General features: G+C 46.8%; 53 protein-coding genes, 1 other RNA gene and 1 pseudogene (1 of these 55 running past the window's edge). 15 read left to right on the forward strand and 40 right to left on the reverse strand.

The window, feature by feature from the left end:
* Positions 1–113 precede the first annotated feature (113 nt).
* The 17 genes from thyA to GXP22_09335 all read right to left on the reverse strand — a co-directional run bounded on the left by thyA (position 114) and on the right by GXP22_09335 (position 17,651).
* Positions 114–1,013: a thymidylate synthase gene (gene thyA / locus GXP22_09255; protein ID NOX09653.1), complete on the reverse strand. Its 900-nt coding sequence runs from the start codon at positions 1,011–1,013 to the stop codon at positions 114–116.
* Positions 1,010–1,804, reverse strand: coding sequence for a prolipoprotein diacylglyceryl transferase (locus GXP22_09260; protein NOX09654.1), 795 nt, complete (start codon positions 1,802–1,804; stop codon positions 1,010–1,012). Before GXP22_09260 ends, thyA begins: the two co-directional genes overlap by 4 nt.
* A 129-nt stretch (positions 1,805–1,933) precedes the next feature.
* On the reverse strand, positions 1,934–3,001 hold the full coding sequence (locus GXP22_09265; protein NOX09655.1) for a chemotaxis response regulator protein-glutamate methylesterase: 1,068 nt from the start codon (positions 2,999–3,001) through the stop codon (positions 1,934–1,936).
* 56 nt (positions 3,002–3,057) lie between these two features.
* The gene (locus GXP22_09270; GenBank protein ID NOX09656.1) at positions 3,058–3,606 is read right to left on the reverse strand and encodes a chemotaxis protein CheD; all 549 of its coding nucleotides are present in this window, start codon (positions 3,604–3,606) and stop codon (positions 3,058–3,060) included.
* A gap of 5 nt (positions 3,607–3,611) precedes the next feature.
* On the reverse strand, positions 3,612–4,427 hold the full coding sequence (locus tag GXP22_09275) for a protein-glutamate O-methyltransferase CheR (protein ID NOX09657.1): 816 nt from the start codon (positions 4,425–4,427) through the stop codon (positions 3,612–3,614).
* Positions 4,427–4,942 (reverse strand): MBL fold metallo-hydrolase, encoded by a 516-nt coding sequence (locus GXP22_09280; protein NOX09658.1) that lies wholly within the window; start codon positions 4,940–4,942, stop codon positions 4,427–4,429. The genes GXP22_09275 and GXP22_09280 overlap by 1 nt, the downstream gene beginning before the upstream one ends.
* 23 nt (positions 4,943–4,965) lie before the next feature.
* Positions 4,966–5,532 carry a hypothetical protein gene (locus GXP22_09285; protein NOX09659.1) on the reverse strand — a complete coding sequence of 189 codons (567 nt, stop codon included), beginning with the start codon at positions 5,530–5,532 and terminating at the stop codon, positions 4,966–4,968.
* A 45-nt stretch (positions 5,533–5,577) separates the two neighbouring features.
* Positions 5,578–6,762: a hypothetical protein gene (locus tag GXP22_09290; GenBank protein NOX09660.1), complete on the reverse strand. Its 1,185-nt coding sequence runs from the start codon at positions 6,760–6,762 to the stop codon at positions 5,578–5,580.
* A 524-nt stretch (positions 6,763–7,286) separates the two neighbouring features.
* Positions 7,287–8,699 (reverse strand): methyl-accepting chemotaxis protein, encoded by a 1,413-nt coding sequence (locus GXP22_09295; protein ID NOX09661.1) that lies wholly within the window; start codon positions 8,697–8,699, stop codon positions 7,287–7,289.
* 571 nt (positions 8,700–9,270) lie between these two features.
* Positions 9,271–9,777 carry a purine-binding chemotaxis protein CheW gene (locus tag GXP22_09300; protein NOX09662.1) on the reverse strand — a complete coding sequence of 169 codons (507 nt, stop codon included), beginning with the start codon at positions 9,775–9,777 and terminating at the stop codon, positions 9,271–9,273.
* A gap of 9 nt (positions 9,778–9,786) precedes the next feature.
* Entirely contained in the window at positions 9,787–11,379 is a 1,593-nt protein-coding gene (locus GXP22_09305) for a methyl-accepting chemotaxis protein (GenBank protein NOX09663.1), read from the reverse strand.
* 484 nt (positions 11,380–11,863) lie between these two features.
* Positions 11,864–12,385, reverse strand: coding sequence for a chemotaxis protein CheW (locus GXP22_09310; protein NOX09664.1), 522 nt, complete (start codon positions 12,383–12,385; stop codon positions 11,864–11,866).
* 114 nt (positions 12,386–12,499) lie between these two features.
* A complete protein-coding gene (locus GXP22_09315) occupies positions 12,500–14,695 on the reverse strand; it encodes a chemotaxis protein CheA (GenBank protein NOX09665.1) in 2,196 nt (731 codons plus the stop codon).
* Positions 14,692–15,012: an STAS domain-containing protein gene (locus GXP22_09320; GenBank protein ID NOX09666.1), complete on the reverse strand. Its 321-nt coding sequence runs from the start codon at positions 15,010–15,012 to the stop codon at positions 14,692–14,694. Before GXP22_09320 ends, GXP22_09315 begins: the two co-directional genes overlap by 4 nt.
* Before the next feature lie 40 nt (positions 15,013–15,052).
* Positions 15,053–15,421: a response regulator gene (locus GXP22_09325; GenBank protein NOX09667.1), complete on the reverse strand. Its 369-nt coding sequence runs from the start codon at positions 15,419–15,421 to the stop codon at positions 15,053–15,055.
* A 14-nt stretch (positions 15,422–15,435) separates the two neighbouring features.
* The gene (locus GXP22_09330; GenBank protein ID NOX09668.1) at positions 15,436–16,500 is read right to left on the reverse strand and encodes a hypothetical protein; all 1,065 of its coding nucleotides are present in this window, start codon (positions 16,498–16,500) and stop codon (positions 15,436–15,438) included.
* A gap of 350 nt (positions 16,501–16,850) precedes the next feature.
* Positions 16,851–17,651 carry a hypothetical protein gene (locus tag GXP22_09335; protein ID NOX09669.1) on the reverse strand — a complete coding sequence of 267 codons (801 nt, stop codon included), beginning with the start codon at positions 17,649–17,651 and terminating at the stop codon, positions 16,851–16,853.
* 391 nt (positions 17,652–18,042) lie between these two features.
* On the opposite strand from GXP22_09335, the gene GXP22_09340 reads away from it, so the two are divergent.
* Genes GXP22_09340 through GXP22_09355 form a run of 4 tightly spaced genes read left to right on the forward strand, consistent with a single transcriptional unit; the run spans position 18,043 to position 21,985 of the window.
* Entirely contained in the window at positions 18,043–20,256 is a 2,214-nt protein-coding gene (locus GXP22_09340) for a TonB-dependent receptor (GenBank protein ID NOX09670.1), read from the forward strand.
* A 2-nt stretch (positions 20,257–20,258) separates the two neighbouring features.
* Positions 20,259–20,927, forward strand: coding sequence for a MotA/TolQ/ExbB proton channel family protein (locus GXP22_09345; GenBank protein ID NOX09671.1), 669 nt, complete (start codon positions 20,259–20,261; stop codon positions 20,925–20,927).
* Positions 20,917–21,324 (forward strand): biopolymer transporter ExbD, encoded by a 408-nt coding sequence (locus tag GXP22_09350; GenBank protein ID NOX09672.1) that lies wholly within the window; start codon positions 20,917–20,919, stop codon positions 21,322–21,324. The genes GXP22_09345 and GXP22_09350 overlap by 11 nt, the downstream gene beginning before the upstream one ends.
* Positions 21,260–21,985, forward strand: coding sequence for a TonB family protein (locus GXP22_09355; protein ID NOX09673.1), 726 nt, complete (start codon positions 21,260–21,262; stop codon positions 21,983–21,985). The genes GXP22_09350 and GXP22_09355 overlap by 65 nt, the downstream gene beginning before the upstream one ends.
* Here GXP22_09355 and GXP22_09360 read toward each other — a convergent pair.
* On the reverse strand, positions 21,982–22,710 hold the full coding sequence (locus GXP22_09360) for a glutathione peroxidase (GenBank protein ID NOX09674.1): 729 nt from the start codon (positions 22,708–22,710) through the stop codon (positions 21,982–21,984). The genes GXP22_09355 and GXP22_09360 overlap by 4 nt on opposite strands.
* 331 nt (positions 22,711–23,041) lie before the next feature.
* Here GXP22_09360 and oxyR point away from each other — a divergent pair, with 331 nt between their 5' ends.
* Positions 23,042–23,971, forward strand: a complete 930-nt coding sequence (oxyR, locus tag GXP22_09365; protein ID NOX09675.1) for a DNA-binding transcriptional regulator OxyR — start codon at positions 23,042–23,044, stop codon at positions 23,969–23,971.
* 83 nt (positions 23,972–24,054) lie between these two features.
* On the opposite strand, the gene GXP22_09370 is transcribed toward oxyR, so the two are convergent.
* From GXP22_09370 to GXP22_09455, 18 genes are all read right to left on the reverse strand, one after another.
* Positions 24,055–26,274, reverse strand: a complete 2,220-nt coding sequence (locus tag GXP22_09370; GenBank protein ID NOX09676.1) for a response regulator — start codon at positions 26,272–26,274, stop codon at positions 24,055–24,057.
* Positions 26,275–26,276: 2 nt separating this feature from the next.
* Complete coding sequence (locus tag GXP22_09375; GenBank protein NOX09677.1) at positions 26,277–27,038, reverse strand: transporter substrate-binding domain-containing protein; 762 nt, start codon at positions 27,036–27,038, stop codon at positions 26,277–26,279.
* 24 nt (positions 27,039–27,062) lie between these two features.
* Positions 27,063–28,352, reverse strand: coding sequence for a class I SAM-dependent methyltransferase (locus GXP22_09380; GenBank protein NOX09678.1), 1,290 nt, complete (start codon positions 28,350–28,352; stop codon positions 27,063–27,065).
* 82 nt (positions 28,353–28,434) lie between these two features.
* Positions 28,435–29,637: a class I SAM-dependent rRNA methyltransferase gene (locus GXP22_09385; protein NOX09679.1), complete on the reverse strand. Its 1,203-nt coding sequence runs from the start codon at positions 29,635–29,637 to the stop codon at positions 28,435–28,437.
* Positions 29,638–29,713: 76 nt separating this feature from the next.
* Entirely contained in the window at positions 29,714–31,318 is a 1,605-nt protein-coding gene (locus GXP22_09390) for a glycosyltransferase family 39 protein (protein NOX09680.1), read from the reverse strand.
* Complete coding sequence (locus GXP22_09395) at positions 31,318–32,028, reverse strand: TVP38/TMEM64 family protein (protein NOX09681.1); 711 nt, start codon at positions 32,026–32,028, stop codon at positions 31,318–31,320. The genes GXP22_09390 and GXP22_09395 overlap by 1 nt, the downstream gene beginning before the upstream one ends.
* The gene (locus tag GXP22_09400; protein NOX09682.1) at positions 32,028–32,759 is read right to left on the reverse strand and encodes a glycosyltransferase family 2 protein; all 732 of its coding nucleotides are present in this window, start codon (positions 32,757–32,759) and stop codon (positions 32,028–32,030) included. The genes GXP22_09395 and GXP22_09400 overlap by 1 nt, the downstream gene beginning before the upstream one ends.
* A 54-nt stretch (positions 32,760–32,813) precedes the next feature.
* Positions 32,814–34,580: a potassium channel protein gene (locus GXP22_09405; protein NOX09683.1), complete on the reverse strand. Its 1,767-nt coding sequence runs from the start codon at positions 34,578–34,580 to the stop codon at positions 32,814–32,816.
* 12 nt (positions 34,581–34,592) lie between these two features.
* Positions 34,593–34,976: a hypothetical protein gene (locus GXP22_09410; GenBank protein NOX09684.1), complete on the reverse strand. Its 384-nt coding sequence runs from the start codon at positions 34,974–34,976 to the stop codon at positions 34,593–34,595.
* A gap of 105 nt (positions 34,977–35,081) precedes the next feature.
* Positions 35,082–36,014, reverse strand: coding sequence for a carbohydrate kinase family protein (locus tag GXP22_09415; GenBank protein NOX09685.1), 933 nt, complete (start codon positions 36,012–36,014; stop codon positions 35,082–35,084).
* A gap of 89 nt (positions 36,015–36,103) precedes the next feature.
* Positions 36,104–37,567: a glycine dehydrogenase subunit 2 gene (locus GXP22_09420; GenBank protein NOX09686.1), complete on the reverse strand. Its 1,464-nt coding sequence runs from the start codon at positions 37,565–37,567 to the stop codon at positions 36,104–36,106.
* A gap of 5 nt (positions 37,568–37,572) precedes the next feature.
* Positions 37,573–38,976: an aminomethyl-transferring glycine dehydrogenase subunit GcvPA gene (locus tag GXP22_09425; protein ID NOX09687.1), complete on the reverse strand. Its 1,404-nt coding sequence runs from the start codon at positions 38,974–38,976 to the stop codon at positions 37,573–37,575.
* Positions 38,976–39,368 carry a glycine cleavage system protein GcvH gene (gcvH, locus tag GXP22_09430; GenBank protein NOX09688.1) on the reverse strand — a complete coding sequence of 131 codons (393 nt, stop codon included), beginning with the start codon at positions 39,366–39,368 and terminating at the stop codon, positions 38,976–38,978. The genes GXP22_09425 and gcvH overlap by 1 nt, the downstream gene beginning before the upstream one ends.
* Before the next feature lie 51 nt (positions 39,369–39,419).
* Positions 39,420–40,505 (reverse strand): glycine cleavage system aminomethyltransferase GcvT, encoded by a 1,086-nt coding sequence (gcvT, locus tag GXP22_09435; GenBank protein NOX09689.1) that lies wholly within the window; start codon positions 40,503–40,505, stop codon positions 39,420–39,422.
* Positions 40,506–40,540: 35 nt separating this feature from the next.
* Complete coding sequence (locus tag GXP22_09440) at positions 40,541–41,776, reverse strand: UbiH/UbiF/VisC/COQ6 family ubiquinone biosynthesis hydroxylase (GenBank protein NOX09690.1); 1,236 nt, start codon at positions 41,774–41,776, stop codon at positions 40,541–40,543.
* Complete coding sequence (gene ubiH / locus GXP22_09445) at positions 41,773–43,005, reverse strand: 2-octaprenyl-6-methoxyphenyl hydroxylase (GenBank protein ID NOX09691.1); 1,233 nt, start codon at positions 43,003–43,005, stop codon at positions 41,773–41,775. Before ubiH ends, GXP22_09440 begins: the two co-directional genes overlap by 4 nt.
* 167 nt (positions 43,006–43,172) lie before the next feature.
* A complete protein-coding gene (pepP, locus tag GXP22_09450; GenBank protein NOX09692.1) occupies positions 43,173–44,486 on the reverse strand; it encodes a Xaa-Pro aminopeptidase in 1,314 nt (437 codons plus the stop codon).
* A 9-nt stretch (positions 44,487–44,495) separates the two neighbouring features.
* Positions 44,496–45,068 carry a UPF0149 family protein gene (locus GXP22_09455; protein NOX09693.1) on the reverse strand — a complete coding sequence of 191 codons (573 nt, stop codon included), beginning with the start codon at positions 45,066–45,068 and terminating at the stop codon, positions 44,496–44,498.
* 110 nt (positions 45,069–45,178) lie between these two features.
* Between GXP22_09455 and GXP22_09460 the strand changes: the two genes are divergently transcribed.
* The 5 genes and pseudogenes from GXP22_09460 (at position 45,179) to GXP22_09480 (ending at position 47,298) form a co-directional block, all read left to right on the forward strand.
* On the forward strand, positions 45,179–45,412 hold the full coding sequence (locus GXP22_09460; GenBank protein NOX09694.1) for a TIGR02449 family protein: 234 nt from the start codon (positions 45,179–45,181) through the stop codon (positions 45,410–45,412).
* The gene (locus tag GXP22_09465) at positions 45,409–45,726 is read left to right on the forward strand and encodes a cell division protein ZapA (protein ID NOX09695.1); all 318 of its coding nucleotides are present in this window, start codon (positions 45,409–45,411) and stop codon (positions 45,724–45,726) included. Before GXP22_09460 ends, GXP22_09465 begins: the two co-directional genes overlap by 4 nt.
* Before the next feature lie 69 nt (positions 45,727–45,795).
* Positions 45,796–46,105: pseudogene (locus tag GXP22_09470) on the forward strand (DUF4160 domain-containing protein).
* A gap of 113 nt (positions 46,106–46,218) precedes the next feature.
* Positions 46,219–46,464 carry a DUF2132 domain-containing protein gene (locus tag GXP22_09475; GenBank protein ID NOX09696.1) on the forward strand — a complete coding sequence of 82 codons (246 nt, stop codon included), beginning with the start codon at positions 46,219–46,221 and terminating at the stop codon, positions 46,462–46,464.
* Positions 46,465–46,782: 318 nt separating this feature from the next.
* Positions 46,783–47,298, forward strand: coding sequence for a hypothetical protein (locus GXP22_09480; GenBank protein NOX09697.1), 516 nt, complete (start codon positions 46,783–46,785; stop codon positions 47,296–47,298).
* A gap of 42 nt (positions 47,299–47,340) precedes the next feature.
* Here the strand turns inward: GXP22_09480 and GXP22_09485 are convergent, their stop codons facing one another.
* Positions 47,341–47,955, reverse strand: coding sequence for a VPLPA-CTERM sorting domain-containing protein (locus GXP22_09485; protein ID NOX09698.1), 615 nt, complete (start codon positions 47,953–47,955; stop codon positions 47,341–47,343).
* 389 nt (positions 47,956–48,344) lie between these two features.
* On the opposite strand from GXP22_09485, the gene GXP22_09490 reads away from it, so the two are divergent.
* The 4 genes from GXP22_09490 to GXP22_09505 all read left to right on the forward strand — a co-directional run bounded on the left by GXP22_09490 (position 48,345) and on the right by GXP22_09505 (position 51,392).
* Positions 48,345–49,886 (forward strand): glutamate synthase, encoded by a 1,542-nt coding sequence (locus GXP22_09490; protein ID NOX09699.1) that lies wholly within the window; start codon positions 48,345–48,347, stop codon positions 49,884–49,886.
* A gap of 76 nt (positions 49,887–49,962) precedes the next feature.
* Entirely contained in the window at positions 49,963–50,550 is a 588-nt protein-coding gene (can, locus tag GXP22_09495) for a carbonate dehydratase (protein ID NOX09700.1), read from the forward strand.
* A 58-nt stretch (positions 50,551–50,608) separates the two neighbouring features.
* Positions 50,609–50,792: non-coding RNA, 6S RNA (ssrS, locus tag GXP22_09500), on the forward strand.
* Between the two features lie 9 nt (positions 50,793–50,801).
* A complete protein-coding gene (locus GXP22_09505) occupies positions 50,802–51,392 on the forward strand; it encodes a 5-formyltetrahydrofolate cyclo-ligase (GenBank protein NOX09701.1) in 591 nt (196 codons plus the stop codon).
* A 28-nt stretch (positions 51,393–51,420) separates the two neighbouring features.
* Here the strand turns inward: GXP22_09505 and ilvA are convergent, their stop codons facing one another.
* Entirely contained in the window at positions 51,421–52,938 is a 1,518-nt protein-coding gene (ilvA, locus tag GXP22_09510; GenBank protein NOX09702.1) for a threonine ammonia-lyase, biosynthetic, read from the reverse strand.
* 117 nt (positions 52,939–53,055) lie between these two features.
* On the opposite strand from ilvA, the gene rpiA reads away from it, so the two are divergent.
* On the forward strand, positions 53,056–53,712 hold the full coding sequence (gene rpiA, locus GXP22_09515; protein ID NOX09703.1) for a ribose-5-phosphate isomerase RpiA: 657 nt from the start codon (positions 53,056–53,058) through the stop codon (positions 53,710–53,712).
* A 115-nt stretch (positions 53,713–53,827) separates the two neighbouring features.
* On the opposite strand, the gene GXP22_09520 is transcribed toward rpiA, so the two are convergent.
* Both GXP22_09520 and GXP22_09525 read right to left on the reverse strand, forming a co-directional pair.
* Complete coding sequence (locus tag GXP22_09520; GenBank protein ID NOX09704.1) at positions 53,828–56,923, reverse strand: efflux RND transporter permease subunit; 3,096 nt, start codon at positions 56,921–56,923, stop codon at positions 53,828–53,830.
* Positions 56,923–57,671: the final stretch of a TolC family protein gene (locus GXP22_09525; protein ID NOX09705.1), read on the reverse strand. It continues 772 nt past the right edge of the window; the window shows 749 of its 1,521 coding nt (coding positions 773–1,521); its start codon lies beyond the right edge, outside the window — the gene reads right to left on this strand; it ends in the stop codon at positions 56,923–56,925. The genes GXP22_09520 and GXP22_09525 overlap by 1 nt, the downstream gene beginning before the upstream one ends.

The following is a 57,671-nucleotide window of genomic DNA, read 5'->3' on the forward strand; positions in this document are numbered from 1 at the left end:
TTTATTGGTGCGTGGTACGCACCCTACCCTGATAAATACCCACTGGTAGGGTGTGCATTGCGCACCAGCGTTTATTCCAACATTTATTGGTCCGTGGTACGCACCCTACCTTTTTATACTGCCACTGGAGCCGAGATCGCAGGATGAGGATCATAACCTTCAAGATCCAGGTCATCAATATTGTAATCAAACAGAGAGTCCGGCTTACGTTTAATAATCAAGCGCGGAAACGCCTTAGGTTCACGCAATAACTGTTCTTTAGCCTGTTCCATATGATTCAGATAAAGATGAACATCGAAACCAAACCACACAATCTCACCGACATCATAACCGGTCTGTTCTGCCAATAAAGAGGTCACCAGTGCCAGGTTGGCAATATTAAATGCTAACCCCAGAAAGCTATCCACACTACGTTGAATCATGCCACCACTAAGACGATGGGTATTGGGATCAACAAAGAATTGATAATGTTTGTGACAAGGCGGCAGCGCCATCTCATCCAACTCACCCACGTTCCAACCCTCAAAGATAATCCGCCGTGAACCGGGGTTATTACGCAAGGCATCTATGACCTGCTCGATCTGATCAATCTCACGCCCATCCGAGGTCTTCCAGCGTCGCCATTGCTTGCCATAGACCGGGCCTAACTCACCCCAGCGCGCAGCAAAGGCATCATCCTCCAGGATACGTTGCTCAAATACTTTTAACTCAATCGCCTCTCCGGTCTCATCACAATAGGCCTTATGTGGCCATTCGCTCCAGATATGAACATTCTGTTCCAGCAGCTGCCGGATATTAGTCCCACCCGAGAGCATCCACAACATTTCCTTAAAGGCTGTTTTCCAATACACCCGCTTAGTGGTGAAGGCCGGAAAACCCTGCGCCAGATCAAAACGCATCTGTTGACCAAATAGGGCACGCGTACCTACACCGGTACGGTCAACCCGTTCACTCCCTTCATCCAGCAATCGTTGTAACAGATCCAGGTATTGTTGTTCCGGGTGCTGATTCATACTGAGGCACGACCTCTTTTTGAATAGGCGAGAGCCAATAAAAAGAGACCAAACAAAATCATTGGTGCCGACAGGATATGCCCCATGGTTACCCAGTCAAACCAGATAAAGCCCATGTGTGCATCCGGCTCACGCACCAGCTCGACCATAAAACGGAACAAGCCATAAAACAACATAAACATCCCGGACACCGCCATCCTCGGACGTGGCTTCATTGAGAATATCCACAGGATCAAGAACAACACAAACCCCTCCAGCAACATCTCATACAACATGGAAGGATGTCGTGGCTGCGCATCCACATAGGGGAAGACCATACCCCAGGGCAAATCGGTAGGGCGACCCCAAAGCTCACCATTAATAAAATTGCCCATACGACCAGCACCCAGACCAATCGGCACCCAGGGCGCAATCACATCGGTCACGGTATAAAAACTGCGTCCGGTATGACGACCATACAACCACATGGCAATAAATACCCCCAACATACCACCATGAAAAGACATACCACCTTGCCATATCTTCAGTAATATCAGTGGATTATCAAGGAAACTATCAAAGCCATAGAACAAGACATAACCAATACGGCCACCGAGAATCACACCCAACGCACCATAAAACAGCACATCACCGATCTCCTCTGCCTTCCATCCAGAACCCGGTTTTGCTGCACGCAACCGACCCAGCCACCATGCGCCCAAAAAACCGGTCAGGTACATCAAGCCATACCAATGGATCTTCAGGGGACCTAGGCTCAGTGCCACTGGATCAATATCAGGATACGTCAACATCGTTTTTACAGCCTATATTAAGGAATATATGGTTTATTATACTATTATCATCACCACAGATGTCATTCCCGCGCAGGCGGGAATCCAGGGGTACGCAAAGTCCTGAATGGTGCGCAGTGCGCACCCTACCTATTTATGGGCGACAATCATTTCCGGGATTTTATTTAACGCCAGCTCATAATCAACAGCACCCCGCTTGACAGCCTCCTGCGGCATACCATAGACCACACAGGTCGCTTCATTCTGCGCAATGGTTTTAGCACCGACATCATGCATTTCCTTAAGTCCTCTTGCCCCATCATCGCCCATACCTGTCATGATAATACCCAGGGCATTAGCTCCTGCATACTTCGAGACCGAACGAAACAGAACATCAACGGAAGGCTTATGACGACTGACCAAAGGCCCATCCTTGACCTGTACCGTGGCACCAAACTGGGTGGCTTGTAACATCATATGTTTACCCCCGGGAGCAATCAGTACCCTACCGGGAAGCAAGGGGTCGTTATCCTCTGCCTCCTTAACCTCAACCTTGCATAATTCATTCAAGCGATTGGCAAAGGTATTGGTGAATTTTTCCGGCATATGTTGCACAACAAGAATGGGCAAGGTGTTAGCGGGTAGTGCCGTTAATACCAGTTCAAGCGCCTGGGTTCCACCTGTAGAGGCACCGATAGCAATCATGGGCCCTGTTTTTTGAGCATTACGGCTAGCTGATTTACTCAGCATGACATCGGCAGTCAATTTTGTAGACACCTTGAGAACCGGTGCAATCTTCTTTGCCTTGATACCCGACATATTGGCCTTTGCTGCAACACGAATAGCAGAGACCAATTCCTGTGATGCCTCAGGGAGTTTTGTTTTCAGGTTTGCTTTGGGCTTTGCCACAACATCAATAGCCCCGATACTCAATGCCTGCAAAGAGGTCTTCGATCCTTCTTCAGTCAGTGTTGAACACATAACAACCGGCGTAGGTCGTTCTGCCATAATCTTCTTGAGGAAGGTAATGCCATCCATGCGCGGCATCTCTACATCAAGAATAATGACATCAGGCCAGTTCTTTTCCATCTTTGGCTGGGCAAAGATGGGGTCCTGAGCAGATCCTATGACCTCAATGCCCGCAACATTTTCGAGTAACTCCGTAAGCACCTTTCTTACTACCGCAGAGTCATCAACAATAAATACTTGTATACCCATTCATTACCTCTTATCAGTGATAGTGCGTAACACGCACCCTACCCGCTGATTTAAACTTACTTATTCGTTTCAATAAATTTCTGCAATGGCTCATGTTTAACCCAGACATCGCCAGTTCCCACATCAAAGGCAATGCGCCTATGCCCCGTCTCTCCAACATGAGCAACGAGCAAGGATATGCTTCTTTCAGACAGGTGATTCATAGCTGCCTCGGCATTTCTTGTACCAATCAATTCATCATCTTTCAACCTTGAATTCGTCAACATATTGCTACCGCCAAAGATCTTGGCCTGATAGTCGGTCAGATGGGTGCCACGTCGAATGGCCTCTCGCTCAAACAGTGCCATTGCCGCATCGGAATAACGCCCATTAAGTTTGGAGTCTTCCCTGCTTACCCCGACAAGATTTCTTCTTCCCGGCAAAACAAAGTGGCACATCCCACCAATCTGAAGCACGGGATGCCAGAGTGTAATAGCAATACACGAACCGAGTATTGTATGTATCTGGCAATCACCATCTCCGAAAAAAAAACCACCGGGATTAATAAATCGGCTAACACCCTCTTTGCTAATTTCTTTTTCCTTGATTGGAGTGATAAATCTCACTACAATCAAGCACTTCGAATTTTTCGATAGACGGTTGGAATAACAGTCTCCAGACCATCATGAATACCCTTGAGTGATTCTGAATGCCCAATAAATAAATAACCATCCGGATGCATTTTTTCTACCAGTTGTTTAATAATCAATCGTTTGGTGTCCATATCAAAATAAATCAGGACATTACGCAGAAAGATAATATCAAAGATACCGACATCCCCCAATGGTCTTTTCAAGTTAACTGCGGAAAAGCTAACCCTTTGCCTTAATTTTTTATCAATAAGTAAGGTACCTTCCTGTTCACCCATACCTTTAAGACAGTAAGTGCGTAAATATTCCTTAGGAATCCCATCAATACGATTTTGCAGATAGTGCCCTTGCTGTGCCTTTTCCAGCACCCTACTGCTAATATCCGAGCCAAATATCTCCCATGGACGCCTCCCCAGACGGTCATCCAACAACATCGCGATACTATAAGCCTCTTCCCCTGTCGATGAGGCCGCACTCCATACCCTGAAGGTCTTCCTCCCCTGCCAGTTAGCCAGCACCTCTTTTTCCAGAAACTCAAAGTGCTTCGGTTCCCTGAAAAAATAGGTCTCATTGGTGGTCAGAAGATCTATCGCAGTCTGTCTCTCTCCACCTTCTGGAGAGGCTATGACCAGATCAAAATATTCCTGAAAGGTAGTCAGAGAATGGTGACGCAACCTTTTACTTAAACGAGAAGTAACCAGTGTTTTTTTCTCATCACTCAGATTAATCCCGGCATGATCATAGATAAACGTCCTGAATGAATTAAACTCACTATCTGTAATTTTAAATTGAAGCATTAGTTCCCCAGAACACCCACTTTTAACTCGGCAAACCAGTTAATAAAACGTTCCACATTGGCGCCACGATAAATAGCCCCATGCTGTGGACATAACATATCGATGCGCTTATCCGAAACTCTCTGACACCAGTCATTCTTCGCCTTATTTGAACCCATCCAGCGTTTATGGAATAACTCCGCATGTTTTATATGTTCATCAAAATCGACCACATATAGATCATCCATGGTGGGCGGCAACAAGGCGGCACCTATATCACCCGAAAACAACATCTTTGCTCCAGGATCATACAGATGAAAATTACCGGATGAATGAAGATAATGCGCGGGTACAAATTCCAGATGTCCCTTACCAAACGAGATATCCTTACCACCAGGGTCGGTCAAGAGCATTTCATCGCCATTCATTACCAGGTATTCATTGGTATCAATAAGATAATTTTGACGTTCCGGATCCCTGGCAATCACAGCCCAGCGATGATCACCTTCTTCAAAGATATAATGTAATTTTTTCATTATATGACTCCTTTATCCCGGTATTACGCAACTATTTTTTGAACATTAGATATGCGTTGTTCGACAATAACCATCGCCTGTTCCATCTCACCAATAATAGAATCAAGGGTACCTTTCGCATCACCTCCCACCCGGGACTCAACGCGCGCCAACACCACCAGATTCATCCCCAGTCTTGTCATTAAACGCAACTGTCGAGCCGCTGATGCCAGACGTGTACGAGAACGTTCAATGATATCTCGATGCTGCATAAAGCGATCAACACCTGAAAATGAATAATCAATACGAGAGAGCCGGCAGGTCTGTTCAATCAATCTGAGGTTGCGTTGCAATTTCAAGTTAAGCGCGACTTCAGAGACCGTCGTTGACATCATCCCTTTCATGGACTCCATCATACTGGTGAGTCGTTTACTGAAATCGCGTAACTGTGAACTAACCATCAGGAAACCGGCATCCATACCAGCAACATTTCTGGAGAATAACATCGCATTCATTGATACAACGTAGACCCTGCGAGAATTATCAACAATACCCTTAATCAGTATGTAGATCTCCGTTACATCCTGTATGCTCAAATCAGATTTAGACATAAACGGCCCTCATTTTCTACCTCACTTTAACACATAAGCAAGCAATCAAAAACGCTCAAACTTCGACTCATCGACCTCAGCCCCGTCAACAGCCGGTTGGGATGATCCTGATGAAGCAACAGGGCCAGGTGCTCGTCTTGCCTCGTCATCCATTAGCAGATGAAAGAATCCCACTACCCTCTGTAGATTGGCGGACTGTGCCTGCATTTCCTCAGCAGTCGCAGCAAGTTCTTCAGAACTGGCAGCATTTTGCTGAGTGACCTTATCCAGTTGTTGCATGGCGCTAGTGATTTGACCCACACCACAGGACTGCTCTTCAGAGGCCGCCGCTATCTCCTGCACCAATTCCGCAGTGCGGGTAATATCGGGAACCATCTTCTCGAGTAAGCCACCGGCTTTTTCAGCAATCTTGGTACTGTTATCGGTCAGCGAACTGATTTCAGCGGCGGCAACCTGACTACGTTCAGCCAGCTTTCTAACCTCAGCAGCAACCACGGCAAAACCCTTGCCCTGTTCACCCGCTCGTGCTGCCTCAATAGCTGCATTAAGGGCTAACATATTGGTCTGATAGGCGATATCTTCAATAACACCAATTCTATCCGCAATCAAAGCCATTACGGTAACGGTTTCTTCAACCGCTTCACCACCCTCAACAGCCGCTTTTGCCGACTCACTGGCGATCTTGTCCGTAATTTGAGCGTTCTCACTATTCTGGCTAACCGATGCGCCCATTTGTTCTATTGATGCACTGGTCTGTTCAACACTGGCCGCTTGCTCACTAGCGGCACCACTCAATGAACCCGCGGTATCACTGACCTGGGATGCAGCAGAGGATATTTGACTCGAGTTATCCTGAATCTGCCGGACCACTTCAATCAGTTTTTGCTGCATATTCAGCATTGCCCTATCCAGCTTACCAAATTCATCATTAGAACCAACAGTAATCGGAGTTTGTAAATCCCCATTAGCAATATTAGCTAGCGTCACCTGGGCAGCATCAAGCCGGACATTTACATTTTTACGGAAACTAAAGAATATGGTAATACAAATTAATGACAGCGAGGCAACAAAGATAGCAACAATGGTCCAGCTTATATTAGCGCTTTGTGCCACTGCGTCATCAATATCGACCACAATCTCCAACACCCCTCGCACATCGCCCAGTTTCCAGTCATTCTTTGGCGTATCGGCTCTTGAGTTATGACAATTCACACAACCTTGTGCAACCATGATGTCAGGAATAGCAACACGAACCACCTGTTTGCCATTAATCACACCTTCTTCAACAAACTGCTCTTCGGGATTTTTTGTCAAATAATCCCATGCCTTCTTACCAAAGGCATCCAGTTGTCTTTCTTTTCGATTAGGAAAAGGATAGCCACTATAAAGACGTAGATCGGTGCCATCCTTCTTTAACAAAGTGCTCAGATCGTGAATAAAGGTAGCCGGCAGGGGGATGGTGTTTTTTTCAGTGGCATGATTAAACGATGGCTTTATGGATGAACCTGCCAATACCTTTTTAACCACATTGCGGGTGTAATACCCCCTGATGACCTTGAACTGTTTAACCGTTTGTACAGCAGAGGCAATGGCATTTCCCTGTGCATTATCGGTACCCAGTTTAGGCACCAGAATTGCCAGCAAGACCGATACTACAATCATAAGAACAACAACCGGCATGAGCAATCTAAATCGCACACTTCTATTCTTTAAAAAAACCATTAAATTGACTCTCCAGAACAAATTACAAAATATTAAAAACGTCCAAACTTCGATTCATCAAGCTCGTCCTCATCAGCCGCAACGACTGCCACCATAGAACGGGAAGACTGAGAGGAAGACACCGGTACATGAGCACGTTTTATATCACTCTTCGTAGCCAGGCGAAAGAACCCCACCACCTGCTGTAAATTTGCCGACTGCGTCTGCATCTCCTCAGCGGTTGCTGCAAGTTCTTCAGAGCCCGCTGCATTTTGTTGCGTCACCTTGTCGAGTTGTTGCATGGCACTATTAATCTGCCCGACACCACTGGACTGCTCCTCCGATGCCGCCGTTATCTCCTGTACTAACTCGGCTGTACGGGTAATATCAGGCACCATCTTCTCCAGCAACCCACCCGCCTTTTCTGCCACCTTCACGCTATCACTGGTCAGCGCACCAATTTCTGAAGCGGCGACCTGACTACGTTCTGCCAGTTTCCTCACCTCAGCGGCAACCACAGCAAAGCCCTTGCCATGCTCACCGGCTCGTGCCGCCTCAATGGCTGCATTAAGCGCCAGCATATTGGTCTGGTAGGCAATATCCTCAATAATAGATATCTTCTCCGCAATCTGCGTCATTGCCTGAACAGTTCCTGCAACCGCATCACCTCCTTCGCTTGCTGCCGTTGCCGAGTCACTAGCAATTTTGTCTGTAGCCTGAGCATTTTCACTATTCTGGCTGATGGATGCCCCCATCTGCTCAACCGAAGCACTGGTCTGCTCAACACTAGCAGCCTGTTCACTAGCAGCCTCACTTAATGAACTGGCGGTATCACTAACCTGTGCCGCAGCAGAGGAGATTTGATTCGAGTTACTCTGAATTTGCTCAACGACCCCAATCAATTTCTGCTGCATATCAATCATTGCGGCATAGACACCCACCCGTTTTCCCTCATCAACAGCACTCAAATCTGTAGAGAGATCACCCGCCGCAATAGTCTCAGCAAGCACTTTCACTTCCAGTGGATCCGCACCAAGCTGACGTAACACACTGCGCACAACAATAAACATCAGCAAGCCAACCACTAATAAAATAACTACCAGCGTAATCGTAAACTGCTGGTGTAATTCAATAGACTTTTTGTTGAACAGGGCATTATTAGTCGCCAGGACAGCCTTGATCCTGGACTTTAAATCTACCAGTGTATCTTCCATAGAATGCACCGCTACAGTGAAGCTTTTCTGGATAGCTTTGGCAGCGTTCATATTTTTTGCCAGTTTGTTAAAATCAGAATGATACTTATTCATTAACTCCGTTATGTTATTAGCATCCGCCGATTTCAAGGCATAATTATTTAACATCGTATTAAATTCCGCTTGACGTGTTGCCATTCTTTTCACGTATTTATCAGAACCACGCATTAGATAATCCTTTTCATGGCGACGCATCATCAACATCGACACCATTAAATCATCTTTCTTCAACTTCTTAACCAGGTCTTCAACATCGTGTACTGCCTTCCGCAGTGAACCCCGCAAACCGGACTTGGGATTGAGACCGCTCTCTTTTTTATTATTGACCAGATCAATAAAACCTCTTTGATAGGCCTCTACTTGCTGATACAACTTTTCAATCTCTTCACGCTGTCCATTATCACGAACCAAATCTTCAAGCTCTTTTAATGATTTTTTAATTCCAGCAATTTCTTTTCTATGTTTAGCGACATATTTTTCATCACTGCGCAATATAAAGTCTTTTTCTCTACGCCGCGCCTGTAACATCAAGATAGAAATGCGATCCACTATTTCACCATAATGTACGACACGTTCATAATCCGCTTTCGCCTTATTGGATACCTGCGTTGACTGCCAATAAGTTAAACCGAGAATAATAAAACCAAGAATGACAAACCCTGTTAAACCAGACAGCTTTTGCTTAAGTGTTAAATGATTGAACCAGCCGTTCATGCTATACCCCTTCCTATGTCCATAAAGTTTTAAATAACTCTCCTCTGATTAATCAAAGGTTCCCTAAATACTATATTTTTGAGATTTCATCAATCGACAAAATATTCGCGACATCCAGTAGCACCAGCAATTGATCATTGACTTTACCCATGCCACTAATAAAATCCGTGCGAATTTTGGTACCAAAAGAGGGTGCGGGTTCTATCTCACTTAACAGGATATCGAGCACCTCGTTGACCACATCAACGGTAATACCGACCTCCAGTTTTTGTTCTTCATAGCGAACTTCCAGAATGACAATACTGCTACGCTTGGTTCTCTCTGACGGCTGTTCTGCAAAACGTAAGGCAAGATCAATCACTGGCACAACGCTGCCGCGCAGGTTGATTACACCGGCAATAAAACCCGGCATCATCGGAACCCGAGTAATTTTCCCATAATCAATAATCTCTTTGATATGAAGTATGTTGATACCATAGACATCTGTATTCAATACAAAGGTCAGAAACTGAGTAACACTATCACCCGCAATATCATGCCCTACAGAGTGTAGGGCTGTCTGTGTTTGCATTATCATACCCTGCGCCTAAAAACGTTCAAATTTCGACTCATCAATAGAACTCCCGTCAGCCATGGCGACTGCCGTCACTGAAGCAGAAGATTCAGATACCTCGGAGGAAGAGACTGCGGCACGAACACCCTTTGACACGCCATCCATTGCCAGACGGAAAAAGCCAACCACCTGCTGTAGATTCGCTGATTGTGCCTGCATCTCCTCAGCCGTGGCGGCCAGTTGCTCGGAACCCGCTGCATTCTGCTGGGTAACTTTGTCAAGCTGTTGCATGGCACTATTAATCTGCCCGACACCACTGGACTGCTCCTCCGATGCCGCCGTTATCTCCTGCACTAACTCGGCTGTGCGAGTAATATCAGGCACCATCTTGTCCAGCAAGGTACCCGCCTTTTCTGCCACCTTCACGCTATCACCGGTCAGTGTACTGATCTCTGAAGCGGCAACCTGACTACGTTCCGCCAGTTTCCTCACCTCAGCGGCAACCACGGCAAAGCCCTTGCCATGTTCACCGGCTCGTGCCGCCTCAATCGCTGCATTAAGCGCCAGCATATTGGTCTGGTAGGCAATATCCTCGATAATAGATATCTTCTCAGCGATCTGTGTCATTGCCCGAACAGTCCCGGCAACCGCCTCACCTCCTTCAGTTGCTGCCGTTGCCGAGTCACTGGCAATCTTGTCTGTGGTCTGAGCATTTTCACTATTTTGACTAATGGATGCCCCCATCTGCTCAACCGAGGCACTGGTCTGTTCAACACTGGCGGCTTGCTCACTGGCGGCCTCACTCAATGAACTAGCGGTATCACTGACCTGTGCCGCAGCAGAGGAGATCTGATTCGAGTTACCCTGAATCTGCTCAACCACCTCGATCAATTTCTGCTGCATATTAATCATCGATGCATAGACACCCACCCGTTTTTTATCCTCGACATTACTCAAATCTGTAGAGAGATCACCCGCCGCAATAGCCTCGGCAAGCTCCCGAACCTCTACCGGATCTGCGCCCAACTGCTTCATTAAATTACGCACCAGATAAATTGAAATACCCACACTCAACAAGGCCGCAATAAGAGTAAATAAAACCTGCGAAAACTTAACGGAGTCACTGGTTTCAAGCAATTGATCACTATCACCCTGCATCAGTGCTTCCTGCGATGTCTTCATTGTCTTTAAATACGACAGAATGTTACTGGCCCTGGGAGCCGCCTTGGTACCCAGCCAGTAATTTGCCTTATTCCAATCTTTGCCCTCTCTTAAGCGAAACATATCCGCTGGCAGACTAGAAAAAGCCTCTCTTGATACCAGTAGTGTCTGCCATTGCTTAAGCTGACTAGCAGTTAACAGATTCTGTTCCTTACTAATCTTGGCAACACTGTTGGTATTCACTTCCCATTTAGCTAAAAATTTATCACGAAACCCACTATCCCCGGAGAGCAGAAAGGCTCGGATATTGGCCAGACCCAAGGCAAATGAACCGCGTGTATCCGCCAGATCCTTGAGCAGTTTTTTACGCGCCGGGGTCGCTGCAAGCGTTGCCTCCTCATTAATAATGGCAGTAATACTCTTCAATATTTTCCCAGCCACTGGTGCTGCCTGGGTAAGCAACATGTGAATGGAGGGGATATTCTCAGAGCGCTGAGCAATACCTTCTATCTCTGACTGCGCCTTACGGAATGCCGATAACTCCTGCTTTATTCCCTGCAACGCCTCAACATTCGATGGATCTGTCCAGTTTTTTGAATAGGTGGTGAAGGTGGCAAGTGATGTATCTATCTCCTGCCATGCCTGTTTTCTTTTTGAGGCAAATAAATCAGCCTTTTTGGGATCACTGCCTAATATCATATAGCCACGCAATGCCGCTAAAGAGGAATTAATACCATTAAGCATATCCCGTCCTGCCAGCAGGGTAGGATAGCGTATATCGGTCAGTCGACTTTGAACGTCACCCAACTCATTAATTTTTAAACGCCCGGCAAAGGTATTAATAACCATCAAAACAATAATGATTGCGAAACCCGAACCTATTTTCATGCCTACCGTTAATTTCATGCCCATCCCTCACTATAACAACTTAAATTGACGTTAATATCGATCACCCTTCTTCTCTTTGCATACTGCCCACCATTGAAAGCTCATCAATCGATAGAATATTTTCAATATCCAGTAAGATAAGAAAATGCCCATCGACCTTTGCCATACCACTAATAAAATTTGTTTGAATCTGGTTCCCGAGTGCTGGTGGTGGCTCAATCTCACTAGGATGAATATCCAGCACCTCATTAACCATATCAACGGTGACACCAATCTCAATCATCAGGTCATCATTCTTCACCTCAAGTATGATGATACTGGTACGCTTGGTATGTTCTGTCACCGCACCTGAAAAACGCTGACTCAGGTCAATAACCGGCACCACACTACCCCGCAGATTAATAACCCCAGAGATAAAATCAGGGGTCATTGGCACCTCGGTGAGATCACCGTACTCGATAATCTCCTTGATATTGAGTATATCCAGACCATAGGCCTTACTACTGAGCATAAAGGTAAGATATTGCTCAGCCTCATCCGATTGCGTATCAACACTATTGACGCTATTGACTGCCTGTTGCATCGTACTCTCCCTCTGTTACCTGCACAGCCAGCAAAAAAACCGACTGACCTTATAAAAAACATTCATCATTGCTTCATCATTCCCGCGCAAGCGGGAATGATGAATATTTTTGGCTCAATGTATCGCCTTGGCAACACCTGATTGCTTCTGCCCAGAGCTAACAACTCGATTGACCATCTCCGGGATATCAATAATCATTGCCACCTCGCCACTACCAAGAATAGTCGCGCCGCTGATTCCTTTTAGATGCTGAAAGACCTTACCCAGGGGTTTAATAACCGTTTGATGTTCACCCAACAACTCATCCACAACAAAGCCCGCCTTTTTGCCCGCAAACTGCACCACGACAATATTGTCACGATGTTTCTCATCAATCACACGATTCGAACCAAACAGTTCACTCAGGTGCATAAAGGGCAGGATCTCGCCACGTAAATTGACATAGTTGGCTTGTTCATCCCCGCCGCGTAACGACTCATTGAGTTCAATACACTCATCAACCATATCCAATGGCACAATATACTGGGCATCACCCACGCGAACCTGAAAGCCATCAATAATAGCCAGCGTCAGAGGCAATCGAATAGAGATCGTTGTGCCTTTACCCTCTTCACTCTCAATCTCAATATGTCCCCGCAGAGACTCAATATTTCTGCGCACCACATCCATGCCAACACCACGCCCGGAAAGGTTACTCACCTGATCAGCGGTTGAAAATCCTGCTTCAAAGATCAGTCGAAAAACTTCCTGATCACTGAGTTGCTGATTTTCTTGAATCAGGCCTTTTTCCAACGCCTTACTGATAATTTTGTCTTTAGCCAGACCACCGCCATCATCCTTGATCTGTATGACAATACTGCCCGAATCATGGAAGGCATCCAGACTCACTGTCCCTTTAACCGGTTTCCCTGTCCCAACCCTCTGTTCAGGGGATTCGATACCATGATCAATCGCATTTCGCACCAGGTGCATCAGGGGATCACCAATCTTCTCAATCAATGTCTTGTCGAGTTCGGTCTCAGCCCCATTGATCTTGAGATCAATATCCTTGCCGGTATCACGACTAACCTCACGCACGACGCGTTTATAACGATTAAAGGTCTCACCAATCTGCACCATACGTAACCCGAGAGCAGTATCACGCACCTCTTCGACCAGACGTAATAGATTCTCCATTGCCTCATTGAGATCAGCATCACCCAGCCTGCGTGCATTAAGCTCGGAGTTAGCAGAACCGATAACCAGCTCACCCACCAGATCAACCAGATTCTCTAGTTTCAGCGCATTAACCCGAATAGTCTGCTGCGTGTTAACCCGTTGCTGTTTAAGTTCACCTTGTTTCTTGAGTGCGGCATCAACCACCTCCTGTTCCACGACATGCTGTTCAACAGCAACCTTGCCTAGTGGCGGTACCTTTTGATTACTATCAGCGGTAACCTTATCCGCAAGATGATCCTGATAATTAAGCACATCATCCTTCTCATTTGAGGTGATGGCACCACAGGCAACAAGGATATCACCGATACGCATATCCTCTTCATCCAGCTCCTCAATCATCCTGATGTAAGAATCAATCTGACTATGGGGCGGCAGAATACTAATCTTGCAATCATCCTGAACGAACTCAAAGACCTCTTCTATGGTGTCTTTATCGGTATCAGGGGCAATCAGTTCAATTTCAAAACCGAGATAACAGTTCTCTGGATCAAAATCACGCCATCGAGGCAAGGCATCATCAATAAGACGGATATTATTAATATCACCAATATTGCTGAGATAACCGATAAACGAGGCGGGATCCATACCGTTACGCAGGGCATTAGGGCCAAAGCGAAGAGAGATGAACCAGTTTTCATTATCAACACATTCAACGCTATTCTTACTCTCTGCTGCTGTCTGAGTAGTCGCTGGAACGCCTAGATAGGCATTCAATTTATCGACCAGTTCTGCGTCGACCAGCTTTAACTCATCACTCATCCCGTCAGCATCACTCAATCCATTTTCAACCAGATTATTAAGATGATCACGACTTAACAAAAAGAGTGAGACCATATCGTCATCAACACTGAGCACACCTTCTCGAACCTTGCCCAGAACGCTCTCAACAATATGAGTAAAATCGACAATACTGTCTAGCCCAAAGAGACCGGCAGCTCCTTTGATGGTATGAAAGGTACGAAAAAGATCATTAATGCCTTCCAGCGTATCGGCCTCATTATCCAGGTCATCCAGATTAAGTAGTGCCTGTTCAGCAACACCGAGAAGATCCTCTGCCTCATCGGCAAAGATTTGCAAACTATCATCACTCATGCCGCATCCCCTATGTTGAAGCGATCACTAACCCCGTAGTCATTCATCAGCTTGCTAACCACCGCACTCATGCCCGTTAGTTTCAGCTCCTTCTTCTTACGCATCAATTCATCTCTAAGTGCCAGCAATAACTGAATACCTGCTGAATCAATCTCCTCGACATCACCCAGATGGAGTTCAAAGCGGTCACAACCAGCAATCTCTTCGGTAAGTGCCTGCTTAAGGGAATCAATAACATAGATCGTCAATTCTTCATTAATAGCTAACTTACATAAACCTTTGACTTCATTGTCACCATGCTCTCGTTTAAGTGCCATGACGATCTCCTTGAATTTTTAATGATTTTTACTACGACGATTACTGACCAATCAGTTTTGCTACCACATCAAGCAACTTAGGCGGCTGAAAGGGCTTTATGATCCATGCCTTGGCTCCTGCTGCCTTGCCTTCCTGCATCTTCGATTCCTCTGCCTCAGTGGTCAACATGCAGACTGGAGTAAATTTATAGGCGGGTAGTTTTTTCAATTCCTTAACAAAGGTAATCCCGTCCATATTGGGCATATTGACATCACTAATGATCAAGTGAATCTTCTGACCTGTCATTTTTGACAACGCATCCTTTCCATCACAGGCATCCATCACCGTGTAACCTGCGCCCTTGAGTGCGATACCGACCACACTGCGAACAGAGCTTGAATCATCAACAATTAATATGGTTTTTGACATACTTCTAATATCCTCTAAAAAAAGACAACATCCCCTTCATCAGATGCTTGGGAATCCATGCCAACATCGGTACCGGTTAATTTCCTATGCGCCTCACGCTCACTGGTAGTGGTATATTCCCCTGCTATTTTGCTCAGGAAAACATCAATATCAAGGTTCTCATGATCTTCAATCAACCCCGAGAGCTCGGTCATATTATTCTGAACATGACCAAGAATTTGTGAGACCCGATCCTGAAATTGCATAGACACCAGGGCATTTTCAATCTCCAGGGTAATATTCGACGAGAATTGTGCAAGATGCTCAGCACCTTCATCACGTTCTTTGCGGGTATCTTCATGCTGGCTGATCACTGTCTGAATACTTTCATCGGCCGCCCTAATGAGTCCGCCCTCAAGCTCACTATCCGCTGTAAACTTGTGTGACATACGGTTAAACTGATTGTTAACCTCAGTGACACTGGTAATAATATTGCTCGCAATATCTCCAGAGCGATTAGCAAGATTTCGCACCTCATCGGCAACCACGGCAAAACCACGCCCCGATTCCCCGGCACGCGCAGCCTCTATCGCGGCATTGAGTGCCAACAGGTTAGTCTGCTCAGCAATAGAACCCACATCACGAGCCATAGTCTCCAGCTTGTCTGTAAATGTAGTGAGCTCAGTAATCTCCTGTTGTGATGCCTTCCTCATATCGACCAGTTTGATTAAGGTGGTGGAGACACTATCCAGCTTGTTTTTTATCTCGGCAAGCGAGAGCTCATCATGCCCGGCACCCCCACCCACGATGGATTGCAGATCGCCGACAATGCCCGAAAAGCGTTGTGCCAGTTCATTAATTTCTGAGGTGGAAATCTGGATACAGTCATCAATTTGATGAGCCCAGATAGGCATATTACTATCGCCAATTGTTTTTAAAGAATGGATTGAGCATTGATGCCCTTGTCGTTCGAGATCCAGCTCGGAAAGCTGATTTTTGATTTGAATATTTTCTTGATTGAGGTCTGTATAAGCTCTATTTTTGGCATAACCGAGTGCAACCTCAGCAACAATTAACACAAAGGCAACGACGATAGCCATTAGTGCGTCATTAACAAACACCACCAACACGAGTGCAGCCAACCCCGCGACCCCTGCGGGCACCTTCTTATACCAGGCAATATTATCCAGATCTATTCTCCTAAACCCTGTTAAAACACAGTTCCCTTACGACAAGGAATAATTCCTTAGTAGTCAAGTAAGGTTTAGAGAATAAAATGACTTATGTCAAAAGTCCAGCGAAATAATCGCTTTGTCTGCTTTGAGACCTTTGCATGATACAGACGCAAAAGAAAAATGAGCTGAAATTTTACTGATTGAGGCAGGAAACGCAGTTAATAGCGAGCTATTGACAAGTTTTCTAACGAAAAGCAGTGAGATTTCAGTCATTTTTACTCGTGATTGTATCGTGCAAAGGTCTCTTTATATTTGTTTTTTCTTCCTGCCACGCTAACAAGCCCCACCAGCCCCGAGGCAAATAACCACACAGCGGCAGGGACGGGGACAGGGGTAGCCGTTAATGAAAGCTCGAAATCACCTTCAGCCCAACTATAATCAATAGCAAAGGCATCGGCATCGGTGATTGCCTTAATCAGGAGATTGTAATTACCCGCAGAAAGAGAGCCTGTTATCCAGGGTGCCTCCGAGTCATCAATCAACTCACCACTAAAAATAGTATTCCCACTATCCCAGCTGTACAAATCATAATAAAAGCTGGCATCGCCTGATGCTTCCATCCACTCAGCACTAAACTCATAGGCATAAACACTATCAATACTAAAATCCAGATCAACCACGGCATCACTATAGGCATAGGCATCCTGATCAAGGGTTGCCGCATAAGCTGAGGCATAGGCATCAACATAACCGGAAATAGAGCTTGTGTTACCCACGGTAGTCACATCACCAATATCAACCCAGGCATCTGATTCGGCAAAGGCCGTCTCAACGCCGGCACCATCAACCATCGATGAGCCCTGATTATCTGTTGCCATTGACGGAAAATCGAAAAGATCCGCATTAGAGGCATAATCACTATAGGCAGCAGAGCCCAGCAGATTGTAGTCATCCGCGTAACCCGCCATATCAATATAGGAGTAGTTACTAAAAACAACAGCAGCCTGTAACTGCACGCTCGACAAGACAAGTATGGCACCCGCCAATACTACAGAAAGTTTTTCTACATTCAACATTCGCACAACAAGACTCCTGATACATAAATATATAATTTCAAGTAAATGCAATAACCCCGCCAACTTATATAAGCGATTGAAACACAATAAAATTAGCCATAAAAAATTTATACAATGACAACAAGAGTGTAATAAAAACCAACAAAATAAGCGGCTTATACAATATATTTTACACTTTGCAATCCTGACCACATAGATCGACCCCTACTGATAAATATGTAGTTTTTAACTCAACTCATTTTAATGAGAATGAGAATGATTTTCATTTACAAACTGTGTTGCTTCAGGCATAATGTCCCTCAATTAAAAACTAACCCTGTCTAAAAATCAGTTAATTGAGGTTATAACCATGAAAATACAGATCCATCTACTACCTGGCATCTACGCTGCTATGTCGCTGGGAATAGTCTTGCCCGCGACCGCTACAGAGAATCATTCAAGTGCTAACGTGCTCGATAAGATCATGGTTATCGGTAACCCAGCCAATATCGAGACCTTACCCGGTTCTGCCCACATCATCAGCAAAGCGGATATCCGTGAACAAAACTACGATGATGTCAATCAGGTACTACGCAAGATACCTGGGGTCTATGTACGACAGGAGGACGGCTTTGGTCTGTTTCCCAATATCAGTCTGCGCGGTGTTGACACCACGCGGAGTGCCAAGGTAGCGATTATGGAGGATGGCGTGCTAACGGCACCGGCACCCTATTCTGCACCTGCTGCCTATTATTCACCCACCGTTGGTCGTATGAGTGGCATGGAGATCCTCAAGGGTTCCAGCCAGGTCAAGTATGGCCCACAAACAACCGGTGGTGTAATCAACTATCTGTCCACACCGATTCCACTGAAAGAAACGGCTTATCTAAAATCTTCTTATGGCAGCTTTGGTGATTTACGCACTCATATCTATGGCGGTAATACAGTCGATACCCCTGTAGGACCGGTTGGCTTTCTGGTTGAAGGTTATTTTCGTAAAAACGAGGGTTACAAGACGATTGACAAAACCCCTGATTTTCGTAATTCAGGCAACACCGGGTTCACCAAATCCGACCCTATGATCAAACTCTCCTGGGAACCCAACAGTGATATCTATCAACGTCTCGAATTCAAATACGGCACTTCTACACTGGATGCCAACGAGACCTATCTCGGCCTGAGCGAGGCAGACTTTGCCAAAGACCCCTTCCGTCGCTATTCAGCAAGCCGGTTTGATAACATCCAGAGCAAACAAAAACGTAGTTATCTGCGCTATGCCGTGGCTCCAACGGACAATCTGGATATCATTGCCACATTGTACAATAACGATTTCTCGCGTAACTGGTACAAGCTCAAGGATCTACGCAATGTCAGTGGCAACACCATCAAACTCTCCCCTGCTCTTGCCGGGGCACAGAATGGCGAGGGGCTTGCCTGTTTAAAGGGTGATCTTGCCTGTACCCTACGGGTTCGCGCCAATAACCGCAGCTACAACTCAAAGGGCATTGATACCATCGCCTATTACCGTTTTGGTAACGACGCGGTACAACACGAAATTGCCGCTGGTATTCGCTTTAACAAGGATCGCGTACGTCGCTATCAGCGTGATGATGACTACAACCAACTGGCAAATGGAACCATTGATGGCATGACAGCAGGCACACCGGGTGGTGCAGGTAACCGCCTGCAAAGCACTAAAGCACTTGCCATGTTCCTGCAAGACACCATCAATGCCGGTGACTGGACCTTCACACCGGGTATTCGTTATGAAACGCTGGATCAACGTTATACCGATTACAGCAGCCCGAATAAGTCAGGTACTAACACTATGAATATGGCAGCGGGTAGTCTCGGCGTTAGCTACAAATTCAATGATTCATGGATCGGCTTTGGTAGTGTTAATCGTGGCTTCTCTCCACCGAGCCCCAAAAGTGCTGTTGGTGGTATCAGAGAAGAAACCAGTAACGCCCTTGAAATCGGTGCCCGTTATACCAACCCCCAACAGGCACTAGCGGTTGAGGCTATTGCCTTCTATACCCAATTTAACGACCTGATTGTAATTGATAATATTGGTGGCACGGGTACGGGTGATACAGAAAACTTTGGCCGGGTGAATAGTATCGGGCTTGAATTCTCTGCTCAATATGATGCCGGCATTGCTAATGGATGGAAATACCGTAACCCCTGGTATCTCACCGCAACCTATACCAATGCAACACAGAAAAACAGCGCGACTTCCACCGATGCAGAATCTATCTTCAGTTATGGCAAGGCAGGAAACAAGGTACCTTACATCCCTGAGTGGGCACTTAGTCTGGGAACAGGGATCGAATCAGGCAATTGGGGTAGCTATATCAATGCCAATTATATCAGCGAGACCTTTACCAGTGCTAATAATGTCAGCACACAACGCAATGGTGCCGGCAACCCCGATTCCCGTTTCGGAAAAACGGATGCCTATTTCCTCCTCGATGCAACCACCTTTTACCGGATCAATAAAGAGGTAAAGTTGTTTGCTGGCATACAGAATCTTCTTGATAAGCGTTACAATGTGTCACGTCAGCCTGAAGGACCACGCCCAGGCATGCCAAGATTTGCCTATGCCGGTATCGAGATGGAGCTGTAATCATGTTAGATTTATTTCAGCAGGGCGGTAGCGTTATGTATGTGCTACTACTCATGTCCATATTAGCCACTGCCATCATCCTGCTGAAATTGTATCAGTTCTATCGTAGCGGTCTGCGACAGACCGCTTTCGTTGAAGATACCGTATCAGCGCTGGCGCGTGGTGAACATGAATTAGCGTTAAAAAATCTGCAACAGCAATCCAGCCCCGTCGCACGGGTGCTGGAGAGCGCAGTACAGTTTGGAGCCAACCCGGCAATGTCGAGCAATGATGTTGAGGCTGAGGTGAGCCGAGTGGGCAGTGCCCAGATACGCAACCTGGAATCCTGGCTGCGTGGTCTCTCCTCCATCGCTCATCTAAGCCCGCTACTGGGGTTGTTAGGAACGGTAACCGGTATGATTGTCGCCTTTATGAATCTTCAGCAAGCCGGCAGTCAGGTTGATCCGTCTATTCTTTCTGGTGGCATCTGGGAGGCATTACTCACAACAGCTTTCGGTCTCACCGTTGCCATTCCTGCCATGGCCGCCTTTTATTATCTGGAAGGTGAGGTCGACCGTGTACGCGCAACCATGAAGGATGCCAGCATCCAGGTATTACGTCACTTTGGCAAGAGCCCGCATGTTAACAGCCGTGATGATGATCGTGTTGAGGATGAAACCCATGGACTTTGAGGGCCGTGCACGTATCCATTCCCATTTGGATATCGCACCATTAATTGATATTGTGTTTCTACTACTGGTATTTTTTATGTTAACCAGTACCTTCATGGTGCCCGAGGCGATTGAGCTGGAATTGCCTGAATCAAAAAGTGCCACTGTCACAGATAGTACACCTGTTATTGTCCTGCTGGATAAAACCGGTCAGATAGCACTCAATGATGAAGTCATTAAACTGGAACAACTGCAACAGGCAATAAAACCCTTAATAAGCCAGGATAGTGCATCAGCCATCACACTAAAAAGTGATGCCCATACCGAGGTTCAGTTATTACTCAAGGTTATGGATGAGATACGCGCTGCCGGGGGCACGAATGTGGGTCTGGCAACACTGGGAAGCAAACAAAAATAAACCCGAGATTGCCATGATCCTGTCCCGCCTACAGATAACTGTAACGCTACTCATTGCGATACTGCTACATGCTGGTATTACCGTGTGGTTTTCGCTACCCGATAGCCAGGCAATGCCAAAGCTGAAAGAAAAACCACCTCTACAGATTAATCTGCTGGCAACCATTGCCGAGACCAACGTGAATGCAACACCCGATGTTGTCAAACCACCCACACCCCTAGTCAAAAAGCCCCAACCAGCACCAGTTAAACCCGTATTAAATAAACCCAAACCACCTTTACCTGAAGCAGAATCTGAACAGGTGGTCGAGTCGATTCAAGTCGTTGAACCGACTCCCCTGGTAAAGCCTCACCAGAAACCCCTGAATGCTATTGCCACTGCACGTTATGAACAATTATTGCTTTCCTGGCTGGAAAAACACAAACAATATCCACGCCGAGCCAAACGTCTACGTATCGAGGGTGAAGGTATGCTGCGTATCCTGATCGACCGCAGGGGACAAACCCAACAGGTCACACTGGAACAACGCACGGGTAACCGCTTACTCGACAAGGCTGCACTTGAGATGGCTCAACGAGCAAATCCATTCCCTGCCATGCCTGCCAATGACCCGCGCCAACAACTGGAATTTATCGTGCCGGTGGCCTTCATGCTTCGTTAATCCAGATACAATGCCAGTTCCTCCGATCCACCGATAAGCTGTCCAGCGATAAAAACCTGGGGAACCGTTTCACGACCGGTCATAGCACGCAGTGAACGTAGCGAGGCATCTCTTCCCAGACGAATCTCTTCATAGTTGATACCGTGTTCTTCCAGCAGTTCTTTTGCACCTGCGCAGAAAGAACACCCTGGTTTGGTGATAATACTAACGGCCTCAGGCTTTTTCGCCTGTGGGTTAATGTAAGTCAACATAGTATCGGCATCAGAGACCTCGAATGGATCACCAGGCACATCGGGTTCGATAAACTGCTTCTCAATAACACCATTTTTCACCAACATGGAATAACGCCATGAGCGCTTGCCGAAACCCAGATCAAACTTGTCTACCAACATCCCCATAGCCTCACTGAATTCACCATTACCATCAGGTATCAAAGTGATATTTTCCGCCTCCTGGTTTTCCATCCAGGCATCCATTACAAAAGCATCATTAACCGATAAACAAATAATGTCATCGACACCATTTTTCCTGAATACATTGGCCAATTCGTTGTAGCGTGGCAGATGAGTGGAAGAACAGGTTGGCGTGAATGCACCCGGCAGAGCAAATACAATAACCGTTTTATCCTTAAACAGCTCATCACTACTGACATCAACAAATTCATCATTTTCACGGGTCTTGAAAATAACGGATGGAACGCTTTTACCTTCTCTGTTTTCTAACATGGTCTTTCTCCTGACTGCGATTAAGTTTGTCTAAGTACATTACTACTGCTCCATTAAGGATTTATTTAATTGCTGTAATAATATACCCGGTAAGTTCGAGACAGGGGTCACGCTTCTCTACCAGAAACACGCCGTGAATACATCCATGTAGGCTCCACGCCCGCGTCCATGCGGGCAAGGGTCTCTGATAGAGAAGCGCAACCCCTGTCTCTTGAGTTAACGGAACAGCAGTATAAGCACATGATCATTATTAGCTATTTATAATAATTGGTAAAGTCGTTTGTTTTTATTATAATGATAGGTATTAACTATCATTAATCGAGCAATAAGAATGAATCTTCGCAATCTTGAATACCTGCTGGCAATCGATAAGGAACGACATTTCCACCGTGCAGCCGAGCGCTGTTGTGTCAGCCAGCCAACCCTGAGCGGTCAGTTGAAAAAACTGGAACAGGAATTGGGGGTGCAATTAGTTGAGCGTAATAACAGACAGGTGCGCATGACTGATGCCGGAAGGGCTGTAGCCGATCAGGCACGCCGCGTGATCAACGAAGCACGCGCAATAAAATCCATAGCACAGACTTTTCACAACCCCATGCAGGGAGAATTACAACTAGGCCTGATCCCGACGGTCGCACCTTACCTGTTACCACTCATCATGCCTCTATTAAAAAAACAGTACCCCGATCTAAAACTCTGGCTACACGAACAACAGACAGCCGTTTTACTGGATAAATTACGCTCAGCAGAGATGGATTTACTTATTCTGGCACTACCAGTAGAAACCGATGAATTTGAAGAACAGGATCTATTCAGTGAGGCATTTTGGCTGGCAGCTCCCAAGAATGAACCGCTAACAAAAAAGAAACATCTTCGTCTTTCTGACTTACAGGATCGAGAAATATTATTACTGGAAGAAGGTCATTGTTTACGAGGACAGGCACTGGATGTTTGTTTCTCAGCCGGTGCGCATGAAAACGCTGGTTTTCGTGCCACCAGCCTGGAAACACTACGATATATAGTTGGTGAAGGTATGGGTATAACGCTGATCCCTGATCTGGCAGTGCCAAAACGCTGTCTCAAGACCGATCCGGTTACTTATATTCCTTTCCGCAACCCAAAACCCGCACGCCGCATCGGCATACTCTACCGCAAGAATAGTTACCGTGAAGCCGTTTTCAAAAACATAGCCGTTTTAATTCAAAATTCATTGCTAAGTTCGAGACATGAATCACACTTCTCTACCAGAGACACGCCGTGAATACATCCATGCAGTCGTGCGGGCAAGGGTCTCTGATAGAGAAGCGCAATCCCTGTCTCTTGAGTTAACGGGACAGCAGGGACCTATGACGTATATAACAGGTCTCTTATTCTTTTTAATAAGGTCTGTGAGTCATAGGGTTTTTGCAGTAAATTATGAGATAACTTTTCATCGACCTGATCAAGATGCTCATCACCGGAAAAACCACTGGCTAATTGTATCTTTATATCCGGATACAGCTCACGCACTCTGGATGCCAGGGCATAACCATCCATATCAGGCATAATAATATCAGAAATCAGTAAATCAATGTGTTCTGATGCCATTATTTCCAGTGCCTCTTTTGCACACTCTGCTCGAAAAACCTGATAACCCTGTTGTTCCAGTATCTCACTGGTTAAATTAAGCAATGCAATCTCATCATCAACAACAAGTATCGTTTCCTTGCCTTTTAAAGTGGCATCATCTGCAAGCTCAGAAGAACCCTGGTGATAACCCTCTCCCTGATACCTTGGGAAATACAAAGTAAACCGACTCCCCTTCCCCATCTCTGAATCAACACTAATAGTACCACCACAGCGTTTTACGAAGCCGTATACCTGACTTAAACCCAGACCCGTTCCCTTCTCTCCCTTGGTCGAATAAAAAGGATCAAAAATTTTCTCTTTGGTTGCCCCATCCATTCCACAACCATTATCGACAACACTAATCCGTACATAATCCCCTGCATCCAGATTCAATCGTTCTCCGTCAGCTGAATTAATGACCTCGTTGCTGGTCTCAATACCCAAACAACCATTACCTTCAATGGCATGCATGGCATTAATACTCATATTCAAAAGAGCATTTTCAAATTCACTTTCATCCAGACAAACTACCCATAAATCTTTTTCAAGATCAAGCTCAAGATTAATACGTGAAGTTAGTGTTTTCTCCAACATATGCTGTTCATCTTGCAACAGCACATTGATATCCAGTTCTTTAATATCCGATGATTTATTTCTGGAAAACGTGAGTAGTTTCTTTGTTAATTTTGCACCACGCTCACCCGCATGCGTTATCTGTTTAACATACTCCTGTAGCCCAGGCTGTTCACCCAATTTCTCTTTCAACAACTCTGCATAACCCAGTACCACCCCAAGCATATTATTATAATCATGCGCAATACCACCAGTAAGCTTGCCCAAGGCATCCATTTTCTGAGTACGACGTATAACCTCATCTGCATGCACGCGTTCGGTAATATCAATAAATATACCGTTCCAGAGAGTACTACCATCTTCCATCCGTTCTGGTGTTGATGTTCCACGCAACCAGACCAACTCTCCATCTTGGAGTATAAAGCGACCTTCCCACTTCCACACGCTCAGATCATTCATTGACTTAACAATGGACTCTTCCAGTCCAGGGTAGTCATCCGGATGGGTTAATACGAACCATTTGTCAGCATCAGCCATAACCTCTTCTGCGGTTAAGCCAATATAACCCTCAACTGCTGGGCTCACATAAGGCAGGGACTTATTACCGTGTATATCAACCCTGAACTGATACACAATACCGGGCACCTGCGAGTAAATAAAACGCAACTTCTCTTCACTTTCACGCAATGCCTTATGTGCATTATTGATTCGTTCCTGCATATCATTCGCTGAAGAGACCAGAACATCCAACTCATCAGGTGTACGCGATGGTCTTCGATCAAGTACCAAAGGCACATATTCATCCAGCGCAAGATTCTGAAAGTGTTGCGATATCCGGCTGATATGACGACTAATAAGACGGTGAAAAATAAAATAAATAAAGATCACCACCAACAGGGTTCGCAGCGCATTATTTATCAATATAGTAATAGCATTTCTGCGTAATTCAGCATAGACATTATCCAGCGTGGTAATAACCGTCAGATGACCTATCACGTAAGACTCACCTAAAAACTTGTATTGCATAGAGTAATGGCGTTCAATAACATCTTGTGAATTAATATCACCCGCTTCTGCAATCAACTCATTTCCGTTATAAACCGATGCATAAATAATATTAGGCAATGTCACCAGACCATCCATCTGAACGCGTAATTCCTGATAGTTAGTCACCCATAAAGACTGGGTAAATGAGCGCAGATGTATATTTTTAATTTGACTATATTGCGCTTCAATACCATTCATATCTCGTTGATATTCATTGTAGAGCTGGATAACGGTGGTTATTAATGTGATTGACGCACTAAATAAAATCAAATAGATAATAAAACGTTGCGCTAATGGAGAACGTTTTATGGCAGGATATTGCTGCTTAGTATTCATTATTAATATGGTTTTTTCCTGTTTTTATAATAAGGCAATATCTTTTCACGATACAGATTATCGTAAAGCCCTTCTTCCTTGATATCACGTAATGCTTTGCTCAACTTCGACACCAGACCCACATAGCGCTTATTAAGATAAAGAAATAGTTCAGTTTGATCAAATTCAGGTTCCAATATATACAGCTCATTGATATTAAATCGTTTTGCAATATCGAGCCCTTCTACACAATCATATAAGGCAACATCAATACGATTTATTTTTAATAACCGAAACAACTGCTCCGGACTGTGTGCGGTAATAACCCTTTTTGACCCCACCATCATTTTTTCATAAATTTTCCAGCCTTTTATATGACCAACAACCTGCTTGTTCAATTCATCAGGCGTGTTAACGATAGCAGGATTTTTGGACAACGCACAGAACTCTGAATCGCGTACCTTTTCCGGCACCCGACGCAGATTCTTATAAATATTATCCAGACCAATAATCCGGTTTACCTCACCATCGACAATGCCTTCATTCGCACTAAGCAAACCACGTTCAGGTGGTAAGTGTACGGTATTCAGGCGAAAACCAATACGATGAAAGGCTTCCGTTAGAACAATATCCAGAAAGCCATCCTTATCTTTTGTAGTAAAGGGTTCTTTATTACTATCATTAAGGGTAATAACCGGCATTTCTTCGAGCGCTTGTGCCGATGATAGCGACGAAACAACCAATGACATCATGCCGATTATGACTAAAAAAAAACGTTTACTCATACAAGAAAGCAGCCATCAAATACCTCAACACTCACACCCCTTGGCGTACAACTCATCCCGCCGTAGCGCAATAGCCAGAGGCTCTCGATCATGCCCCGCCAGCACCTGGAATACATTGATACTGCCTTCATCGAAATAATAGGCAGAACCCGCCATATAGATACGCCAGACACGATAACTAGCCTCCCCCACCTCGGCAATAGCACGTTCCTTATTGGCCTCCAGCCCCTGCACCCAACCGCGCAGGGTCAAGGCATAGTGGCGCCGCAGACCTTCTACATCCACAACCTCAAAGCCCGCCTGCTCCATAGCATCAATCACCGTACTGATACGCGCCAGTTCACCATCGGGAAAGACATAGCCGTTGATAAAGCGAGTTATCGGGGTATCGCGCCAACCGGTATCATTGGTAATGCCATGATTAAGGAACAGCCCGCCCGATTTGAGTGCGCGTTTAATAATCTCAAAATAAAGCGGAAAATTAGCAACCCCGATGTGTTCAAACATGCCAACACTGACGATACGATCATAGCGAGCATCTTCGGGCAAGTCTCGATAATCACGCAACTCAACGGTAACCTGTCCTTCCAGCCCCTCCTTCTTGATCCGTTCACAGGCATACTGATACTGTTGCTCACTCAGGGTAATACCGTGTGCCTTGACACCATAGTGTCGTGCCGCCCAACATACCAGAGCACCCCAACCACAACCAATATCCAGCAGGGTCTGTCCCGGTGTCAGACGTAATTTTTTGCAGATATAATCCAGCTTTTCCTGTTGCGCATTATCCAGAGAACGATCAACCTCTGGATAATAGGCACAGGAATAGACCATCTCGCGATCCAGCCACATCTGATAAAAGTCATTACTCACATCATAGTGGTGGGCAATACTCTTTTGGGTGTTTTTATGGGTATCCGGTTTAGCTCGTACTGCCTCAGCCTCTTCTACACCACCATGCAAAGTAGCGGGTAAACTCAGCGCCTGCCGCAAGACACGCCATTTAACCGACCAGGGCAAGATCAGGTCACGCATGTGACTCACCAAATTGAAAAGAACCTCTGCATCACCTTCAATATCGGCTTCCCCTGCCAGGTAGGCCTCCGCCAGTTGCATCACATTCTTGTGCAACACCAGACCACGCAACATTGACGGCTGATTCAAGACTACCGTACAGGGCGCATCATCCTTACCCATCGCCAACTCACCATCCCATAAACGTATGGCTACAGGCCCATGATAATCCGCCAGAACCAATGACAGAATACGTTGTCCTGTCTCAATACTCTGCTGCATTTTTTTCTCTGTGAACATATCTTTCCCCCATCTTCAAAATGTAAAAAGATTACGATAAGCACAGAATAGGAGCCACTATTACAAAAGTCCAGCAGAAAGCTTACACCGGCAATACCCGGCAGTAGATCGCTTTCAGATACTCAGTCTCAATAATTGCAGGATGAACCGGATGATCAGCACCCTGCCGACCGCGTTCCAGTAATTGCAGGTTACGATCCACATGACGCGATGCCTGTAATACAGCACGTTGCAGTGCAGGTATCTCCATATGATAAGAACAAGAGGCTGAGACCAGGATAGCATCACGACTCATCACCTGCATCGCCATCTGGTTGATGCGTTGATAAGCGGCGGCTCCGGCCTTGTAGTCCTTACGTCGTTTGATAAAGGCGGGTGGATCAACAATGACAATATCAAAGTGCTCGCGTTCCTCACGCAATACCTTAAGCACGTCAAACACATCACCCTGTATCGTCTGCACCCGATCATCGACCTTGTTGATACGGGCATTTTCCTCCAGTTGATCCAGTGCTGCGCTTGAGCTATCAACCGCCACCACTTGACTGGCACCACGCGTTGCTGACTGTATCCCCCAGCCGCCAACATAACTACATAGATCGAGTACCCGACAATCCTTTACATAAGGAAACAGACGTTTACGATTCTCTCGTTGATCATAAAACCAACCAGTCTTCTGCCCTGCCATCACCGAGACCCGGAATGGATTATCGTTTTCCCATAGATCAACATATTCAGGCACTTCACCATGCGACTCGGTATATTGTTGCAGCCCCTCTTGCTGACGGATAGCAGAATCATTGCGAATATGTATCGCCTGTGGTTTTAACACCTTCTCCAGTGCCTCGATAATCTGTAACTTGACCTGTTCCATACCGGCTGTGGTTATCTGCATCACCAGGATATCATCAAAGCGATCCACCACCAGACCGGGCAATAAATCTCCTTCACCATAGACCAGACGATAATAGGGTTTTTCATAGATTCGTTCACGCAGCGACAAGGCAATCTTGATACGATGCACCAACAGCGAGGTATTCAACGGATGACTAATATCCCGATTGACCAGACGCGCACAGATCAATGAGGCTGAATTAACATAGGCAATCCCCATCGCTTTACCGCTACTGGTTTGTAACTCAACCTGCTCACCCGCAGCAAAGCCGGATAGCGGTGTCTTTTGCGTATCAATCTCATTACTATAGACCCAGAGATGCCCCGCACGCAGACGTTTATCCTCACGTTTCTTTAATACCAATGGTGCTAACCCACTACTTTTCTTCATCATAAAACCTCAATCATCGCGATATACCATAGCTATTTTATTCACTCAAGAGACAGTGAGTGCCTCGAACCTTATATTATTCACCCAATGTCCGATCCAGTCGTTGTGGTTGTTCCAACACAGCCTGTGCAGACCAGATTGCCAGCGCACCACTACGATAAACCTGGGCATAGCGTGCCGCTTCTAACTGATCAGACCATTGCCGATAATACACCACCACATAACCACTCGGGTTGGCCTTAATCCAGGATAAACCTTCTCCCTTGGCAATCACCGCAAGCGGTTGTTGCAAGCGACCCAGAAAATGGAACTGGCCATGATACTTGCCTGAATTGGCAACCGGATGACCTTGTATTTGTAATAGGGAGATGATCTCAGCAGGTTTTTTTAATGAATAGGCCATTGCACCAGCATTAATCACTGACAGATGCAAAACGATTGCCAACAGGATACTACTCAGCGCAGTAAACAATACTGATCGCTGCCAATTCTGAGCGGGAAGAACCATCTGTAGTGCAGCTAGAGCTAATAACAAGCCACCCCATAATGGCGAGACCTGTTGTAGCCAGTCCGCCCACTCAGGACGTACAACAAAAGGCAATACCAATAGTAACAAACCGGATAAACCCAAACCTATCCCTGGTAACCACAGGCGTACACGTTTTGTTACTTCATCCTGTGCCAGCACACGAACAGCCAATAATGCAATCGCTGGAAACAAGGGCAACAGATATTTAACCTGCTTACCACTAATCAGACTAAAAGCGATAAACACCGGCACCAACCAGTACAACAGGAAACGAACGCCTTGATCCTGCCACAAACGGCTGCGTAAACGTAACGCCAGTTGCCACAAGCGTGGCCACAGTGACCACGGTAACAGGATCAGCGGTAACATCGGCAGATACCACCACCAGGGCTGCCTATGGGCAAAGGAATTCACCATTCGATCCGCAGTCTGACCCCAGAATATCGCCTTTTTATAGACCTCACCACCCGCCTCAGCAGCCGGTATTGCCCACAATAAAACCATCGCAGCCCCCATCAAAATGGCAAGTCCTACCCCTTTGTACCAACGTGCCCGATCCACTGATTCATCCAGCCATAAGGGCGCCAATAATGCCACTGGCAAGGTATGCAACAAGATTACCGGCCCCTTGGATAATAGACCTAAGCCCAGCGCCAGACCCAATAACCACCAGGCGCGTTTATGCTCCCGCATGGCTAACAATGCCCGCATCGCCAGCAAGGTAGCAAAGACAATCAACAGATCAAATTGGGTCAGAGTGAGAAACAGGGTCCACAGACCGGTACCCAACAAAAACCAGGCGGCTAATGGTGATAACGGACGATATTGCGGCCACAATACAGAAAAGATACGCATGGTCAGGAACAGACAACCGAGTGCTAATAACGGTGCGACCAGACGTGGCCACCACTCATTCACCCCGAAGATAGTCCAGCCCAACTGAAACAACCAGAACAGTAGTGGTGGCTTATGACTATAGGCCTCACCATTGAGATAGGGCACCAGAAAATCACCCCGCGACCACATCTCCCAGGCCACCGTCAGATAACGTGTCTCATCGACTGGTAATAACGGACGTACCAGCAACGCTGTCAACACCAGTAAAAACCAGGCGAACAGCAATAAGAATATAGAACGGCTATAACTCATCATTATGATCGAGAGTCCGCATCATCCAGCACGTCGCCTAATTCTTCCTCGATATGTTCATCCGGTGATTGCCCATGACGGAAATGGCGATACAGGGATACCCCCAATGCTGCTGAGATCAGGAACAATGCCACGCCGATACCAATGCGTAATACCGGGTCAAGATTAATACCACTGCCAATCAAGGCAAAGATCAGCATCTGGGGGATATAACCAATGCCTGAACCCAAAAAGAAATAGCGTCCACGGACACTGGAAACACCGGCCGCCAGATTCGTAATCAGATTACTCCCCAACGGTAATAAACGAATTAACAGGGTCATACGGATCGGATGATCGTGAATAAAATGATCCAGACGCTGAATACGATGTGAAAATCGTTGCTTGACATATTGTCGCCCCAGCAGACGAGCATAGGTGAAACTTAAAACACACCCCAGCACAGCAGCCAGCAAACTCCACAGACTACCCGCGACAAAACCAAAGGCATAACCGGCCAAAAATCCTACCAGTTGCCTGGGCATGCCGACTGCGGTAACCAGCGCACCCACGGCAACAAATAATAATTCACCCTGTAGCCCCTGTCCCCGTATCTGCTCATCCACCCAGCTCTTGTCAAAAATGGAACCCAAATCCATGGTCTTCATAATGAAACCAAGAACAACCAGACTGATAATAACCACCAGTCCACGCAAGATAACTGCCATTTTCACTACGAATCCGAAGGCTCTTCAGTCACCACTGGAACATGGCTCCGACGCTGCAACCAACGTACTCCGATCATATCGACAATCCCCACCCAAAGACGATTACCAATACCGTATTTTGATATGCCTTGTAGACGTGGTCGATGATTAACCTCAACCGATTGCACTGTTCCCCCATCACGCAAGACCAGCGCAGGTAGATAACGGTGCATGTGATCAAAATAAGGCAGGCGTAAAAAAACAGTGCGGGAAAAAACTTTCAGACCACAACCCGTATCCGGTGTCGCATCACTCAACAGACGACTACGCACAGCATTGGCAACACGCGATGAAAAAAGTTTGATCCAGCTATCCTGCCGTCGCTTTCGATACCCGGCAACCAGTGCCAGCTTTTGTTCCTTCGCGGCCTGTTGAAATACCGCCAAAAGATTCGGGATATCAGCAGGATCATTTTGACCATCACCATCCAGAGTGGCAATAATATCAGCTCGCGCTGCTGTAACACCGGTGTGAATAGCGGTACTCTGACCACAGCTTTGCGCATGATGCAGCACTCTCAACACTGGATACTCCTGCTGCAAGGTCAACAACCCCTCACGCGTACCATCGGTGCTGCCATCATTAACATAAACAATCTCAAACAGGGCCTTGCCACCCAGCGCAACCACAATCTCTTCCACCAGAGGCCGAATATTGTCCTGTTCATTAAAGACGGGAATAACTACTGATAAATCCATAAAAAACTCTTAAAAAACGCCAGCCTCAATTATATAGCGTTCATTATACGTCATCTAACGCGGGTTCACACGACGATCCTTATCATTCCTGGTTCGTTGAATCCAGCGCCAGATATAACCATCGGGCATCTCATCCTCACGCATCAAATGATTAAGTGAGAAAATATCCTGGCAACTACGTTCCATGATCGCCTCAATCCGTTTTGAACCACAAAACAGGATACGATCCCCAGACTCAATCAGCATGGAATCATCCGGCATATAAAATTTTAGCTCACCGCGCACCAACATCAGAGGGACACAGGACAGACTAGTTGCCATCTTGATCGGATCCTGAAACAAATCACGCAGATGGACATCACGCCCCATACTCAAGGCCTCATGCACCCCCGGCATCTTCTCTTGAGTTACTCGCATCGACCACAAATGAGGCAGATGGGGCGGATCACCCTCCATCACCGCACATAAGCGACTAATCAATATATTGGCCCACTCACTATCCTGACGTTGGGCATGCTGAACAAATTCGTATAACAGATTGGTTGACAGCAACATACGAATTCTACGCGCGATAATATCACTGGTCTCCATCAATAAATCAATCGCCTCATTGGCAAACAGACGGGAACTATCCTTGTTATTCTGCCGTACAATCACAAAAATACCTGGATTTAAGAGATAGGCGGCGCGAATAATAGTCAGATTCATTTCATCATTATTGGTACCAATAACAATACCATCAGCGTCCTGGATTCTGGCATCATTTAATGCTGCTAGATCCGTGGCGGCACCACAGATCAGAGAAACATTATCGGGCACATCCTGCGGCTCCATCTCAACCACCGTAACCTCCTGCTCCCCCTTCAGCAAACGCTCATGAACCTCTCGACCAAAACGTCCGTAACCACACAGTATCCAGCGCCCGTTGGGGGGATACATCGGATCGGTTAAATCACTACCCGGATCACCCGTAAGCCAGTCTCGCAATAGATGTAAAGGCGGAGCATACAAAACCAGCGCCAGTAAATTGGCAAAGGTATCGACTGGATCCATAATATGATCCACACCAAACAGTTCCATGGATTGTTCAACCACGACATCCTCTGCTCGACTGATGACAGGCAGATCCGGGCGCAAGATCTTGCTGGCAATAGACACTTTGAGATTGACCTCATCGGATGAGGTCAAGGCAATCACTCCGGCACAACCCCCTTGTTGTTTTCTGCCCTTACCACTATGCAACAATCCCGCATCAATCAATACCTCGGTGTCACAGGCATTGGCACAGAGCGCAGGCACATCCAGTTCATATTCCTCCATATCCAGGGCATCAATACATTCCTGGCTATCATCAATAACGACCACTGGAATATGCTGCTCCGTTAACATCTCTACCAGCGAAGACCCCACACTGCCGTAACCACAAACGATATAGAATGGCTTATCCATTTGCTCACTCATTGTCACCACCGTTTCCTTGAAACGGCTACGCACCAGTGCCCGGCGAAATTTTGGATCCTGCAACAGGGAAAGGATAAAGCCAATGGCATAAAGCCAGGCAATGACACTGATATAAATAGAAACAATCACCCACAGGCGTTGGGCATCACTCAGGGGATGGGGTATCTCACCCAAACCAATGGTTGTTGCCAGGAAACTGACAAAGTAAATAGCATGAAAGAAACCCATGCGCCAGGTCTCACCATCGACCTCAACTCCGGGTATTAGCACCATCCCGGTAATAGAGATGGTATAGGCCATCAACAATACCATTAACGGTAGTCGCATCCGCCGGATAAAGAAGATGGTAATATGCTTCATAGCACTTCTGCCTTAATGATCAATCACAAAATTTTCCGTAATCAATAAAATCACCGATACCACATTGGCAAGAAATGCACCCCCTGCCAGCGAAACGATACCCACCATTACAGCCGGTGTCATACCCACGCCACTTATATACAATGCCCAGGTCCATACCAGTGCCGCCGCAATCAACTGTAGATTAGCCACCAGACTGGTTGCCAACAAGATCGCCCCTGTTTGCTTACGCGCACCCAGCTTCATCAACATTGCCATCAGATTAACGACAATAGCAGCAAATAACTCATAGACATTATGATGTGCAGGATTATCAATCTCGCCGATAAAAAAACCAAAGTTCAATGTCAGGGCTAAAATGATAAAAAAACCAAATATTGTGTTCTCAGTATTCATTGATCATGTTCTCCATCTGCTTTGGTGCGTGGTGCTGTTGGTGCATAGTGTTGTGGTGCGTGGTACGCACCCTACCGTGTAGCGGGAACAAACAAGGATCTGCATTTAAAGTGAATAACCAAAGCTTTCCTTAAAACGTTCATTAAACTCTTGTGCGGTAAAGGTATGATTCTGGGTGCCATGATGAGCCACCTTTATCGACCCCATCAAAGCCGCAATTCTGCCCATAGTCTCCCAGTCCATCTGCTTGGACAAACCATACAACAAACCGGCACGATAAGCATCACCACAACCGGTTGGATCAAGCACCGCATCGGCCTTCGCGGCTGGAATATCAATACGCTTACCCCCGGTATAGATCTCGGAACCCTTGGCACCACGGGTAATAATCAGTGCCTCCAGGTTCTCTGCCATCTCGTGCGGTGACAAACCGGTGCGATCCTGTAACAAGGCAGATTCATAGTCATTGACGCAAACCCAGGTTGCCTGATCAATAAAGGTCTTCAATTCTTCGCCACCAAACAAGGGCAGACCCTGACCCGGATCAAAGATAAACGGAATATTCGCCTCAGAGAATTGTTGTGCATGTTCAATCATGCCATCACGCCCATCCGGAGAGACCATACCCACCGTCACACCCGATGCGTCACCGACCTTGTTGCTATGCGCCAAATCCATCGCCCCTGGATGAAAGGCAATAATCTGGTTATCATCCAGATCCGTGGTAATAAAGGCCTGTGCTGTATAGTGATCGGGTAATTCGACCACATATTTACGAGATATCCCGCACTTATCCATCCATTCAGCATAGGCACTAAAATCCTTGCCCACCGTCCCCATTGGCAGAGGGTCACCGCCCAACAATTTCAGGTTATAGGCAATATTGGCTGCGCAACCGCCAAACTCTCGGCGTAATTCCGGCACATGAAAGGCCACGTTCAATATGTGTACCTGATCCGGCAGGATATGATTTTTGAATCGATCCTTAAAAACCATAATGGTGTCGTAGGCAAAGGAACCGCAGATGAGTGCTGACATAGAGCTTGACCCTGTAATATTGAAAATAGCAGTATAGCGTGTTGGGTTACGCTGCGCTAACCCAACCTACATGCTTAAGAAACTTGTAATCAATGATCTGTGAGCTGCTTTCCATCCCAGACCAGATTCAATTCACGCGCGGCTTTGACTTCGTCCAGACGGCGTACCGGTTGAGTAATCGGTGCATCCTTCAGTATCTGTGCATCTTCCTCGGCCTCTGCCTGTATCTGCACCATCGCCATCACAAAGGCATCAATCTCTGCCTTGGTCTCGGTCTCGGTAGGCTCAATCAATAAACACTCCGGTACCAGTTGCGGAAAATACGTGGTGGGTGCATGAAAACCATAGTCCAGCAGACGCTTGGCAAAGTCCATCGCGGTGACACCCAGTTCCTGCTGTTGTCGTTTCAGACTGATAATAAATTCATGGCTGGCACGGCGCTGTGGGAACGCCAGATCAAAGCCCTTCTTCTGTAGTTCTACCATTAGATAATTGGCATTCAAGGCAGCAAACTCAGAGACCCGCTGCATGCCCTCACGACCTAGCATACGTGCATAAATGTAGGCGCGTAACAGGATACCAGCATTACCCATAAAGGCCGACAGACGACCAATGGACTGGGGGTAGTCCTTTTCTGTCAGCCAGTGATAACGATCACCCTCCTGTGCCACCATTGGTACCGGTAAAAAGGGTTGCAGACGTTCGGACACACCCACTGGCCCGGCACCAGGACCACCACCACCATGCGGTGTCGAAAAGGTCTTGTGCAAATTAACATGCACTACATCAAAACCCATATCACCCGGACGCACACGACCAAGGATTGCATTCAAATTGGCACCATCATAATAAAGCAGACCACCCGCTTCATGAACCAACTGGGCAATCTCATCAATACTGCGTTCAAACACACCCAGAGTGGATGGATTAGTCAACATCAGACCGGCTGTTTTAGGCCCCACCACATCACGCAAAGCTTCAAAATCCACATCACCATCGGCATTGGTCGGGATCTCCCTGACCTTGTAACCACACATTGTCGCCGTTGCCGGATTAGTCCCATGTGCCGCATCGGGCACCAGAATCTCATCACGTTGCCGATCATTATTAGCCTCATGATAGGCGCGAATCATAGCGATCCCGGTAAACTCACCCTGCGCCCCTGCCGCCGGAGTCAGCGATACCGCATGCATGCCGGTAAACTCGCGCATCATCTCTTGTAACTCAAACATACAGGCCATAAAGCCCTGACTCTGTGCCTCGGGTGCAAACGGATGACGCGACAATAAACCCGGCAACATCGCCAGCGTATTACAAACCCGAGGGTTGTATTTCATGGTGCAAGAACCCAAGGGATAGAAATGCGTATCGATAGAGAAATTCTTTTGTGAAAGGCGTGTGTAATGACGCACCACCTGTAGCTCGGACACCTCAGGTAAACCCGCCTTTGTCTTGCGCATCATGGACAAGGGGATATCCGTAACATTCCCTTCATCTAATGGTGCCTGTGCGGTTGCCCGTCGACCGCGACATGAATGTTCAAAAATAATCAATGCCTCTACTCCTGCATCTTCGGTGGAACAGGACAACCGCCACCACTCTGACGTTTGATAATGCGGGCAAGGTGATCGACATAGAGGTCAATGTCGTCATCCGTCTTAACCTCGGTTGCACAACTCAACAAGGTGTTTTTTAATTCCGGATAATCCTGTTCCAGCTCATAACCGGGCAACAGATTATGTGCATGCAAAGGACGTAACAAACCCTTGAGTGGCAAGGAAAGACGCAACGCAACCTCATGGAAAAAAGGACGATCAAAGATAGGTTCCACACCATCCAGCGCTGTTAATCGTTCCATCAGCTTACGGGTATTTTCGTGACTCGCCAACGCCACTCGACGCAGGCCTTCATCACCTAACAGTGCCATATGAATCGTCGATGCTGTTACCATCAAGCCCTGATTGGTACAGATATTTGAGGTCGCTTTGGAACGACGAATATGTTGTTCACGCGCCTGCAAGGTCAGGGTGAAACCATCACGTCCATCCACATCAACAGTACGTCCGACAATACGCCCCGGCATCTGCCGCACCAGCTTTTTACTGCAACACATAAAGCCATAATAAGGGCCACCACTCGACAGCGGAATACCCAGAGGCTGACCTTCACCACAAACAATATCAGCCCCTTGTTCACCCCACTCACCCGGCGGCGTGAGTAACGCCATTGCCAGTGGATTCACCACTGCAATCACTAGCGCACCTTGTTGATGCGCCCAATCGGTTAATGCATCAACATCTTCCAGGATGCCAAAGAAATTGGGTTGTGCAATGACCAGTGCGGTCACATCCTCATCTTCGTAAGCGCTCAAATCTTCAATTCGGGTATGACCGCCTGTTGCCGAGAAGGCAATCTCTTGCAGATCAATCCCCTGATTACCCACCAGTGTAGTCGTTGCACGACGATAATGAGGATGTAAATTCCTCGGCATCAAAACCCTTTTGGATTTAGATTTTCGATGCCCACGCACTGCCATCAATACCGCTTCTGCCAGCGCCGAGGCACCGTCATATAAAGAGGCATTGGAGACATCCATTGCCATTAACCGCGCCATCATGGTTTGATATTCATAGATCAGTTGCAAGGTGCCCTGGCTGGCCTCAGCTTGATATGGGGTATAGGCACTATAAAACTCACCACGTGTTGCAATCTCCCACACCGCTGCCGGGATATGATGCTCATAGGCACCCGCACCAAGAAAACTCAGTGGCTGTCCATCGGCTGCTGCACGCGCACTCATCAGCCGACTGATCGCCTGCTCATTCAGCATCGACGGTATACCCGGAAGGCCATCACAACGGATGTTAGCGGGTATCTCATCAAACAGGTCCTCGGTACTGTCTACCTGTAAGGTCGACAACATCGCCTGTATCTCATCTTCTGTATGGGGAATAAAAGGCATTAGGCTTCCGTGGTAAGAAAACTCTCGTAGGCATCAGCATCCATCAAGGCATTCAGCACTTCTTCATCCTCAATCTTCATCTTCATAATCCAGCCCTCACCGAAAGCATCCTGATTCACTAACTCAGGGGAATCCTCCAACGCCTCATTAACTGCTGTCACCTCACCACTTAATGGGGCATAGATATCAGAGGCCGCCTTAACCGACTCAACCACCGCACAGGCCTCTTCAGCCTCCAGCACACGCCCACACTCAGGCACCTCAATAAAGACCATATCACCCAATAGATCCTGAGCATGATCGGTAATACCGACTGTTACCGTACCATTGCCATTATCCAATACCCACTCATGGGATTTTGTATACTTTAGTTCACTGGGTGTCTGACTCATAATTTATCCTCTGTATAACATCAATAACATTCTTGGTGCGTGGTACGCACCCTACGCAATGCAGCTTTTTCCGTTACGCACGAAGGGTAATTTTACCACCCGCGCTGATAATAAACGACCGCGGATATCCACCTGACACTGTTCAGCAACTGGAGTGGGTAGTCGCGCAAAGGCTATCGACTGTTGCAAAGTAGGTGAAAAACCACCGCTAGTAATCTCACCCTCACCACTTGCGGTAATCACCTTCTGATGATTACGCAACACACCCCTATCCTGCAATAACAAACCCTGCAACTGATGCGACACACCAGACTTTTTCTGTTGCTCCAACGCACTACGACCGATAAAGTCCCGCGTCTCCGGTTGCCAAGCCACAGTCCATTCCAGACCCGCCTCCAATGGCGAGATAGTTTCATCCATATCGGCACCATAGAGACGCATACCGGCCTCTAGACGCAGGGTATCGCGCGCACCCAAACCACAGGGATGCACACCCACTGCCAACAGCGCCTGCCAAAAAGCCACCACTTCCGTTGCTGGCATCACCACTTCAAAACCATCCTCACCGGTATAGCCAGTACGGGCAATAAACCAGTCATCGACTAAAACGGCATGAAAGGGCTGTAACTCAGTTGCGGCTGTGCGTAAGCCTTCCGCTAATAACGGGATCACACGCGCCCTGGCATCAGGCCCCTGTATCGCTAACATAGCAAAATTATCACACTCTGTCAGTTGTGCGTCGAAACCCTCAATCTGTTGCCTCATCCAGGCAAGATCCTTTTCACGGGTCGAGGCATTCACCACCACACGAAAAAAATCATCCTGCAAATGATAGACAATCAGGTCATCAATCACCCCACCCTGCTCATTTAACATACAACTATAGAGCGCCTTACCCGAGGTCTTGAGACGCGCCACATCATTTGCCAACAGATATTGCAAAAAGGTACGGGCACCCCTACCCGTGATATCAACCACTGTCATATGCGAGACATCAAATAAGGCGGCATCATTACGCGTCCAGTGATGCTCCTCAATCTGTGAGCCATAATTAATCGGCATAGCCCAGCCGCCAAAATCAACCATTTTGGCTCTCGCATCAATATGCGCCTGATATAAAGGGGTTTTTTGAGTCATACTAAACATACTACCGATAAGGAAACTGCGCCCGATTATACGTCAGATCGTGCACTGATTGGAATAGCTAAGGCAGGCAGGTCATCCCCCGCATCCATCGCATACCCGGCAAACAGATTCTTCAATGGCCCCAGCGAATCGATCAGATTCAGCCCCGTATTACGCGCCCACTTTACTGCCGGCTGCTCACTACCAAACACCTCTTTAAAACCATCCATTGCCATCATCATGGTAAAGTTACTGCCGCGCCGCCAGCGTTGATAACGCCGTAGCACCCGTTCGCTACCGATATCACGACCCGCCTCACAGGCATCAATAACCACCTCAGCCAGAGCAGCGGCATCCAGCAGACCGAGATTAAGACCCTGACCCGCCAATGGATGAATAGCATGAGCCGCATCACCCACCAGGGTCATACGCGGGGCAATATAACTATCGGCATGCATCCTGCGCAGAGCAAATGATGCCCTCGACCCGGTGTGCTGGATAGTACCCAGACGATAATCAAAGGCAAGCGCCAGCTCCTCTCTAAAAACATCATCGGACATATCAATTAGTGCAGCCGCCTGCTCGGGTGAGGTTGACCATACAATAGAGCACTGACCATCACGCAGGGGTAAAAAGGCGAGTGGCCCCGCAGGTAAAAAACGCTGCCAGGCTGCCTCCTGATGAGATAACTCCGTCTGTACCACGGCAACGACTGCATGTTGCTGATAATCTTTTACCTCGACTTCAATACCAGCTAGTTGTCGCAGCAGGGAATCCCGACCATCCGCAGCCACCAGCAAGCGTCCACTAATTTGACTATTATTATCCAGCGATACCTGTATCTGATCAGTATCCTGCTCAATCGACTCAACTTGAGTGGCATCAAATAATTCAACCGACGCAAGTTGCTCAATATGTTGATACAGAGCACGCTGAATCACACCCTGTTCGATAATATAGCCCAGATTATCAGCAGCCAGTTCTGCACTATCAAAATGAATCGAGCCTGAACCCAACCCATCCCAGGCGAACATTTCACGATAAGGGCTGACACCCCCCGCAATAATAGCCGACCACACACCGAGGGATTCAAAGATGCGTTGTGAGACACGGGTAATGGCATAGACGCGTGGATCAATCCCCTCCGACCGCTGTTGCAAGGTCTCCCGTGAACGCGATTCAATCAACGCTACCTGCAAACCCGCCTCACCTAAAGCACAGGCGAGAGTCGCACCCACACAACCGCCACCGGCTATAATGACATCATAGTGAGGACTATTCATTTCTCACCCAAACCCAGACCACGGGCAAGGCGACTCATGCGACCCGACTGTCCCATCGTTAGCCGTGTCAACAAACGTTTGAGTGGTGGCAGCATATCCATACCCACCATGCCCACATTGCGCACCAATGCAACCGAGGCCAGCGGATTGGTAAACAGACGCAACAGACCATCAGTAAAGGCGATCACTTGTTTATGATCCTGCGCCCGCCAGGCCTCATAGTCTTGCAGATGCATTAAATCGCCCACATCACCACCCGAGCGAATAACATCGACCAACACCTCAGCCAATGCCGCAACATCACGCAGACCCAAATTAAAACCCTGCCCGGCTAATGGATGCAAGGTATGCACCGCATTGCCAATCAATGCCAGACGTGGCCGCACCGACTCCTGTGCATGGCGCATTGAGAGCGGGTAGGCATGGCGGGCACCGACCTGCTGAAACTCACCCAGGCGATAACCAAAGCGATCCTGTAGACGTTGTAAAAAAGGCTCATCTGATAATGCCATTACCTCATCCAGTTGATCATCCTTTACCGTCCAGACCAGGGCACAACGCTGATCCTCCATCGGCAATAAGGCCAATGGCCCGGTATCGGTAAAACGCTCATAGGCAATATTGTTATGCGCTAATTGCGGGGTCACATTGGTAATAATAGCCGTTTGCCCATACGCCCACTCAGTCACCTCGATATCTGCCTGCTGACGCACCAGCGAATCAGATCCATCAGCAGCCACCACTAAGCGTGTACTAAATACCCGAATATCATCATCACAGCGAACACGCACCTCAGCATAGTCATCATATATATCGAAAGAATCCAGTTCCGCCGGGGTAATAAAATCAATCCCCGCCTGTGCCTGTAGATACTGATTCAACGCCTGACCCAAAACTCTCGCCGGTGCCACATAACCCAGCGCATCAACACCTTCTTGCTGCCGATCCAGGTGTGTAAAACCAAAGCGACCACGATCCGAAACATGAATATGATGAATCGGCGTTACCCCGGCAGCCATATAGTGCCACACACCCATACTGGCAAGGATACGCTGAGTACCCTGTGCCAAAGCAATCACCCGATCATCATAACTAGGCTGAGCCTCCTGACCAAACGGCACCGCCTCAATGATACCCATGCGCAAACCCTGCCCGGACAAAGCACAAGCAAGGCTGGCACCAACCAGACCACCGCCAATAATCAATACATCATAATCAGTTGTTTTCATCACTACCGTCCATTACTACCCCGTTCACTCAAGAGACAGGGGTTACTCCGCTTGATCAGAGACCCTTGCCCGCATGGACGCGGGCATGGAGCCTACATGGATGTATTTACGGCGCGTCTCTGATCAAGAGGAGTAACCCCTGTCTCGATCTCACATAAAAACACCACTTAACCCCCACACCCCATCAAGGCCTCAATCTCATCCGCATCCGTAGGCACATCCTTACTCAACACCTCGCAACCCTCACGCGTCACCAACACATCATCCTCAATACGAATACCAATCCCCCACCATTTACGCGCCACACCCTTACTACCGGCAGGGATATACAGCCCCGGCTCCACTGTCAGCACCATACCCACCTCAAGTTCACGCCATTTCCCACCCAGCTTGTAATCACCCACATCATGCACATCCATCCCCAACCAATGACCGGTACGATGCATATAAAAACGCTTATAACTCTCTTTTTTAATCACGTTCTGTAATGAGCCCCTTAACAGACCCAGCGCAATCAAACCCTTGCTAATCACACGCACCGCCGCCTGATGCGGCGCATTCCAGTGATTACCCGGTTTAACCTTACCAATAGCTGCATGCTGTGCCGCCAGCACCAGATCATATAAGGCACGTTGTGGCTTACTAAATGAACCATTAACCGGAAAAGTACGTGTGATATCCGAGGCATAACATTGATACTCAGCACCCGCGTCAATCAACACCAGATCACCGTCATTGAGCTTATCCTTATTCTCGGTATAGTGCAGAATACAGGCATTATCACCGCCACCAACAATCGGTGAATAGGCATGCTCCATACCATGACGACGAAACTCATAAATAAATTCAGCCTCCAGCTCATACTCCATCATACCAGGCTGACAGACCTTCATCGCACGCCGGTGCGCAGTAGCAGCCACCTTTGCCGCCTTACGCATAATCCTGATCTCAGCCGCACTCTTGTACAGGCGCATATCATGTAACAGATGATCCATACTAACGAACTCAGCCGGTGCCCGGTGCCCGGTACGGGAATGAGCACGAATATCATTGATCCAACCCAGGATACGTTGATCAAAATCAGGCGATAACCCCATGGTATAAAAAGCCCGTTCACGACTTTCCAACAAACCCGGCAGGATGTCATCAATATCGGCAATTGGGAAGGCATCATCCGCTGCTAGTTGTTCACAGACCCCCTCAGGCCCCATGCGACGACCATGCCAGGTCTCCTTATCAAGATCACGATCACGACAAAACAGAATAAACTCACCATGTTTACGCCCCGGCAATAGAACCAGCACCGCATCCGGCTCATGAAAACCCGTTAGATAATAGAAGTCACTATCCGGACGAAACGGGTATTCCACATCACGATTACGAATATGCTCAAGCGCTGTGGGAAGGATAGCAATAGCATCCCCACCCATCATACGCATTAACTGCTTTCTTCTACGGGCAAATTCTTTTTTAGTGCTCATACAAAGGACTCACTGTATTCGTGTACTGGTCAAGGTTGATGAATCAACAGGGTTTAATTCCTCATGGATCAATAACACGCCCACACGCACATATTCCACCACCTCAAAGAAATTATTTTCCAACTCATCCTCAATGTCATCTTCAATACTGATACGCGCAATCTCGATCAAGTCAGTAATCATCTCGGATACCGTTTCAGGCAAATCCGTATCATCCTTAAGCCCACCCATGCCCACACCCAGCAAAAAACCCTGGCACCACTCAGACAAGGCATCCACCCTGAGATCCATCGATTCATCGTCATCAGGCAGCAACAACTGAAAATCAAGCTCCACATCATTAAATTGAGTCGTAATCTGCCGCAACAACGATTGTAATAGTTTAGCCGCCTCACTATGCGCCAGATTGTGCGCATCAAAGTCCTCAACAACATGCTTAACCAGAGGATCAGGGTCAACCGACCCCAATACTGCCAACATACCACAGGCAATACCATGCACCTCCTCCGCACTCAACTCGGATTGCGAACGCTGCAAGACCTCATCCAGGTGATCGATATCAATAAGGGATATTTGTGCCATAACTCTTTCAAACCCACTATTCAGAACATTTATTGGTTAATTATGCCATATTCTCATCATTTCACCTCGTAAACATTGACCCTGATAAAACTCCGCACTATATTGGCACAATGCCAAAAGATCCCGCCAAGGCCTCAGCCGACAAAGAACTCAAGAGTCTGGAATTCCGTCTCGATGAACTCATTGAAATCATGAATCATCTACAGGAAGAAAACCGGATATTACGCGACCACCAGGAAAACCTGGTCACCGAACGCGCCCAACTGATCGAAAAGAATGAACTGGCCCGCACGCGCGTAGAATCAATGATTAATCGCTTAAAGGCAATGGAGACTAGCCAATGAGCAAACAACCCGCTCATCCCGTCAATATCAAGATCCTGGATCGCGAATACAAAATCGCCTGCCCTGCCGATGAAGAGGACGGCCTGCTCGCCTCAGCAGAATACCTTAATAGCAAGATGAATGAGATTCGCGACAGCGGAAAAGTCGTCGGCATGGATCGCATCGCCATCATGGCCGCCCTCAACATCGCCAATGAGCTACTACAGTACAATACCCATCGCACCGATTACCACCAATCAATGGGCACACGCATCCGCTCCCTGCAGGAAAAAATCGAGCTCGCACTCAACCAGAGCAAGCAGCTAGAACTTTAGCAAACTGCACCCCCTTCCCTAAAAAACTTTTGCTTCGCAACGTTATGGAAAAAAACATGAGGAAGAAACATGCCTGAAATAGCAAGATTTTACGGAATTGTCATAAAACTATTTTTTGGAGATCATCCACCACCACATTTTCATGCGGTTTATGGTGAGTATGTCGGCCTGTTTGATATTAATACCCTTGAAATGATAGAAGGAGATTTACCAAAAAGCCAAGAAACTGGTTATTGAGTGGGCTACTGTCGTGAACGTGGTCTGTATGCTGAACAGATTAGTGAGTGGCGAGCAGCCTGTGAACAAGCGAATGACTAGAACCTGGTTATTTACTTCAGGTCTTTTAGGTTTAATTGGAATAGCTAGATCTAAAGTTTAAAGCTGCCCCACAAAGATAATACAATCGCATCAATATTGACCGTAAATACGCTGTTTCGTTGTGCAGGCGTTATGTGCTGTAAACACTGAGGGTAATAGTGGAGTATTTAGAGTATGAGTAATGAGCAACCAAATGATCCATTGCATGGCGTTACACTTGAGAAGGTTGTAACGAGGCTGGAGGAGCACTTCGGCTGGGATGGATTGGCTCAAAGAATCAATATCAATTGTTTTAAGAGCGATCCATCAATCAAGTCATCGCTGAAGTTTTTACGTAAGACCCAATGGGCCAGAGATAAGGTTGAGAATTTGTATATCTCAACATTTAAAAAACAATCTCCGTGGGGTAATTCTAAATAGACTAACATGCGGCGCCAGCTCCTATCCTCCAACGCTTTCATCCGCTTTATCATCGAGGTATCCATATCATCAAATTTGTCTCGGCATCAACTTTATAAGTCGTGAGAAGACAGTGTTACAATGACTTACCGTGATTTCATTGTTAAAAAAAAAGATAAAACCATACTGGATTATGGGAGTTTCGAGTCATTTACACAATGCCCTGCCGGGTTAAGTCAAGCAACGTCAAACCAACTATTCGCTACAGGATAGTCGCAGCCTACCGATGCAACAACAGATTACGCGGGTACACAAACACCAAAAACTGGAGAGGCTTATGTGGGTGTACGTTTATATGATGGCAATGATGCTTCATTAGAGTGGCGTGAATATATTGAGGCACCTTTAACAACTGCATTAGTTGCAGGTGAAATATACCAAGCATCTATGTGGGTTTCCCTTGCGGACACTTCCTATTTTGCCACTGACTCAATAGGCATGTATTTTTCTAATGGTCAAATTGGTCCATTAAACGTCACTAATGCACTTCCTTATTCACCACAAGTAACTAACCCTACTAACAATTATCTGGTAGATAAAGATAACTGGGTACTTATTTCTGGCACATTCACTGCACTGGGCGGTGAGAATTCCGTCGTAATTGGGAACTTCCTGGATACTGCAAACACATCTTCTATAATACAAGGCACGGGGTCGCTTGGCTTTGCATATGTTTTTATAGATGACATAGAGCTTGTACTAACGAGTACCGTTCCCGTTCCAGCGGCAGTGTGGTTATTTGGCAGCGGTTTATTTTCCTTGTTACTTTTTGTAAAAGTGAAACGCAACAATTAGTTTCTCATGCGCTAGGAAACAGGGCGATTTAACACATGTCCTTTACTTACGTCTTGCCACACCCATCAATCCAATTAAACCGGAACCAAATAACCACACCGCAGCAGGAATGGGAACAATAGATGTCGCTCGATACAATGCAGATCCATATACAGAATTAGAACCGCCCGGAGCAATCGTTGTCTCGGTTAGTGAAATAAAATCACTTGTAGTACTAATACTCTGATTGGGATCATCAGAAAGGATAGATACAAATATATTGCCATTAACCGTATAGACACCTCCGGTTATAATGCGAGATTCCAGAAATGTTTGTGTCTGCCCCCATGTATTTAATAAGGATGAAACCACACCATTATTTATGGTGGTCCATCCGGTAAATGGACTGGTTCCTCCCGCATGCTGAATCAATGTCTCAATCCGCATTACTCCTGCATAACTCCAGCCATCAAATAGCCCACCGGATCCAAGCTGTGAAGAAACATAATTGTAAGACAAGCCTGTTGTTGCGGTAAGATCCAGCCAGTCCAGGCCTGATACAGTATCTGAAGTATAAGTACCCTTATCAATCAACGATGCACTTACATTAATGGATAACGCAAGGGTAATCATCATCATCATTATTTTGAAAAACTTCATGGAATGCATTATTGCCATTTCAGATCCTCCTCAATATTCTTATTCAATGTATACTAATACTAGTTTAAATAAATTAATTGGCAACTGCTGATTGTAATCCCCCTATTAATAATCAAAATCAATGGTGCTGTCACTCATTCCTTGTAGCTTCAAGGTGCGAAGGTATTTTTGATACAGGTCGTCAAATCGTTTTTGTTCCACAGATTTCATGCTAGACTCCTATGTAATAATTAAACCCGAATGGGTAACAGGAGCTTAATCGGAACGTGGGACCTTGAGGTCGATAAGCTTCCAGCAGCAGTTCAACCCTTTGTAGACCTTGGAACACGTCCTTTGTCATTGGAGTCAGCCGATCTCAATGGAAATGAGTTTCAAGATAATGTCGAAACCAAATAAAAGAGGGTAATATGAGCAACCCAATAATTGCAGATAACAAACCTGTTAAGGTTAATCTTTCTAAAGGTCAGGAATATCATTTCTGCACATGTGGTAGGTCTAAAAGCCAGCCATTCTGTGATGGTTCACATGTAGGCACATCTTTTACCCCCAGAGTGATTGTTTCTGATGAAGATGGGGATGCCTATTTGTGCACATGCAAACATACGGGTAATGAACCTTATTGCGATGGCACTCATAAGCAATTCAACGCCGATGAAGTGGGTAAAGAAGGGCCGGGGGTAATCTCAAAACCTTCTGATCTGCCAAAAGCCATATCAACAGCCGAAGAACCTACGGTAGAATTTATACACCAGCTTGCCCAGGAAGGGCTATCCAAACTAGGCCATCATGGCCCAATGACCTCTATGGGTGTTCCACGACATCTGTTACCCCATTGGGATGATTTGCAAATAATGGCCGCACAAATGGCCACAAAACCATTATTAGAAGACGTCACTGTAGGCACAGAGTTGGTGATTGGAGCAGAAGCTAAAAAACCATTGATTTTAAAAATTCCTTTATTTGTTTCTGATATGAGCTTTGGTGCGCTGTCTGAAGAAGCCAAAATAGCTTTAGCCAAAGGTGCCGATCTCGCAGGGACTGGCATCTGTTCGGGTGAAGGAGGAATGTTACCTGAAGAACAAGAAGCCAATACCCGCTATTTTTATGAATATGCCAGCGCAGGATTCGGCTATAAAGAAGAACTACTGGCTAAAGTACAGGCCTTCCATTTTAAAGGCGGGCAAGGTGCAAAAACAGGCACCGGAGGTCACCTTCCAGGTAACAAAAACATAGGCAAGATATCTCAGGTAAGAGGCATAACTGAGGGTGAGCCGGCTATATCACCACCTACATTTAAAAACCTTTCTTCAGCAAAAGAATTTAAACAGTTTGCAGACCGCGTTAGAGAAATTACTGGCGGCATTCCTGTTGGCTTTAAGCTCAGCGCAAACCATATCGAAAAGGATATTCAGTTTGCACTAGATGCCAGTGCCGATTACATAATACTAGATGGTCGCGGTGGCGGCACAGGTGCAGCACCGGAGATGTTTCGAAACCATATCAGTGTGCCGACCATACCGGCTCTTGCACGGGCTCGGCGCTATCTGGACAAGCAAGGTGCCAGTGGTCGTGTGACGTTGATCATTACCGGTGGCTTACGTGTCCCCATGGATTTTGTTAAGGCTATGGCGCTTGGTGCAGATGGCATTGCCATTTCAAATAGTGCTATGCAGGCAATTGGTTGTGTTGCAGCCAGAATGTGTAATACAAATAACTGCCCGGTAGGTATTGCCACACAAAAAGAGGACTTACGCCAAAAGTTAAATATTGAAAAATCTTCGACTCAGTTACATAATTACTTTGTCGCTTCTGTGGAACTGATGCAAGTAATGGCACGAGCGTGTGGCCATAATGATTTAAGAAAATTTAATAGCAATGATTTAGCAACATGGCATCGTGAGATGGCTTTACTATCAGGTGTAGCATACTCAGGATTAATGAATTTATGAGGAAAAGCATGAAACAAACACCATTATTTATATTTGCAGCATTATTGGTAGCCATTAGACAAGAGAGTCTTATCACTTGAAAACACTTAAACACCTATTCCAAAATAACCGTTCATGGGCAACTGCAATAAAAGAAAAAGACCCTGATTTTTTTACTCGGTTATCAAAACAACAATCCCCTGAGTATCTATGGATAGGTTGTTCAGATAGCAGAGTGCCCGCCAACCAAATCACTAAATTACAACCAGGCGAAGTATTTGTGCATCGCAATATTGCAAATATTGTAGTCCATACCGATCTGAATTGTCTTTCTGTTATACAGTTCGCCGTTGAGGTTTTAAAAGTAAAACATATTATAATCTGTGGCCATTATGGCTGTGGCGGTATCAAGGCAGCACTAGAAAACCATGAACACGGGCTTATCGATAACTGGTTGCGTCATGTAAAAGATGTTATTCGCTTTCACAAATCAAAATTCTCCGGACTTTCTCATAAAGAAGAATTGGATTTACTCTGTGAACTCAATGTAAAAGAACAAGTCATAAATATACGGAATACAACTATTGTACAAAACGCCTGGAAGCAAGGAAGAGACTTATCTATCCATGGTTGGATATACAGCATAGAAAACGGAATTTTAAAAGATTTGGATAGCGGTGTTTAGCGAAAGATAGAAAATTAGTTTATAATGTGGTTATAGACCATTAAAAGTTTGAAATAGGTGCCCTCTGCAGTGTTTGTTAGTGGTATACATTCTTGAGCCGATAATAATCGACTTCGGGGATACCCGTACTGATGTTGGTGTGCAAGCCTGCTATAGGCAGGAAGCCTTAAACATCGTCAGTGTCCCCACCTGAACCCTTTGGTTTCAAGGTCGAACACCACGACGGCACAGGCGGAGAGCACCTTCCTAATATGTCATCCATAAATACGATTCGTCAGAGCATACGCCAACAACGCGCTAAGCTGAATCGGCGACAACGACAACGGGCTGCCCGCCAACTGGCGAGGCATGTCATCACCCACCCATTGTTTCTTCGCAGCCAACATATCGCTGCCTACCTGCCGATTAATGGCGAGATGGATCTACAATGGATACTGCAACGAGCATGGGCTATGGGAAAAACCATCTATCTTCCGTTGCTAACAAACATTCAGGATAAACAGCTCTGGTTTGCACCCTACTACCCTGGTGATCGGCTGGAGATGAATCAATATGGCATTATGGAGCCTCGGCATCGGATCAAACAACATATCCACCTACAACGCCTGGATCTAGTGTTAACGCCACTGGTGGCTTGTGACCTACAGGGTACTCGTGTCGGTATGGGCGGTGGCTACTATGATCGCAGCTTTTCCTTTCTTGCCCGCAATAATCACTGGCAACACCCTAAGTTACTCGGCATGGCCTATAGCTTCCAGGTGGTAAAAAAGCTCAAACGGCGGGAATGGGATATACCGTTACATGGGATCGCTACCGAACAGGAGATACGTTACCCTTTGTGATAAAGAGCCATGGTGCGTAGTACGCACCCTACCCAAGGAATAGGTGGTAGGCTGGATTATCTTTCTCTGACCAATAGCTATAACCGAGCCCTGACAAAAATTCGCGCAATGGCTTCTCATCACCACCGGGCACCTGTATGCCGACCAACACACGACCATAGGCTGAACCCTGATTACGATAATGAAACAGGCTGATATTCCAGCGCTTGCCAATCCGTGTTAAAAACCGGAGTAATGCCCCTGGACGTTCCGGAAATTCAAAACGGTACAATACCTCGTCTTGTAATGACTCGGGTGACTTGCCACCCACCATGTAACGCACATGCATCTTGGCCATTTCATTATCGGTCATATCCACTACGGAATAACCCTGATCTTGCAGTGATGTCATAATCTCACTACGTTCCTCATCCCCATTCTGTAATTGCACACCGGCAAAGACATAAGCCTCACTCACCCCGGAATAGCGATAATTAAACTCGGTAATCCCCCGTTGGCCGATGGTCTGACAGAATTTACGAAAACTACCGGGGCGTTCCGGTATCGTCACCGCAAGCAATGCCTCGCGACGCTCGCCCAATTCCGCACGTTCAGCGACATGACGCAAGCGATCAAAATTAACATTAGCACCACTATTAATGGCAACCAGTGCGGCATCCTCCAACGCGTTATCCTGTACATAGCGCTTCAAGCCGGCGAGTGCCAGCGCACCGGCTGGTTCAACAATCGCACGACTATCATCAAATATATCTTTAATAGCCGCACAGATCTCATCGGTGCTCACCAGGATCATCTCATCCACACACTCACGCGCCAGCTTATAAGTTTCCTTCCCTGCCTGACGTACCGCCACACCATCGGCAAAGATCCCCACCTGTTTGAGCTTGATCCGGCGCTTGCGCTTCAGTGCCTCATACATACAAGGCGCATCTTCAGGTTCGACACCAATCACCTTGACCCCGGGACGCACCTTCTTGATATAGGCACCCACACCGGCAATTAAACCGCCCCCACCCACGGGGACAAATACGGCATCCAGATGACCTTCATGCTGGCGCAGGATCTCCATACCGATAGTTCCCTGACCGGCGATCACGGCAGGATCATCATAGGGGTGGATAAAGGTCATCTTACGCTCATCAGCAATCTGCAGCGCATGGGTACAAGCCTCATCATAGGTATCCCCATGCAGGATCGTACGGGCACCATAGGCGCGCACTGAACTCACCTTGATATCCGGTGTTGTGCGTGGCATCACGATCAACGCCTTAACCTTACGTTTACGAGCCGCCAGAGCAACGCCTTGCGCATGATTACCCGCGGAGGCAGCAATAATGCCGTTTTTACAATCCTGTTCTGAAAGTTGGGCAATCTTGTTATAAGCCCCGCGCAATTTGAATGAGTGCACGGGTTGTAGATCTTCCCGCTTCAACCAGACCTTATTATTCAAGCGTGCAGACAACATGCCCGCGTATTCCAACGGGGTTTCCTTTGCCACATCATAAACCCGTGCATTGAGGATCATTTTCAAATATTTATCTAACATAGCGTTACATTACCAATAAGATTGATAAATGCAATCAATTCATGACTTCGGTATAATAAATACATCAGTTAACGGGGTCAGAGCACTTGAAATGGTCATCCCAACAGGAGAAACAAAATGGATCAAGATGCACTTAAAAAAATGGTGGCAGAGGCTGCCCTTGAATATGTAGAAGCAGGCACTATCATCGGTGTTGGTACTGGTTCTACTGCCAATTGCTTTATTGATGCCTTAGCGGGTATAAAAAACAAGATCGACGGCACCGTTGCAAGCTCCGTCGCCAGTGCAGAGCGACTACAGGCACATGGCATCCGGGTATTGGATCTGAATGAAGCAGGCGAGCTATCCGTCTATGTCGATGGCGCGGATGAGTCTAATAAATATCTGCATCTGATAAAGGGTGGCGGTGGTGCCTTAACGCGTGAAAAGATTGTTGCCGGCGCATCCAGAAAATTTATCTGTATTGCCGATGAATCCAAGTTAGTTGATGTTATGGGCACCTTCCCACTCCCTGTTGAGGTTATCCCGATGGCGCGTAGTTATATTGCCAGAGAACTGGCAAAACGCGGTGGTCGGCCGGTATTACGTGAGGGTTTTACGACGGATAATGGCAATATTATTCTGGACGTGCATGATCTGGAGATCATGGAGCCGGTTAAGCTAGAGACCGAACTCAACCAGTTAGCCGGTATTGTCACCGTTGGCCTGTTTGCTGCACGCCCTGCCGATGTGTTACTGCTGGGCACCCCGGATGGTGTGCGCAAGATCGATTAATGCTCGAAGCCAGTGGTGCTGAAGGGGACAGACCCAAAAACCGGGTCTGTCCCCAGGCTGTGCCTACCTGCATCACTCCGAACCGGGGACAGACCCGGTTTTTGGGTCTGTCCCCTCAAGCACGCCTTGTAAACCAGCACTTCACATCATGCCCCGCAGCCAGTGCTGCGGGAATAACAATCAGTGTCACCAGGGTTGAAAAGGTCAGCCCCCAGGAAAGTGCCAGTGCCATCGGTGACACAAATCCATCCAGTCCACCCCAGCCATAGGCGGTCGGTAACAAACCAACAACCGTTGTCATGGCTGTGAGTAAAACTGCACGCAGCCTTCTTCTACCTGCCTGCATGATGGCATCTATCATCTCCAGACCCGACTGTCTGGCACGTTGGATAAACACCAGCAACACCAGTGAACTATTCACCACCACACCGGTTAGTGCCACCATACCCAGACTGGAGAAAAAAGATAACGGCATCGGCTTCCAGTAAATATTATGCAGATAAAAACTGAATATAATCCCGATTGCCCCAAAGGGAATCGCTAACATCACCAGAAAGGGGTAACTCATATTGTTAAACTGTATCGCCAGGATAAAAAAGATCGCAACCAGGGCAAAGGCAAAGGCGATAATCAGGCTAACAAAGGACTCCTGATTCTTTTCTTCTTCACCGCCATAATGCACATTCACCTTGTCATAAAGATCGCCCAACCATTCTGCCTGATGCTCCAGAACCAGCGTGTTCAATGCTAAACTCGATAATTTGATAACATCAACATCGGCGACAACATTAACAATTCGCACACCTTCACTATGACGAATCGTGGTATAGCCCGGATGTGACTCAAAATATGATATCTTGCTTAACGGCACCCTATCATTTCGATTATTGGATACATACAGGGATGCCAACTGATCAACATCCTTTCCTGCGGTATCCGGGAAACGAATCGTCACATCAAGCTCTTCGGTTCCTCTGCGCACCGTTGATACCACCAAACCACCGGTAGCCGCGCGTATGGTCTGAGCCACATTAGCCAGATCAACCCCGACATAGGTAGCACGCTCACGATCAAGGATAAGATGCAATTCATCATCGCCTCGTCTTAAACCACTATCAATCATAGTCACCCCATCAATCGTTTGCAGATATTGCATGAGTTGCCGCGCCGCCTGCTGCGTCTGAACATCCTTATGCGCGGAGATACTCACCTCCAGCGCCCGACCCACCGGAGGACCGGGTCGTAGCGCCGTAGTTGCAATATCAAAGGCAGGAAATTTCTCCTTTAGTATATGATCCAGACGATACATATCATCCATCGCATTATGTCCCGCTCGGCTAACAGCAGGGGTATAGATGGCACGAATCTGTCCATAACGGCTGCCACGCTGGGTTAGTGGATCACCCTGATCGACCGAAATGTCACCACTCCTTGCCAGGGTAGCCTGTAGGTAATCCGGGTTAATATAGGCACGCATCTCGGTATCCACATCCTTGAGGTTTTGCCTCATACTACGCAGGTCTGTACCCGGTTTCGCGATTACACGCACAATAAATTCATCCACACCCTCTGGTGGAAACAACTGAAACGACATAGTTCGAGCCAACATCATGGCTGCCACCAGAACCAGGATGGCGACCATCACCGTCAACCAGCGAAAACGAAGAGCCCAGGCTAATACCCGGACATAAAAATCCTCCAACGCAATCAGCCATTTCCGCTCCGGTGGATGTTTGTCAGCATGAGTAACATGGGCAACATGACTGGGCAGAATAAGAAAGGATTCCAGCCAGGAAAAGATCAGCAAGGAGATCACCACCATTGGGATGGCAATAATAAATTTACCAATAATCCCACTCATAAACATCATCGGTAGAAAGGCCGCGACGGTCGTCATAATCGTTGTTGTCACCGGGCCTAACAATTCCATTGCACCCTGCACTGCCGCCTGCATGGGTCGAACCCCCTGCTCCATGTGCCAGGTAATATTCTCACCAATAATAATGGCATCATCCACCAGCATACCCAATACCATGATAAACCCCATCATGGAGATCAGATTCAGTGTCATCCCCGCCAGATATAAAGAAAATATCCCACTCATAAAGATAATAGGTAGCCCCCAGGTGGTAGTCATTGCCACCGAAAAGCGCAAGAACAATAACAAGGTAATAAAGACCAGACCCAGACCCAGGATGCCATTATTAGTTAACACGCCTAAACGCACACGGGCAAAACGTGAAAAATCCTGAAAAGTCTTTACTGTGAGATCATTACCATAGATTGCTGGAATCGTTTCAATATAGGCTTTGATACGATCGACCGTCTTGATGATGTCCGCGTCGGATTTTTTTAGTATCAAAAAAGATAATGCCGGCTCACCAGCAATATCCTCCAGGGTTTGAGGCTCAACTAGAGCCTCCTCTATATCAGCCACATCCATCAGGCGTACAATATCACCGCGATCATTGGCGCGTAACACCAGATCCTGCGCATCATGGATATCAGAGAACTCACCCACAATGCGCACTGTCTTCTGCCCCGCTGCGGTCAGGATATCGCCACCCGGCGCATTCAGATTCCAGCCCTTCACCTTGTTGACCAGATCTCGCACGGTAATATGATGCTGCCGCATACGCTCAGGATCGACAACAATACGAATCTCCGCCTTTCTCTCACCCAGGATCTGCGCCTTGGCGATACCCTCAATATTCAACAGATCATCCTGTAGCTTGTCACCCAGACGCTTTAATGCCAACTCATCCAGGGGTGCGGATACCGACATCCGTATAATAGGAAAAACACCCCCATCGACCTCCAGCACACTGGGATCATAAGGTAGATCTGCGGGTAATTTTGCACGATCAACCGCCAGTGATATCTCGCTGCTGATACGTGCACGATTATTAGCATCCGGATCAAGCTCCATCACAATACGCCCTGAACCTGGAAACGCAGTTGACTTCATGCTATCAATCCCGTTCAGAGAACGTAGCTCTTGCTCAATAGGTGTAATCACCAACTGCTCCAGCTCTTCGGGGGATGCGCCGGGATAGACAACATTAATATGCACCTGATCGAGATTAACATTGGGAAATGCCTCGATACGCAACAACATCACCGAGGTCACCAGACCCAGCGCCAACAGAAATACCGAGATCAAATTGACCACCAGACTACGTTCCACCAGGAAGCGGATAATAAGCTGCACTACAACGCACCCTCTTTAATAAAGCTCAAATAGGCGGGTAGTTCAACCTCATCCCATAAACCACCCTGAATAATACTAATCCGTTTTAACAGCCTGAGTATATCCAGCTCTTGCGAGGCAAGAGCCAACTCAACGTTTGATAATTGGTTCTCAAAGGCAATGACTTGATCCATATCCATACGCCCATCCCGATAGCGCCATTCTGCATCACTTAATTTATCTTGTTCAACAGACAGACTAGCCCGCTGTGCCCGCAAGGTATAAACACTGTCCGTCAGCTCCGTTAGTAATGATGCAACATCGTATTTCAGTCCATCCAGATATTGCGTCTTTTGCTGTAACATCAACCCCCGTTGTAATTGTGCCTGATAGAGTTCAGCATCAACCCCATCACGGTTCATGCTTTGCTTAAACTCAAATCGGAAACCGCCGATTATTTCGTTATCCATATAGGATGACACCAGTAGATCACCACGCAGATCACGATCACCGGCAAATAAAACCAGGTCCAGTTGATTCTTGCGTGCATCTCGGCGCACAGCAATCTGACCCTCAATCTGTGTTAATTGTATTTCAAACTGTCTAAGCTGTGGGCTATACTGCTGTGCCTGCGCCAACACCGTGTCATGCTCAAAGTGATTGACAGTCTTATTCTGAATCACCAGAGAAAACACCTCATCCCAACGATTCCCCATTAAACGATTAAGGGCAATCTGTTGCTGACGCACTTGTGATTTTAATATTTGCT

The sequence above is a fragment of the Gammaproteobacteria bacterium genome, assembly GCA_013151035.1.
In the GTDB taxonomy this organism is placed as follows: domain Bacteria; phylum Pseudomonadota; class Gammaproteobacteria; order JAADJB01; family JAADJB01; genus JAADJB01.

Coding starts and splice junctions, on each gene's coding strand:
- GXP22_09410 (NOX09684.1), bottom strand. CDS start 34,976: ATGAATACTGAGAACACAATATTTGGTTTTTTTATCATTTTAGCCCTG.
- GXP22_09455 (NOX09693.1), bottom strand. CDS start 45,068: ATGGCACAAATATCCCTTATTGATATCGATCACCTGGATGAGGTCTTG.
- GXP22_09485 (NOX09698.1), bottom strand. CDS start 47,955: ATGGCAATAATGCATTCCATGAAGTTTTTCAAAATAATGATGATGATG.
- GXP22_09330 (NOX09668.1), bottom strand. CDS start 16,500: ATGGCTATCGTCGTTGCCTTTGTGTTAATTGTTGCTGAGGTTGCACTC.
- GXP22_09425 (NOX09687.1), bottom strand. CDS start 38,976: ATGCCTTTTATTCCCCATACAGAAGATGAGATACAGGCGATGTTGTCG.
- GXP22_09310 (NOX09664.1), bottom strand. CDS start 12,385: ATGCAACAGGCAGTCAATAGCGTCAATAGTGTTGATACGCAATCGGAT.
- oxyR (NOX09675.1), top strand. CDS start 23,042: ATGAATCTTCGCAATCTTGAATACCTGCTGGCAATCGATAAGGAACGA.
- GXP22_09300 (NOX09662.1), bottom strand. CDS start 9,777: ATGATAATGCAAACACAGACAGCCCTACACTCTGTAGGGCATGATATT.
- GXP22_09360 (NOX09674.1), bottom strand. CDS start 22,710: ATGTTAGAAAACAGAGAAGGTAAAAGCGTTCCATCCGTTATTTTCAAG.
- GXP22_09370 (NOX09676.1), bottom strand. CDS start 26,274: ATGAATACTAAGCAGCAATATCCTGCCATAAAACGTTCTCCATTAGCG.
- GXP22_09475 (NOX09696.1), top strand. CDS start 46,219: ATGAGTAATGAGCAACCAAATGATCCATTGCATGGCGTTACACTTGAG.
- ubiH (NOX09691.1), bottom strand. CDS start 43,005: ATGAAAACAACTGATTATGATGTATTGATTATTGGCGGTGGTCTGGTT.
- GXP22_09385 (NOX09679.1), bottom strand. CDS start 29,637: ATGAAGAAAAGTAGTGGGTTAGCACCATTGGTATTAAAGAAACGTGAG.
- GXP22_09320 (NOX09666.1), bottom strand. CDS start 15,012: ATGGCACTTAAACGAGAGCATGGTGACAATGAAGTCAAAGGTTTATGT.
- GXP22_09465 (NOX09695.1), top strand. CDS start 45,409: ATGAGCAAACAACCCGCTCATCCCGTCAATATCAAGATCCTGGATCGC.
- GXP22_09260 (NOX09654.1), bottom strand. CDS start 1,804: ATGTTGACGTATCCTGATATTGATCCAGTGGCACTGAGCCTAGGTCCC.
- GXP22_09490 (NOX09699.1), top strand. CDS start 48,345: ATGAGCAACCCAATAATTGCAGATAACAAACCTGTTAAGGTTAATCTT.
- GXP22_09340 (NOX09670.1), top strand. CDS start 18,043: ATGTCGCTGGGAATAGTCTTGCCCGCGACCGCTACAGAGAATCATTCA.
- rpiA (NOX09703.1), top strand. CDS start 53,056: ATGGATCAAGATGCACTTAAAAAAATGGTGGCAGAGGCTGCCCTTGAA.
- GXP22_09505 (NOX09701.1), top strand. CDS start 50,802: ATGTCATCCATAAATACGATTCGTCAGAGCATACGCCAACAACGCGCT.
- GXP22_09265 (NOX09655.1), bottom strand. CDS start 3,001: ATGGGTATACAAGTATTTATTGTTGATGACTCTGCGGTAGTAAGAAAG.
- GXP22_09415 (NOX09685.1), bottom strand. CDS start 36,014: ATGTCAGCACTCATCTGCGGTTCCTTTGCCTACGACACCATTATGGTT.
- GXP22_09375 (NOX09677.1), bottom strand. CDS start 27,038: ATGAGTAAACGTTTTTTTTTAGTCATAATCGGCATGATGTCATTGGTT.
- GXP22_09290 (NOX09660.1), bottom strand. CDS start 6,762: ATGGTTGCACAAGGTTGTGTGAATTGTCATAACTCAAGAGCCGATACG.
- GXP22_09380 (NOX09678.1), bottom strand. CDS start 28,352: ATGTTCACAGAGAAAAAAATGCAGCAGAGTATTGAGACAGGACAACGT.
- GXP22_09335 (NOX09669.1), bottom strand. CDS start 17,651: ATGTTGAATGTAGAAAAACTTTCTGTAGTATTGGCGGGTGCCATACTT.
- gcvH (NOX09688.1), bottom strand. CDS start 39,368: ATGAGTCAGACACCCAGTGAACTAAAGTATACAAAATCCCATGAGTGG.
- GXP22_09460 (NOX09694.1), top strand. CDS start 45,179: ATGCCAAAAGATCCCGCCAAGGCCTCAGCCGACAAAGAACTCAAGAGT.
- GXP22_09345 (NOX09671.1), top strand. CDS start 20,259: ATGTTAGATTTATTTCAGCAGGGCGGTAGCGTTATGTATGTGCTACTA.
- GXP22_09315 (NOX09665.1), bottom strand. CDS start 14,695: ATGAGTGATGATAGTTTGCAAATCTTTGCCGATGAGGCAGAGGATCTT.
- GXP22_09405 (NOX09683.1), bottom strand. CDS start 34,580: ATGAAGCATATTACCATCTTCTTTATCCGGCGGATGCGACTACCGTTA.
- gcvT (NOX09689.1), bottom strand. CDS start 40,505: ATGACTCAAAAAACCCCTTTATATCAGGCGCATATTGATGCGAGAGCC.
- GXP22_09355 (NOX09673.1), top strand. CDS start 21,260: ATGAGATACGCGCTGCCGGGGGCACGAATGTGGGTCTGGCAACACTGG.
- GXP22_09295 (NOX09661.1), bottom strand. CDS start 8,699: ATGGTGTCGATGTTGATGATGCGTCGCCATGAAAAGGATTATCTAATG.
- GXP22_09400 (NOX09682.1), bottom strand. CDS start 32,759: ATGGATTTATCAGTAGTTATTCCCGTCTTTAATGAACAGGACAATATT.
- GXP22_09390 (NOX09680.1), bottom strand. CDS start 31,318: ATGATGAGTTATAGCCGTTCTATATTCTTATTGCTGTTCGCCTGGTTT.
- thyA (NOX09653.1), bottom strand. CDS start 1,013: ATGAATCAGCACCCGGAACAACAATACCTGGATCTGTTACAACGATTG.
- ilvA (NOX09702.1), bottom strand. CDS start 52,938: ATGTTAGATAAATATTTGAAAATGATCCTCAATGCACGGGTTTATGAT.
- pepP (NOX09692.1), bottom strand. CDS start 44,486: ATGAGCACTAAAAAAGAATTTGCCCGTAGAAGAAAGCAGTTAATGCGT.
- GXP22_09280 (NOX09658.1), bottom strand. CDS start 4,942: ATGAAAAAATTACATTATATCTTTGAAGAAGGTGATCATCGCTGGGCT.
- GXP22_09275 (NOX09657.1), bottom strand. CDS start 4,427: ATGCTTCAATTTAAAATTACAGATAGTGAGTTTAATTCATTCAGGACG.
- GXP22_09285 (NOX09659.1), bottom strand. CDS start 5,532: ATGTCTAAATCTGATTTGAGCATACAGGATGTAACGGAGATCTACATA.
- GXP22_09325 (NOX09667.1), bottom strand. CDS start 15,421: ATGTCAAAAACCATATTAATTGTTGATGATTCAAGCTCTGTTCGCAGT.
- GXP22_09350 (NOX09672.1), top strand. CDS start 20,917: ATGGACTTTGAGGGCCGTGCACGTATCCATTCCCATTTGGATATCGCA.
- GXP22_09440 (NOX09690.1), bottom strand. CDS start 41,776: ATGAATAGTCCTCACTATGATGTCATTATAGCCGGTGGCGGTTGTGTG.
- GXP22_09305 (NOX09663.1), bottom strand. CDS start 11,379: ATGTTGCTTACCCAGGCAGCACCAGTGGCTGGGAAAATATTGAAGAGT.